This window comes from Pseudomonas sp., from assembly GCF_049300855.1.
Taxonomy (GTDB): Bacteria; Pseudomonadota; Gammaproteobacteria; order Pseudomonadales; family Pseudomonadaceae; genus Aquipseudomonas.
On record NZ_JBAQKH010000026.1, the window covers coordinates 287084 to 344231 of the forward strand.

47 protein-coding genes, 5 tRNA genes and 1 riboswitch (2 of these 53 cut by a window edge) are annotated in these 57148 nt (G+C 57.9%); of the genes, 36 read left to right on the forward strand and 16 right to left on the reverse strand.

From position 1 onward, the window contains the following. Positions 1-216: the beginning of a diguanylate cyclase gene (locus tag WA225_RS10890; RefSeq protein ID WP_422608212.1), read on the reverse strand. Its footprint begins 852 nt before the window's first position; 216 of the gene's 1068 nt are visible here — the first part of the coding sequence; its start codon is at positions 214-216; its stop codon lies off the left edge, out of view. A gap of 156 nt (positions 217-372) precedes the next feature. Continuing rightward, a complete protein-coding gene (locus tag WA225_RS10895) occupies positions 373-981 on the reverse strand; it encodes a TetR/AcrR family transcriptional regulator (RefSeq protein ID WP_422607926.1) in 609 nt (202 codons plus the stop codon). Positions 982-1195: 214 nt separating this feature from the next. Here WA225_RS10895 and WA225_RS10900 point away from each other — a divergent pair, with 214 nt between their 5' ends. After that, positions 1196-2251: an MBL fold metallo-hydrolase gene (locus WA225_RS10900; RefSeq protein WP_422607927.1), complete on the forward strand. Its 1056-nt coding sequence runs from the start codon at positions 1196-1198 to the stop codon at positions 2249-2251. A gap of 36 nt (positions 2252-2287) precedes the next feature. Here WA225_RS10900 and WA225_RS10905 read toward each other — a convergent pair whose 3' ends face one another. Continuing rightward, a complete protein-coding gene (locus WA225_RS10905; RefSeq protein ID WP_422607928.1) occupies positions 2288-2605 on the reverse strand; it encodes an XRE family transcriptional regulator in 318 nt (105 codons plus the stop codon). 93 nt (positions 2606-2698) lie between these two features. Then, on the reverse strand, positions 2699-3466 hold the full coding sequence (locus WA225_RS10910) for an AraC family transcriptional regulator (RefSeq protein ID WP_422607929.1): 768 nt from the start codon (positions 3464-3466) through the stop codon (positions 2699-2701). A gap of 112 nt (positions 3467-3578) precedes the next feature. Here WA225_RS10910 and WA225_RS10915 point away from each other — a divergent pair, with 112 nt between their 5' ends. The 3 genes from WA225_RS10915 (at position 3579) to WA225_RS10925 (ending at position 6472) form a co-directional block, all read left to right on the forward strand. Further along, complete coding sequence (locus tag WA225_RS10915) at positions 3579-4394, forward strand: sulfite exporter TauE/SafE family protein (protein WP_422607930.1); 816 nt, start codon at positions 3579-3581, stop codon at positions 4392-4394. A 77-nt stretch (positions 4395-4471) separates the two neighbouring features. Then, the gene (locus WA225_RS10920) at positions 4472-5158 is read left to right on the forward strand and encodes a DUF6933 domain-containing protein (RefSeq protein WP_422607931.1); all 687 of its coding nucleotides are present in this window, start codon (positions 4472-4474) and stop codon (positions 5156-5158) included. 117 nt (positions 5159-5275) lie between these two features. After that, positions 5276-6472, forward strand: coding sequence for a hypothetical protein (locus WA225_RS10925; protein ID WP_422607932.1), 1197 nt, complete (start codon positions 5276-5278; stop codon positions 6470-6472). Between the two features lie 3 nt (positions 6473-6475). Here the strand turns inward: WA225_RS10925 and WA225_RS10930 are convergent, their stop codons facing one another. From WA225_RS10930 to WA225_RS10940, 3 genes are all read right to left on the reverse strand, one after another. Continuing rightward, positions 6476-7462: a hypothetical protein gene (locus tag WA225_RS10930; protein ID WP_422607933.1), complete on the reverse strand. Its 987-nt coding sequence runs from the start codon at positions 7460-7462 to the stop codon at positions 6476-6478. Positions 7463-7624: 162 nt separating this feature from the next. Further along, positions 7625-8359, reverse strand: coding sequence for an HNH endonuclease (locus WA225_RS10935; protein WP_422607934.1), 735 nt, complete (start codon positions 8357-8359; stop codon positions 7625-7627). Positions 8360-8473: 114 nt separating this feature from the next. Continuing rightward, positions 8474-9007, reverse strand: coding sequence for a Bro-N domain-containing protein (locus tag WA225_RS10940; RefSeq protein ID WP_422607935.1), 534 nt, complete (start codon positions 9005-9007; stop codon positions 8474-8476). 450 nt (positions 9008-9457) lie between these two features. On the opposite strand from WA225_RS10940, the gene dgt reads away from it, so the two are divergent. The 3 genes from dgt (at position 9458) to WA225_RS10955 (ending at position 12115) form a co-directional block, all read left to right on the forward strand. Next, positions 9458-10861 carry a dGTP triphosphohydrolase gene (gene dgt, locus WA225_RS10945; RefSeq protein ID WP_422607936.1) on the forward strand — a complete coding sequence of 468 codons (1404 nt, stop codon included), beginning with the start codon at positions 9458-9460 and terminating at the stop codon, positions 10859-10861. Next, positions 10842-11621 (forward strand): hypothetical protein, encoded by a 780-nt coding sequence (locus WA225_RS10950; protein WP_422607937.1) that lies wholly within the window; start codon positions 10842-10844, stop codon positions 11619-11621. The genes dgt and WA225_RS10950 overlap by 20 nt, the downstream gene beginning before the upstream one ends. Positions 11622-11686: 65 nt before the next feature. Next, positions 11687-12115, forward strand: coding sequence for a hypothetical protein (locus WA225_RS10955; RefSeq protein ID WP_311997296.1), 429 nt, complete (start codon positions 11687-11689; stop codon positions 12113-12115). Between the two features lie 98 nt (positions 12116-12213). Here the strand turns inward: WA225_RS10955 and WA225_RS10960 are convergent, their stop codons facing one another. Beyond that, the gene (locus WA225_RS10960) at positions 12214-13464 is read right to left on the reverse strand and encodes a ribonucleotide-diphosphate reductase subunit beta (protein WP_064119947.1); all 1251 of its coding nucleotides are present in this window, start codon (positions 13462-13464) and stop codon (positions 12214-12216) included. Positions 13465-14026: 562 nt separating this feature from the next. Next, positions 14027-14287 (reverse strand): DUF2790 domain-containing protein, encoded by a 261-nt coding sequence (locus WA225_RS10965; RefSeq protein WP_053122884.1) that lies wholly within the window; start codon positions 14285-14287, stop codon positions 14027-14029. A 452-nt stretch (positions 14288-14739) separates the two neighbouring features. Between WA225_RS10965 and acs the strand changes: the two genes are divergently transcribed. From acs to argR, 7 genes are all read left to right on the forward strand, one after another. Then, the gene (gene acs / locus WA225_RS10970) at positions 14740-16695 is read left to right on the forward strand and encodes an acetate--CoA ligase (protein WP_034153332.1); all 1956 of its coding nucleotides are present in this window, start codon (positions 14740-14742) and stop codon (positions 16693-16695) included. 756 nt (positions 16696-17451) lie between these two features. Next, complete coding sequence (locus WA225_RS10975) at positions 17452-18225, forward strand: ABC transporter substrate-binding protein (RefSeq protein WP_038366516.1); 774 nt, start codon at positions 17452-17454, stop codon at positions 18223-18225. A 91-nt stretch (positions 18226-18316) separates the two neighbouring features. Next, complete coding sequence (locus WA225_RS10980) at positions 18317-19006, forward strand: ABC transporter permease (protein ID WP_422607938.1); 690 nt, start codon at positions 18317-18319, stop codon at positions 19004-19006. After that, a complete protein-coding gene (locus tag WA225_RS10985) occupies positions 19003-19701 on the forward strand; it encodes an ABC transporter permease (RefSeq protein WP_201228162.1) in 699 nt (232 codons plus the stop codon). The genes WA225_RS10980 and WA225_RS10985 overlap by 4 nt, the downstream gene beginning before the upstream one ends. Position 19702: 1 nt before the next feature. Continuing rightward, positions 19703-20815, forward strand: a complete 1113-nt coding sequence (locus WA225_RS10990; RefSeq protein ID WP_422607939.1) for a M14 family metallopeptidase — start codon at positions 19703-19705, stop codon at positions 20813-20815. Positions 20816-20842: 27 nt separating this feature from the next. After that, complete coding sequence (locus tag WA225_RS10995) at positions 20843-21607, forward strand: ABC transporter ATP-binding protein (RefSeq protein ID WP_003227281.1); 765 nt, start codon at positions 20843-20845, stop codon at positions 21605-21607. A 243-nt stretch (positions 21608-21850) separates the two neighbouring features. Next, complete coding sequence (gene argR / locus WA225_RS11000) at positions 21851-22843, forward strand: transcriptional regulator ArgR (RefSeq protein ID WP_171057239.1); 993 nt, start codon at positions 21851-21853, stop codon at positions 22841-22843. Here the strand turns inward: argR and WA225_RS11005 are convergent. Continuing rightward, positions 22840-30612, reverse strand: coding sequence for a dermonecrotic toxin domain-containing protein (locus tag WA225_RS11005; protein ID WP_422607940.1), 7773 nt, complete (start codon positions 30610-30612; stop codon positions 22840-22842). The two genes, argR and WA225_RS11005, sit on opposite strands and share 4 nt — an antisense overlap. 305 nt (positions 30613-30917) lie before the next feature. On the opposite strand from WA225_RS11005, the gene WA225_RS11010 reads away from it, so the two are divergent. The 7 genes from WA225_RS11010 (at position 30918) to astE (ending at position 38788) form a co-directional block, all read left to right on the forward strand. Continuing rightward, positions 30918-32138, forward strand: a complete 1221-nt coding sequence (locus tag WA225_RS11010) for an aspartate aminotransferase family protein (protein WP_053122869.1) — start codon at positions 30918-30920, stop codon at positions 32136-32138. Between the two features lie 203 nt (positions 32139-32341). After that, entirely contained in the window at positions 32342-33361 is a 1020-nt protein-coding gene (gene aruF / locus WA225_RS11015; RefSeq protein WP_129395121.1) for an arginine/ornithine succinyltransferase subunit alpha, read from the forward strand. 51 nt (positions 33362-33412) lie between these two features. Beyond that, a complete protein-coding gene (astA, locus tag WA225_RS11020) occupies positions 33413-34438 on the forward strand; it encodes an arginine N-succinyltransferase (protein WP_008077921.1) in 1026 nt (341 codons plus the stop codon). After that, entirely contained in the window at positions 34435-35904 is a 1470-nt protein-coding gene (gene astD / locus WA225_RS11025) for a succinylglutamate-semialdehyde dehydrogenase (protein ID WP_422608213.1), read from the forward strand. The genes astA and astD overlap by 4 nt, the downstream gene beginning before the upstream one ends. Positions 35905-36070: 166 nt before the next feature. After that, on the forward strand, positions 36071-37417 hold the full coding sequence (gene astB / locus WA225_RS11030) for an N-succinylarginine dihydrolase (RefSeq protein ID WP_422607941.1): 1347 nt from the start codon (positions 36071-36073) through the stop codon (positions 37415-37417). Positions 37418-37474: 57 nt separating this feature from the next. Then, positions 37475-37765, forward strand: coding sequence for a topoisomerase II (locus tag WA225_RS11035; protein WP_095137121.1), 291 nt, complete (start codon positions 37475-37477; stop codon positions 37763-37765). A gap of 12 nt (positions 37766-37777) precedes the next feature. Continuing rightward, complete coding sequence (gene astE / locus WA225_RS11040; RefSeq protein WP_422607942.1) at positions 37778-38788, forward strand: succinylglutamate desuccinylase; 1011 nt, start codon at positions 37778-37780, stop codon at positions 38786-38788. 153 nt (positions 38789-38941) lie between these two features. Here astE and WA225_RS11045 read toward each other — a convergent pair whose 3' ends face one another. Then, complete coding sequence (locus tag WA225_RS11045; RefSeq protein WP_007919335.1) at positions 38942-39451, reverse strand: 6,7-dimethyl-8-ribityllumazine synthase; 510 nt, start codon at positions 39449-39451, stop codon at positions 38942-38944. A 100-nt stretch (positions 39452-39551) separates the two neighbouring features. Further along, positions 39552-39723: riboswitch (FMN riboswitch) on the reverse strand. Between the two features lie 276 nt (positions 39724-39999). Here WA225_RS11045 and ltaE point away from each other — a divergent pair. The 8 genes from ltaE (at position 40000) to WA225_RS11085 (ending at position 46111) form a co-directional block, all read left to right on the forward strand. Beyond that, positions 40000-41004: a low-specificity L-threonine aldolase gene (ltaE, locus tag WA225_RS11050; protein ID WP_422607943.1), complete on the forward strand. Its 1005-nt coding sequence runs from the start codon at positions 40000-40002 to the stop codon at positions 41002-41004. 146 nt (positions 41005-41150) lie between these two features. Next, positions 41151-43769 (forward strand): alanine--tRNA ligase, encoded by a 2619-nt coding sequence (gene alaS, locus WA225_RS11055; RefSeq protein ID WP_422607944.1) that lies wholly within the window; start codon positions 41151-41153, stop codon positions 43767-43769. A 90-nt stretch (positions 43770-43859) separates the two neighbouring features. Beyond that, entirely contained in the window at positions 43860-45101 is a 1242-nt protein-coding gene (locus tag WA225_RS11060) for an aspartate kinase (RefSeq protein WP_422607945.1), read from the forward strand. Positions 45102-45288: 187 nt separating this feature from the next. After that, positions 45289-45477 carry a carbon storage regulator CsrA gene (csrA, locus tag WA225_RS11065; RefSeq protein WP_002554426.1) on the forward strand — a complete coding sequence of 63 codons (189 nt, stop codon included), beginning with the start codon at positions 45289-45291 and terminating at the stop codon, positions 45475-45477. Between the two features lie 62 nt (positions 45478-45539). Continuing rightward, positions 45540-45630: transfer RNA gene (locus WA225_RS11070), tRNA-Ser, on the forward strand. 107 nt (positions 45631-45737) lie between these two features. Continuing rightward, a tRNA-Arg gene (locus tag WA225_RS11075) sits at positions 45738-45814 on the forward strand. A 71-nt stretch (positions 45815-45885) separates the two neighbouring features. Further along, positions 45886-45962 (forward strand) — tRNA-Arg (locus WA225_RS11080). A gap of 72 nt (positions 45963-46034) precedes the next feature. After that, positions 46035-46111 (forward strand) — tRNA-Arg (locus WA225_RS11085). Positions 46112-46130: 19 nt separating this feature from the next. Here WA225_RS11085 and WA225_RS11090 read toward each other — a convergent pair. Continuing rightward, on the reverse strand, positions 46131-46649 hold the full coding sequence (locus tag WA225_RS11090; RefSeq protein WP_422607946.1) for a cell envelope protein SmpA: 519 nt from the start codon (positions 46647-46649) through the stop codon (positions 46131-46133). 321 nt (positions 46650-46970) lie between these two features. Between WA225_RS11090 and mgtE the strand changes: the two genes are divergently transcribed. After that, positions 46971-48413 carry a magnesium transporter gene (gene mgtE / locus WA225_RS11095; protein ID WP_422607947.1) on the forward strand — a complete coding sequence of 481 codons (1443 nt, stop codon included), beginning with the start codon at positions 46971-46973 and terminating at the stop codon, positions 48411-48413. Between the two features lie 124 nt (positions 48414-48537). Here the strand turns inward: mgtE and WA225_RS11100 are convergent, their stop codons facing one another. Next, positions 48538-48864 carry an Arc family DNA-binding protein gene (locus WA225_RS11100; protein WP_003178899.1) on the reverse strand — a complete coding sequence of 109 codons (327 nt, stop codon included), beginning with the start codon at positions 48862-48864 and terminating at the stop codon, positions 48538-48540. A gap of 390 nt (positions 48865-49254) precedes the next feature. On the opposite strand from WA225_RS11100, the gene phnN reads away from it, so the two are divergent. Next, positions 49255-49824: a phosphonate metabolism protein/1,5-bisphosphokinase (PRPP-forming) PhnN gene (phnN, locus tag WA225_RS11105; protein ID WP_422607948.1), complete on the forward strand. Its 570-nt coding sequence runs from the start codon at positions 49255-49257 to the stop codon at positions 49822-49824. Here phnN and WA225_RS11110 read toward each other — a convergent pair. Beyond that, positions 49799-49978 carry a PA3371 family protein gene (locus tag WA225_RS11110; RefSeq protein WP_422607949.1) on the reverse strand — a complete coding sequence of 60 codons (180 nt, stop codon included), beginning with the start codon at positions 49976-49978 and terminating at the stop codon, positions 49799-49801. The two genes, phnN and WA225_RS11110, sit on opposite strands and share 26 nt — an antisense overlap. Before the next feature lie 20 nt (positions 49979-49998). Further along, the gene (locus WA225_RS11115; RefSeq protein ID WP_422607950.1) at positions 49999-50235 is read right to left on the reverse strand and encodes a hypothetical protein; all 237 of its coding nucleotides are present in this window, start codon (positions 50233-50235) and stop codon (positions 49999-50001) included. A 294-nt stretch (positions 50236-50529) separates the two neighbouring features. Here WA225_RS11115 and WA225_RS11120 point away from each other — a divergent pair. Beyond that, positions 50530-50606: transfer RNA gene (locus tag WA225_RS11120), tRNA-Arg, on the forward strand. Between the two features lie 82 nt (positions 50607-50688). Here the strand turns inward: WA225_RS11120 and WA225_RS11125 are convergent. Beyond that, positions 50689-52122 carry a lysozyme inhibitor LprI family protein gene (locus WA225_RS11125; RefSeq protein ID WP_422607951.1) on the reverse strand — a complete coding sequence of 478 codons (1434 nt, stop codon included), beginning with the start codon at positions 52120-52122 and terminating at the stop codon, positions 50689-50691. Between the two features lie 138 nt (positions 52123-52260). On the opposite strand from WA225_RS11125, the gene WA225_RS11130 reads away from it, so the two are divergent. The 4 genes from WA225_RS11130 to WA225_RS11145 all read left to right on the forward strand — a co-directional run. Then, entirely contained in the window at positions 52261-53865 is a 1605-nt protein-coding gene (locus WA225_RS11130; RefSeq protein WP_422607952.1) for a response regulator, read from the forward strand. After that, positions 53862-54554: a sensor histidine kinase gene (locus tag WA225_RS11135; RefSeq protein ID WP_422607953.1), complete on the forward strand. Its 693-nt coding sequence runs from the start codon at positions 53862-53864 to the stop codon at positions 54552-54554. The genes WA225_RS11130 and WA225_RS11135 overlap by 4 nt, the downstream gene beginning before the upstream one ends. Before the next feature lie 201 nt (positions 54555-54755). After that, entirely contained in the window at positions 54756-55997 is a 1242-nt protein-coding gene (locus WA225_RS11140) for a glutamine synthetase family protein (RefSeq protein WP_422608214.1), read from the forward strand. A 68-nt stretch (positions 55998-56065) separates the two neighbouring features. Then, a protein-coding gene (locus WA225_RS11145) for an MFS transporter (RefSeq protein ID WP_422607954.1) crosses the window boundary here: on the forward strand, positions 56066-57148 show its 5' portion. 306 nt of this gene lie beyond the right edge of the window; the window shows 1083 of its 1389 coding nt (coding positions 1-1083); it begins with the start codon at positions 56066-56068; the stop codon falls past the right edge of the window.

Here is a 57148-nt window from a genome sequence, read left to right on the forward strand (position 1 = left end):
TTCAGCCTGATACGGGAAAGCCGAGCGCGTGGAGATCTGATAAGCCAGATGCGGCCAGACAAAGCCATTGAAGATCAACAGTGCCCAGATCCAGCCGGGCATGTTCAGCGGATACAACGCAGCACCGACGCTGAAGAAACCGACCCCCAGACCGATGGCCCTGGGCAGGTAAATACGTCGGGCGAATGACAAGCCTTTGCCGCGTTGGTTTTCCATGATGCCCTGCGCGAAATTCATCCTGAAATACTTTGCAGTATTTTCTCAGGCTGACCGTTCGTCGGTCGATTGTCGGACATTGTCATTTATTCCAACGGGAATAATCAGTGTCCTTCCGAGCCATTTAATCGGTGGCTCGCGCAGGAGAGGGGCGATTTAGAGCTGATAGTGGGCCAGGAACATTTCCAGCGCCGATTCGGCGACGGTGTTTTGCATATCGATATCAAGAGCGGCGCGGCCCATCGACATCTGCGGCCAGAAGGCAAAGGTCTTGAGCAAGCCTTGCACCTGGTGAGCGGCGAACTCCGGATCGACCGGCTTCAGTCGGCCGTCAGCCTGCGCGGCGCGAATCCACACGGTCAGACCTTCCTCGCGTTCACCCATACGCTCGACCATGTTCTGCGCGCGCTCCGGCGAATGGATAGTGGCGGCAATCGCCACGCGTGCCAGGGTGAGGAAATTCTCGTCGGCCATCAACTGCACCTTGGCCTGCAGCATCTTCAGTAACTGCTCACGCAACGGCTGATCGCGGTTGTAGGTCACCGATTGCTCAGCGCTGATTCGAGTCCATAACTGGTTGAGAATTTCGGCGAACAGCTCTTCTTTGCTGGGGAAATGGTTGTACACCGTGCGCTTCGACACACCGGCCGTGGCGGCAATCTTGTCCATGCTGGTGACTTCGAAACCGTTGGCCCGGAATTCGGCAATCGCCGCCTGAATGATGGCTTCGCGTTTACGGTCGGTGAGGCGCTGTGGAGCTGTCATAAGTACGCTTCGGCAGAGAAAGATGAAATTACACTTGGCAGTTTACTTGTCATCCGCTTTGATGCAACCTAGAAACTACACCGATCAGTGTAATGTTGCGTTAATCCTCGCAGCCTAAAAACCAGACAGTTCGGCCTATGCGTGCAGCTTTGGCCATTTATCGTCCCACCGCGAAGAACCGTGAATTGCGCGGTTTTTCTGGAGTCATTCAGTCATGGCCAATCCAGTTTCGATCCCGGATAACACATCCACGCCTGAAGCCTCGCGGCAGAATCAGGGGCTGTTTCGCAACCACGCGCCGGTGCAACGCGAAGGCCTGCGCAAAATGCTGCGGATCATGTGGAACATGATTTTCCACAAGCCGCGCAACACCCGGCCCGCCGCGCCGATCCCGGTGCAAGCGTTGACCCGGGAAGCGTTGCTGGCGGCGCCAAACCACAGCGTCTTTCGCCTCGGCCACTCGACCCTGCTGCTGAAGCTGCGCGACAAATTCTTCATCACCGACCCGGTCTTCGCCGAGCGTGCATCGCCGGTGCAGTGGGCCGGCCCGAAACGCTTCCACCAGCCACCGATCAGCATCGACCAGTTGCCACCGATTGAAGCGGTGATCCTGTCGCACAACCATTACGACCACCTCGATTACCAGGCCGTGCTCCGACTGGCCGCCAAAACCAATCTCTTTCTGACGCCACTGGGCGTCGGCGACACCCTGATCAAATGGGGCATCGATGCCAGCAAAGTCCGCCAGTACGATTGGTGGCAGGGCGCCGAAATTGCCGGCATCCGTTTCGTCGCCACACCGTCACAGCACTTTTCCGGCCGTGGCCTGTTCGACGGCAACAGCACCCTGTGGGCGTCATGGGTAATGATCGACGGCGACACGCGGATCTTCTTCAGCGGCGACAGTGGCTACTTCGACGGCTTCAAACGCATCGGCGAACAGTACGGCCCGTTCGACCTGACCCTGATGGAAACCGGCGCCTACAACGTCGAGTGGCCGCATGTGCACATGCAGCCAGAAGAAACCCTGCAAGCGCACATCGACCTCAAGGGCCGCTGGCTCTTCCCGATCCACAACGGCACCTTCGATCTGGCGATGCATGCGTGGCATGAACCGTTCGACCGGATCCTGGCACTGGCGTGGGAACGCAGTATTTCCATTACCACGCCGCAGATGGGTGAGGCGTTTAACATCGCTCAGCCGCAACGCGGGGAGGCGTGGTGGTTGGCGGTTGAAGGGGAGAGTGAGGGGGTGGTGCAGAGTGCTTGATAGCTCGCCGAGTTCGCCCCTTCGGGGGCGATTGTCTTACTCAGCCATCGCAAAATCCCCACGCCCCATCGCTTCCGACGACACGCCCTGTACACTCGCACTACGCCCCGGCGCAAACCCGGGAAAGAACACCAGCCCCTGTGCCTCAAACCGATAAGCCAACGCCAGTCGCGCCGCATCCGCGACATCCTGCTGCGCTTCAAAGCGTTGGATTTCTTCCACCGAAACCTCGGCTTCCCGCGATAGCTGTTCCACGCTCCAGCCCAGCATCGCTCGGGCCTGGACGCTGTGCGTCGGGGTGAACTGGAAAAGGGCAATGCGTTCGAGGATGTGGTTCATCGCAAGAGAGGCCATGGTGTGCTCCGGGCTCAAGAGTGCTGATTGAAAATGTACTGTGTTTTTGTACAGTTGTTTTCGGCCGGGATCAAACGCATTTTTTGATTTGCCCTAATTCGCCGCCTCCAACCAGACGGACGGTGCCTGACCGAGGATCCGCCGGAACATCGTCGAGAACGCCGCCGGGCTTTCATAACCGAAGTCCAGTGCGATGCGCGTCACCGCTTCACCTGCGGCCAGTCGTGCCAGCGCCAGGACCACGCAAGCCTGCTGCCGCCATTGCCTGAAACTCAGCCCGGTCTGCTGACGGAAAAGTCTGTTGAAGGTGCGCAAGCTTATGTGTAAATGGTCGGCCCACTGCTGTGGTGATTGGTGTGCGTACGGCTGATGCAGAAAGTTCTGACACAGAGACAGGAGTTTTCCGTCAGTCGGTAGCGGGATGTGCAACGGCAGCGGCGCACTGCGCGTCAATTCATGCAGCAGCAGATCGATCAACACACCATCGCGTCCGACCAAGTCATAAGCCAGTGGCACTTCCACCGCCTCCATCAGCAAATGCCGCAGCAACGGCGACACACTGATCACCTGGCAGCGCTCCCCCAAATCCACCGCATCGGGCTCGATGTACACACTGCGAGTACTGACCCCGAGCATCAAAACCTCATGCGCGACCCCCGGCGGAATCCACACCGCCCGTTGCGGCGGCACCACCCAGTTACCGTCATGCGTGCTGACCTGCATCACACCGGTCGCGCCGTACAACAACTGCGCCCGCCGATGCGTATGAAAGGGCAACAGGTGACCGTGGGAATAATCCGTACCGATCGCCACCACCGCGCGCGGCGTGTCATCCAGCAGATTGATCGAAACATTGCGCATCAGGCGTTTCCCGGTGGTTGGCGTAAACGCAAACATTATTGGCTGAGTTGCTGAAGCAGGCCAAGCGATGCCGCTCTATCGTCGACAGCTCTCCCTCCACGGACGCCTCGACATGTTCTATTTACTGCTGACCCTCTTCGGCTGCCTGACCGGCGTCACCGCCGTGCTGTTCGGCTTCGGGGGCGGCTTCGTCGTCGTGCCGCTGCTGTATCGCATGCTCACCGCGAGCCACGGCGCCGACGACCCGATCGGCCAATCGGCGATGCACATCGCCGTCGCCACCTCGACCTGCGTGATGATCGTCAACGCCCTGATCGCCACCGACAAACATCGTCGCGCCGGCAATCTCATCCGTCATTACCTGTGGCCGTTGGGAGGGTTTATCGGAGTGGGGGCGGTCGTTGGCGCAATAGCGGCGGTGTGGGTCAGCGGCGAAGTGATTCGCTACGCGTTCATAGGCTATCTCGGCGTGACCATCATTGATTGCCTGCTGCGACGCGGCTTTCTCACGCAAAACGCAGACGTCATCCCACGCCGACTTGGCGCTACGGAAACTTCCGCAGGTGGTGTAGGCATCGGCGCCATCGCGACGTTTCTCGGTGTAGGAGGAAGCGTCATGACCGTGCCGTTGTTGCGCCGCTGTGGATTGAGCATGTCGCAAGCGACGTCCATGGCCAATCCGTTGAGCGTACCGGTGGCATTGGCTGGGACGCTGACGTACATGGCGCTGGCCGGGTTCAGTCAGGCTGACCTGGGCACGTGGTTTGTCGGGTATGTGGATCTGCTCGCGTTTGCGGTGCTGACGGTTGGCTCGCTCATCGGGATTCGATTGGCCGCGCCATGGATTGGGCGGATACCAGACCAGGTGCATGCCTGGGTCTATATTGGTTTGCTGATTATTGTGCTGCTGTGCATTTCGCTTAAATGAACCATTGCCAGGCTACAGCGGAAGAAATCAAAATCGGTAACTGAGCGCCGTCCTCCAGCAACTACCAGAGAACCAGGATGTTGATCTTCAATTGCACCGAAGCCGCCAGTAAGTTTTTCAGCCGTGTTCACAAAGGCAAAGTGATCACTCCGGTGGACGCTAAACCCCCGACCGCAGTGATCGAAGATGATCAACCGGGCAGCTCCAACGAGCAGTGGCTCGTGCACGCAATCACCGTCCAACGCAAACACGTGTTGCTCGTAATCCATGTGCAAACCCGCTATTGCATGATCCTCGCCGATGCCAAAAAGGCCGATGCTGAAGGGTTTGTCGCAGGATTTGTCGAACGCTGGCGCGAAGGCTTGCTACGCGACGCGATCAACCATGACTTCATGCAATGGGCTGACGCGGGAATCCTGTCGGATCGTTTTGAAGAAGCCTGCGCAGAACATCGTTTCTATCGTCGCAGCCATCGCGGTGCACAACAGCACATTGAGCAGATCGCCTGGTTTTTTCAGGACTGTGCCGCCGAGTGGGGTTGTTTGCCGCAGGGCGAACGCGCGGCCATCGGGTTCGATGCGCAGATGAACAGTCGACTCAGAAACAGCAAAGGGCGCAAGGATTACTTCAGGCCAGATGAAGAAATGATCGCCCACTGGTTGCGCCAATATTGCGCTGTCGATGAGTCTGGCATTCAGGCTGCGCTGGAGCGACGCAAACAGGCAGAGCGGGAGATCCAGGCGTTTCAGAGTGAGCTGCAATAGCCTGAAAGGCACTGCGGGCCTCGCATCCCTGATTTGTTCTCTCCATAATCCCCCCGAATTTATCCGCGCCGGCCCTCAAGTGCCGGTGCGGCCTTCTCCTCTTTCAAGGATCGATCAATGCTCAAGGGACTGATGCGCCTGGCAACCTGCGCTGCTGTGCTGTTCTCGCTGCTATCCACCGCGCAGGCCGAAGATAACCGGCTGGTATTCACCGGTACGTTGGGCAAAATGCCGATCGTTTTCGAAGTCGACACCAGTGACCCGGAGCAAGTTACCGGTCGCTACTTCTATGAGAAGTTTCACCGCGATCTAGAGCTTAACGGCACCTATAAAAATGACGTTTTGCTGCTCACAGAGGGCAGTGATCGTATGGACCCGGACAAGCCATTACCGACCCTCAAACTGAAACCGATTGAGGCCGGCTGGAAGGGCGAATGGCAAAACGCTAAAGGCAAAAAACTGCCCGTACTGGTTACCGATACGCCACTTCCCGAAGTACCGGCGAATGCATTGCCCTACATCGCCAAGTTGCCCAAGAGCGAGCCCTACGAATATCTGCGGCTTCAAGGACTGAAACTCAAACCCGGGAAAAAGCAGGACTTCATGGGCTACACCCTGCAATGGTGGGAAGAGCCTGACACCAAGATGTCCATGTTCAGCATCGAATCCGGGATGCCACAAGAAGATCTGCAACGGGTTAACCAGCAATTGCTCGGGCGCTTGTGGGACGAGGCCATCAGTTACTACGGTTGCCAGTTGCGAGGTCGCGGTTACGCCGAATTCCTACAGGACGTCACCCCGACATTTATCTCGCCCAGCGTCATCAGCCTGAACATCTCCACCAGCTACGACTGCGGCGGTGCGCACCCGGACTTCGGCGATTCACCACTTAACATCGATGTGAAAACCGGCCATCCGTTGTCGCTCGAAGACGTGCTCTGGGTGGGCGAGGGTCAGCCAATCCTTCACGCTGATCGCTACCGAGGTGGTGACCAGCCATTGACCGAGGCCGAAGACGCAGCGCGCTCAAAGTACCAACGCGAAATCTTCAAGCCGTGGCTAATAAAACAGCTCACCGCACTGTACCCGGATGAAATGAAGAAACCGGCAGGCGGAGATGAAGACAGTTGCGACTTCACCAATGAAGACAACTGGAGCTATTCCAACTGGCACTTCACCGAAAAAGGTTTGTACATCGGAGCGTACTTCGCCCGCATTGAGCGAGCCTGCGATTCGCCCGACTGGTCGATCCTGCCGTACTCGTTGATCAAACAACACCCCGGCGCCGTCAAACTGCAACTGCCCCAAGGCTAACCATCACTCCAACCCCGGCGCTTCACGAATAATGAAGTGATCCAAGTTCTCGATATTGGCATTGAAGACCTCGAAAGGCTTTTCGGGGTTCTTCTTGCCGGGCACCTGCTTCAACTCCGGCGTCACTCCATAGAAGAAACAGAACAACGCCTTTTCGCTATCCACCGCGTGCTTGATCTCTTCCAGAAACGCCTTGCGCTTGCGGTAGTTGTCGATCAGCTTCTTGTTCAGATAAACGCTGACCGGATACGGCTTCTTCTTACTGTCCTCGGGCTTCTTGAACCAGACCTTATCCTCGAAATCGATGCGAAAACTGGCACTGTGGAAGTCCTCGATCTTCTTGATCCGCCCCCAGTAAATCAGCCCCTTGTTGTCCGTCAGATACTCGATCTTCTTGAAGAAAGAACTGTACGGCGCCGTATGCTCACCGACCTTCAACGGCATACGCTTAAGCAACTCCTTGTCCGCGAAGTTGGAAACAAAACACTCCACCGGATGCGCAAACACACTGGTCTTGTCCGGCGCCGACTCACGACCCGCCGACTCTTTACCACCGTCCGCCGCCACCCGCACCCGATCATCCCGCAACACATCCGCCGCCCCCGCTGGCGCGACAGGCTTGCGCACATACTCACGCCGGGTCAGTAACAACTCTGATGGGAAGTATTCCTCACGCCCCTCATCCACCTCGCCATCCGCCGTCTCAACGCCAGAAGCCAAAGCCTTCAAACTCACATACGGACAACCCGCGACGTGCTGCGTAGTGGGCAGATTCTTGAAGTGCGGCGTACGTACGTAATTCACGTTCTTGGCGTTGAAGGTGCCCAACTCGTTGGACGCCTCGAACGCTGAACGACAGGCATCGTTGGGGCACTGGAAGTGTTCCTTCGCGGAATCGAACGCCACCGTCTCATCGAAATTGAGATCGCGAACGTCATAGATCGACAACTTGTCGTCGAGACTGAGGCAGTAGGCGAGATCGAATTTCATGGTGGGGCTCGGATCCTTGAGTGGGGGAGGGGTATTAATAGCGGGAGGCGGCGCGGGTTGCACTGATTGTTTTCAGGATGATTCGGAATCTGTGGGAGTCAGCCTGCTGGCGATTGATGGCATCAACCAGATTTCACGGCCGAGCGAGGGCAAGCCCTCTCGTCACATCGTTTTTCGGTTCGGGTACTCACGCTTCAACCGTTTAACCCTGTCATAGAGCGACTCGGTGAACTCCTTGCTGTCATTCGAGTGATGGCAGCGCCGATGGCAGTTCGGACAAAGAGCTACAGCGTTGCTGATTCGATCAGAACCCTTATTCGCCAAATGCCTCACGTGATGAACTTCAAGGTAAGGAGAGTCATTTTTAGTGAATGGAGCCGGTTCACCGCACCCTTCACATATCCCTTTGGCTTTCTTACGGACCCAGGCTCTAACCTTCGGGTCACGTATAAATGCAGTGCTTTGGGCGGGAGCGCGCTTCGGCTTCACAATCCCCGCAGGTTCGTCTTCAAGAGGCAGTTTCTCTAGCGCCAGAGCTCTCTGCTCTAGTGCTTCTTCATCCGCAGTCGCAACCGTTGGATCCCCAAGCGTCACCCCTTTGGCAATCAACACTGCTCGGATGGCTGGCTCAACGTTAGTCCCAACGTTTCTGGCTGGCTTGTACCCTTTGATGTATTCCCTATGCATTCTCAATAAAACGGCAGAGATGTTCTGCATGCGGAATTCGACTGAGCCTTCAGTGCGGTTGTGCAACGCAGATGCACGCAGCACGCGATTCTCATGTGCCTTGTTGAATTTTTGGCCGATTCGCTCAAGCTCAAACATCTTCAGATAGGCATCAACTGCTGCCTCTATCTCAGCAACAGTCCAGTCAGTGTCTTTTTTCTTGTCGCTCATAATATCGCCGAGGGTTGAAAACCCTCGGACGATACTGAGTGGCCATCACGGCTGTCTAGGAAAATTCCTACAGAGATTTGCGACAGTTCTCGCAAGTGATCTCACAAGCAGCGCCTAACTCATCAGATGCTTCGACGACTGAAATACGTCTGCAGCCTTCCGCCACCAAGACTTCGAGGCAGTCGCTCGCTGCTGTGTTTGACCCTGCAACAGATACGGCATATCTCGTAGCCGAATCCAGCTTTCATCCTGCCAATGCAACAGACTCACAGACATCTCAGGCCATTTCAAAAAACTTAGCATAGGTAGATCTGAATGTTCCGAGGACGCAGCATCGCGTAAGGCTGGAACCACCTGATGGGTCAGCCATTCACGCAACAGACGATTACCTGGGACGTAGTGATACACCAACAGCGCATACACGCCGGACTCACTGAGCATAAGTTGCTTCTCAGGATGCCGGTGATACTCAATCCACAGAAAACGATGTTGATCCTTGTCCAGTTTGCTGACCATCCGATCACTGAGATGGACACCCATCAAGCGACCAATATCGCGTGCGCAAAACCATGGCTGGCCTTCAAGGAGGAGGGCGTGGAGAGAGAGTTTGTGCAGAGTGAAGACAGTCGAATTGTGAGGTTCAGACATGGCAGACCTCCAATGCTGGAAGCATGTAGATCATCTTGAGGTTGAAGCTGATTTCCTTCGTGCCGAAGGAGACATTTCTAGGCATATCCATTTACCTCTGTGTGATGTCAGCTTTCTTAAGGCTGGGTGCCGGGAGCTAAGAAACCCCACACAGAGGGCCGGACATATTCCCCTTTCGGGTCTTGTATTCGCCCACTCCCGGCATAACAGAGTTTTTGATGCGCACGGGGAAACCGTAGGCACAAAAAAGCCGCGACTGTCGGGTGCGGGCAATCCGCTGTGTGAGGTGTTTCTTAGGCACCAGGCAGCGAGCGTATTGGTATGAACGTCAGTTGTCCAGCCAGCGATTCCCGTTGTTGTAACCATACGTGAGAGGGGATTTGCTCTATTAGTCTGCATGAATTCTCCCGTATCATGCGATCTTCTAAAAATCTTTGAAAGGGAACTCAGATGCTCAACTGGACTAAGCTCTTGAATGAGAGTCGTAGAAAGGACAGGTTGAAGGCCGTAGATATATCTGCTACTGCAAATGGTAGATTTGAAATTGAACGGGATTATGATCGGATTTTATTTTCCGCGCCGACAAGAAGGCTGGCGGATAAAACACAAGTTTTTCCTTTAGATAAAAACGACAGTGTTAGAAATAGACTCACGCATTCACATGAAGTCGCCACTTTGGCGAGAAGTATCGGTCTGCGTCTGGTTTATGAAAATGAGGGAATTTTTTGTGAAGCTGGATCTAGTCAGTTTTTACAAAGAAGTATTCCAGCATTACTCGCTGCTATAGGGCTGGTGCATGACATGGGCAATCCGCCCTTTGGTCATCAGGGCGAGTACGCGATCAGAAATTGGTTTGTGAAAAATAAGCCGGACATTTTTGGTGAGAGTGATGAGGGAGCGTCTGATTTTTTAAACTTTGATGGTAATGCGCAGACTGTACGACTTGTTTCAAAATTACAGATTTTAAATGATCAGTTTGGCCTTAATCTGACATATGCCACACTTGCAGCTTTGATAAAGTACCCGGTATCGACTGAGGGGATTGATAAGGAAAAGTGGAAGAAACAAGGTTTCTTTAAGTCTGAAGCAAAAATTGTTGCAGAGGTCTGGGAGGCTACCGGTTTGTCAGAGGGTATTAGGCACCCGTTAACCTATATAATGGAAGCCTGCGACGATATTGCTTATTCCGTTCTTGATGCAGAGGATACTGTGAAGAAGGGGCTTGCATCCTATTATGATCTTCTTAGGTATCTAGAAAAAAATTGTGCTGAAGACCCCGTAGCTCAAGGAGTAGTCGCTGCAGCGAGGAAGCATAGCTCTGAGTTTGAACAAGGCTCGCTTAGTCCTCAAGAATTAAATGATTGCTCGATGCAGATGTTTCGAGTTCATGCTATTACCGCGATGGTCAAAGCGGTTGTTGAACAATTCTCTGTATTGTCAAATGATTTTGTGGGCGGGCAACAAATTTATAAGGGGATTATGAGTGTGTCCCCAGCGGCGAAGTTCTGCAGTGTCCTAAAGGATTTTGACATGGCATACGGCTTCAAACATAAAAGTGTGCTGGAGTTGGAGTTGAGAGGTAATAATTACATTGAAGAAACGATGGATATGCTGTGGGTAGGGATACACGGTAGGTTGAGCAAGGGTTTTAAGTCTGAAACTCCATTTGGGAAATATGTGTATTCAAGGATTTCTGAAAGCTACCGCCGTATATTTTCTGATCCGGGCAACGATTTGTCTGTAGGTTATAAAGAAGCTCAACTTCTTGCGGATGCAATTTCGGGCATGACGGACAGTTATTTAATTACATTGCACTCAGAATTAAAGCCACTCTATGATAGACATTGCAGCTAACAATCAAGCTTTTAAGAAGCGAGTTGTAAGGTTTTTCGACTCGCAAAAAAGAGCTGATGTAATTGATTTTATTGAGCGCCTTTCCGACGTTGGAGAGGTGCTGGTTTTTGGCGGTCTTCTGAGAGATATCGCACTTTTCGGTGCTAAAGATTTTAACTCAGACATCGATTTGGTTATAGATTGCTCCGTTGATTCATTAGCGGTTTTTTTCTCACGCCAAATTGAAGAGTTTCATAGAAACAAATTTGGTGGTTATCGGCTTGAAGTAGGTGGGTGGACAGTCGATGTGTGGCCTATTCGTGAGACTTGGGCCTTCAAGAATAATTACGTCGCATACACTGGTCGAGATAGCTTGCTTCTTACGACTATAACCAATTGGGATGCTGTAGCTTATTCTTTTAAAGAAAAAAAAATAATCTCGTCTCCTTCTTACTTGGAGTGTCTTAGGTTGGGTGAGTTGGATATTGTTCTAGCCGACAATCCTAATGAGGCGGGGGTTTTGATGAGAGTGATTCGAGCTATATGTGATAAGCATGCGAGAATTTTGATGCCCAGGGTTGTTAAGTATTTAAAGCAAGAGTTGCCAAAGTGGAGTGCCGATGAGATTGCCGCGACCCAAGATAAAGTACTGGGAAGGACATATTTGTCTCGGCAGGATTTTTATAATTTTAGAGACGAGATTTTTTCTCTTAAAGAAGATTTGTTTGGCAGTCAAGTGTTGATCAAGGGGCGAAATTTTTCCCTCGCTTTTGATGAATGATGGCTTGACCTTGGGTGAGGTTGTTCCGGTTGGAGGGATTAATTTGAAATTTGGTAGGAGGGGCAATGTATTTAACCGGAAGGGGGCGTAAGCCTTTTTTAGAGTTTTTGAGAAACTTAACGCCACAAGCGCTAATGTTGTCGATATCATTTGTCGCATTTTTGAAGGTTCGTGAGTTCGGTGTGCAGTTCGATAATCCAACATTTGCAAGGATTTTCACTGGTGTCTTTTGCTTCGCAATGTTTGTGGTTGCTGCTTATGCGAATGCCTCATGTTTTTTGGAGGATGCATTTAAAGTCGAGGAAGTAAGAAAGGTAGAGAAGCTGTCGCTGAAGAATCAGTTTAAGAGTGTTATCGAAAAAATCAGTCGGGCGTGGCGTACTAGTCGATTTCTTTTTGTTGAAATCGTGCTTATGACTTTGGTGGTAGAGTTTGGGCTGGTTGCGGTTTTGTATATGTCTGTAGTATCTGCTCTGAAAATGTCTGGAAGTTAGCTGTGGTGGGTCTAAGAAAAGATCTTCTTAGATTGGGTATGTTTCAAAAAAAACCTCGCACATGGCGAGGTTTTTATACTAAAAATCTGAAAGATTAATCAATCCCAGCTCAACGCACCACCAGTTTGGTACTCGATCACACGAGTCTCAAAGAAATTCTTCTCTTTCTTCAAGTCCATAATCTCGCTCATCCAAGGGAACGGGTTAGTCGTCCCTGGATATTCCTCTTTCAAACCAATCTGCGACAAACGACGGTTAGCGATGAACTTCAGATAGTCCTCCATCATCGCCGCATTCATACCCAACACACCGCGAGGCATGGTGTCACGCGCGTATTCAATCTCCAGCTGCGTACCCTGCAGAATCATCTGGGTCGCTTCTTCCTTCATCTCAGCATCCCACAAGTGTGGGTTTTCGATTTTGATCTGGTTGATCACGTCGATGCCGAAGTTCAGGTGCATGGATTCGTCGCGCAGGATGTACTGGAACTGCTCGGCGACGCCGGTCATTTTGTTGCGGCGGCCCATGGAGAGGATTTGGGTGAAGCCGCAGTAGAAGAAGATGCCTTCCAGAACGCAGTAGTAGGCGATCAGGTTGCGCAGCAACTCTTTATCGGTGTCCGGGGTGCCGGTTTCGAACTTCGGATCGGAGATCGAACGGGTGTACTTCAGGCCCCAGGCGGCTTTTTTAGCGACCGATGGGATCTCGTGGTACATGTTGAAGATTTCGCCTTCATCCATGGCCAGCGATTCGATGCAGTACTGGTAGGCGTGGGTGTGGATCGCTTCTTCGAAAGCCTGGCGCAGGATGTACTGGCGGCATTCCGGGTTGGTGATCAGGCGGTAAACGGCCAGGACCAGGTTGTTGGCAACCAGGGAGTCGGCGGTGGAGAAGAAGCCGAGGTTGCGCATGACGATGCGGCGCTCGTCGTCGGTCAGGCCTTCCGGGTCTTTCCAGAGGGCGATGTCGGCGGTCATGTTGACTTCTTGCGGCATCCAGTGGTTTGCGCAACCGTCCAGATATTTCTGCCAGGCCCAGTCGTACTTGAATGGCACGAGTTGGTTGAGGTCGGCGCGGCAGTTGATCATGCGCTTTTCGTCAACGGCGACACGGGCGGAGGCGCCTTCGAGTTCGGCGAGGCCTTCGGCAACGTCGAGGGAGTTCAGTGCAGCCTTGGCGCGGGCCACGGCGGCCGAGTCGTCGGCGGTCACGGCGCGGGCTTCGATCGCGGCGGCACCGCCAGCGTTATCGAGGCGATCCATGTTGGCTTCAGTAGCGTGGCCGGCGTTGGCGCCTTTCACTGCTGCTACTTCACTGTCTTCTTTGTCGAATTCGTCCCAGCTCAGCATGACGTGTCGTCTCCTGCGTGAGGGCCTGTCGCCCGTGTGAAACCTGATTGGTTGGTTTTTCACACGGTCGTACAGACCGCGTTGGATCTTAAGGAATCGTTTTTTGCAGCTATACGCAGGCAATAAAACAGAATTTTTTCCGGGTTTCCGAGAGCCTCTGACGGGCGCAATCAGCGTTGAACACTGCTGCGGGGCTTCAGAATGGCTTTTGATCCCTGTAAGGGAATATTGCTAACCCGATTAGGGCGGCATTATAGGGAAAAAAATGAGGTCGTGGGGGAGGGCGAAAGCGCGCAGGGCGGTCGATCAGGAAGGGGATTTCAGTCGGAGCGAGGGTTTACAGGGCTTTCGCTGGGATTGGCCCCTGAGAATTTTTTTTGATTAATTTTTTCGCCGGGCTTTGGTTGCTCAAGAAATGAGCAAAAAACCGCGTTTTTCACTATATCTTGTGTTTTGCAACCCTTTTGACCGACTCCAGACACAACTGAGCCCGACCGAAGCCGGGCTGGAATCGACCCTCAATGAAGCGCTGAGAGATCCAATTCGGTGCAGTCTGAAATCATCAATTGGTGCAGCCGTTGCCCATCACGCTGTAACGCAGGATGTGGCGCTGGCCGGTGGAGTCGTCGTATTCCATTTTCATTGGCACAACTTCGCAGACATTCGGAACTTCGCTCATCGATACAACATTGGCGATGTCCAGGTGGGTCGAGTAAGTGTATTCCTCGATGGCCGGTTTTTGCTGGGCGACATCAGTCGGGACCTCGTTTGCCATGGCGGTTGCGCACAGACTGCTGAGGGCCAGAACCAATAAAGCTTTCATTTCAAATTTACCTTTTTGAGGTCGAGTGGGGTCACGCAACCTTTTTAGGGTTGCGTGTGGAGCTTCATCGTTTGCGGTTGTTACTTGAGAGCTGGATTAACGGCCTTCGTGGGGGCTGTAACGTTGTTAATCGCGGTTGCCTTGTCGGCGAGGTGAATTCTAGGGAGGTGGAGTGGGGGTAAACAGACCGGGTTTTGATAAACACTTTTCACATATTTGGTAACAATCCCCCCCAAAAACACCTCAATCCCCCTGTAGGAGCTGCCGAAGGCTGCGATCTTTTGACTTTGATTTTTAGAGGCAAGGTCAAAAGATCGCAGCCTTCGGCAGCTCCTGCACGGGCCATCGTGGGTGGGTGAGGGCTTGTTACTACCATCGTCGAATGGTTCTATGGCCCCCGCCCCGTTACAACAGGGTCATACAAAAACAACTATTACACCGAGGTAGGAAAGATGAGTGCGGCTTCTCTGTATCCCGTTCGTCCCGAGGTTCTGGCTAACACGCTGACTGACGAGGCGACCTACAAAGCCATGTACCAGCAGTCGGTCGTCAACCCTGACGGCTTCTGGCGCGAGCAAGCCCAGCGTCTCGACTGGATCAAACCTTTCACCACGGTGAAACAGACGTCGTTCGACGATCACCATGTCGACATCAAGTGGTTTGCCGACGGCACCCTGAACGTTTCCTACAACTGCCTCGACCGCCATCTGGCCGAGCGCGGCGATCAAGTCGCGATCATCTGGGAAGGCGACGATCCTTCCGAGAGCCGCAACATCACCTACCGCGAACTGCACGAACAAGTGTGCAAACTGGCCAACGCCCTGCGTGGTCAGGACGTGCACCGTGGCGACGTGGTGACCATTTATATGCCGATGATTCCCGAAGCCGTGGTCGCCATGCTGGCCTGCACCCGGATCGGCGCGATTCACTCGGTGGTGTTCGGCGGTTTCTCGCCGGAAGCCCTGGCCGGTCGCATCATCGACTGCAAATCGAAAGTGGTGATCACCGCTGACGAGGGTATTCGCGCCGGCAAGAAGATTTCCCTCAAGGCCAACGTCGACGACGCGCTGACCAACCCGGAAACCAGCAGCATCCAGAAAGTCATCGTCTGCAAGCGCACCGGTGGCGACATCAAGTGGAACCAGCATCGCGACATCTGGTACGAAGACCTGATGAAAGTGGCGGGCACCGTCTGCGCGCCGAAAGAGATGGGCGCCGAAGAAGCGCTGTTCATCCTTTATACCTCCGGCTCGACCGGCAAACCGAAGGGCGTGCAACACACCACCGGCGGTTACTTGCTGTATGCGGCGATGACCCACGAGCGCGTATTCGATTACCGTCCGGGCGAAGTCTACTGGTGCACCGCCGACGTCGGCTGGGTCACCGGCCACAGCTACATCGTCTACGGCCCGCTGGCCAATGGCGCAACCACGCTGCTGTTCGAAGGCGTGCCGAACTATCCGGACATTACCCGGGTGGCGAAGATCGTCGACAAGCACAAGGTCAACATTCTCTACACAGCACCGACCGCGATTCGCGCGATGATGGCTTCGGGTCAGGCTGCGGTTGAAGGCGCGGATGGCAGCAGCCTGCGCTTGCTCGGTTCGGTCGGCGAGCCGATCAACCCGGAAGCCTGGGACTGGTACTACAAGAATGTCGGCAAGTCGCGTTGCCCGATCGTTGATACCTGGTGGCAGACCGAAACCGGCGGCAACATGATGAGCCCGTTGCCGGGTGCGCACGCGCTGAAGCCGGGTTCGGCGGCGCGTCCGTTCTTTGGTGTGGTGCCGGCCCTGGTCGACAACCTCGGTAACATTATTGAGGGTGAGGCTGAGGGCAATCTGGTAATTCTCGATTCGTGGCCGGGTCAGGCGCGCACGCTGTATGGCGACCATGATCGTTTCGTCGATACCTACTTCAAGACTTTCCGTGGCATGTACTTCACCGGTGACGGCGCGCGCCGTGATGCCGATGGTTATTACTGGATCACCGGGCGTGTCGATGACGTGCTCAACGTGTCCGGTCACCGTATGGGTACGGCCGAGATCGAGAGCGCGATGGTTGCGCATCCGAAGGTTGCCGAGGCGGCGGTGGTGGGTGTGCCGCATGACATCAAGGGGCAGGGCATTTATGTCTATGTCACGTTGAAGAATGGCGAGGAGCCGACCGAGCAGCTGCGTCTGGAGCTGAAGAACTGGGTGCGCAAGGAGATCGGGCCGATTGCTTCGCCGGACGTGATCCAGTGGGCGCCGGGGCTGCCGAAGACGCGTTCGGGCAAGATCATGCGCCGCATCCTGCGCAAGATTGCCACGGCGGAATATGACGGGTTGGGGGATATCTCGACCCTGGCGGATCCGGGTGTGGTGCAGCATTTGATTGATACGCACAAGACCATGAATGTTGCTTAAGTAGCAGGTCTGAGAACAAGAAAGCCCTGTCCGGTGTATGCCGGGCGGGGCTTTTTTTGTGTCAGGGGGGGGGTGGTGGCTGGGCGGGCCTCTTCGCGAGCAAGCTCGCTCCCACAGTTTGACCGAGTACCTTCAGATCCGATCGTTCCCACGCTCTGCGTGGGAATGCAGCAAGGGACGCTCTGCGTCCCAGAAGCCGACGCAGAGCGTCGAGGGAGGCATTCCCACGCGGAGCGTGGGAACGATCAGCGACTCAACCAATAATTATCGATCTCCCCCGTAAGACATTTCCCACTGTTACCCGCCGCTTTCCACGTAACCGAATGTGTAACCGCCCGCCCCGGAGCGGGGCATTGGGAAACGCATCGCCCCGTTTTAGAGCCTTAAAACCCCCGGTGAAAAATAAGACACAACGCTGCGCTTGCCGGATTAGAAGGGTTTGCGAATAATAGGCCCGCAATTTGCAGCATAGATCGGTTCACTGTCTTTCGCTCTTGCATGAAATTGCAGGGCTGTCAATGTGCCAAAGTCGCTTTCTCTGTGCATCTGTAATTAGTTGTCGCATTGAAGAAATATCGGCTTCGGGCCTGTCGTTAGAATGCCGATCACTCGCTCATCGTGGCTGACGTTGAAATCTCTGACGGTTTCAATGGGAAATTTCCCACCGATGCAGCAACCGATTTCCCGATTCACCCATTCGCATATTGGGCTGTCGCTCACTCTGCCGTTTTTGCCCTTTACCGATGGAGTCCCGAGATGAAGAAACTTGTGCTGCTTGGCGCCCTGGCACTGTCCGTGCTGTCGATGAACGCCTTCGCTGACGAAAAACCTCTGAAGATCGGTATCGAAGCGGCTTACCCTCCGTTCGCTTCGAAAGCACCGGATGGCAGCATCGTCGGTTTCGACTACGACATCGGCAACGCTCTGTGCGAGCAGATGCAGGTCAAGTGTGTGTGGGTCGAGCAAGAGTTCGACGGTCTGATCCCGGCACTGAAAGTGCGCAAGATCGACGCGATCCTGTCGTCCATGTCGATCACTGAAGATCGCAAGAAGTCGGTCGACTTCACCAACAAGTACTACAACACCCCGGCACGTCTGGTCATGAAGGCCGGTACTCAGGTCAGCGAAGGCCTGGCTGAGCTGAAGGGCAAGAACATCGGCGTACAACGCGGTTCGATCCACGAGCGTTTCGCCCGCGAAGTTCTGGCGCCACTGGGTGCCGAGATCAAGCCGTACGGCTCGCAGAACGAAATTTACCTCGACGTGGCCGCCGGTCGTCTCGACGGTACCGTGGCTGACGCCACCCTGCTGCAAGATGGCTTCCTCAACACCGACGCTGGCAAGGGCTTCGCCTTCGCAGGCCCGGCGTTCACCGACGTCAAATACTTCGGCGACGGCGTAGGCATCGCAGTGCGTAAGGGCGACGCCCTGAAAGACAAGATCAACGCGGCCATCGCGGCCATTCGCGAAAACGGCAAATACAAAGCAATCCAGGACAAGTACTTCGCCTTCGATATCTACGGCAAGTAACACGTCTCTGCGACAAGTCCGAAATGGCGCAAGCAACAGGATCTCTGCGGTTTGCGCCATTTTTTCATCCCAACTTTCGAGGACCTGAATCATGTTGAAAGGCTACGGGGCTGTCATCCTCGATGGCGCATGGCTGACGCTTCAGCTCGCCTTGTCGTCCATGGCTCTGGCCATCGTTCTCGGGCTGATCGGTGTCGCGTTGCGCCTGTCGCCAGTGCGCTGGCTGGCCTGGCTGGGCGATCTGTATTCCACGGTGATCCGCGGGATTCCCGATCTGGTGCTGATCCTGCTGATTTTCTACGGCGGTCAGGACTTGCTCAACCGCGTGGCACCGATGCTCGGCTTCAACGACTACATCGATCTGAATCCGCTGGCCGCCGGCATCGGCACACTCGGTTTCATCTTCGGTGCGTACCTGTCGGAAACCTTCCGTGGCGCATTTATGGCGATCCCCAAAGGTCAGGCCGAAGCCGGTATGGCGTATGGCATGAGCAGTTTTCAGGTGTTCTTCCGGGTGATGGTGCCGCAGATGATTCGTCTGGCGATTCCGGGCTTCACCAACAACTGGCTGGTACTGACCAAAGCCACCGCGCTGATTTCCGTGGTCGGTCTGCAAGACATGATGTTCAAGGCCAAGCAGGCGGCGGATGCCACTCGCGAGCCTTTCACCTTCTTCCTCGCAGTGGCGGCGATGTACCTGGTCATCACCAGTGTTTCGTTGCTGATCCTGCGTCAACTTGAGAAGCGCTACTCGGTAGGCGTAAGGGCGGCTGATCTATGATCTTCGACTATAACGTCATTTGGGAGGCGATGCCGCTGTACCTCGGCGGCCTGCTGACCACCCTCAAACTGCTCGCACTGTCGCTGTTTTTCGGTCTGCTGGGGGCTTTGCCGCTGGGGCTGATGCGCGTCTCGAAGAACCCGGTCGTCAACGGCGCCGCGTGGCTTTACACCTACGTGATCCGTGGCACGCCGATGCTGGTGCAACTGTTCCTGATCTACTACGGTCTGGCGCAGTTCGAGGCGGTTCGCGAAAGCTTCTTGTGGCCGTGGCTGTCCAGCGCAACGTTCTGCGCGTGCCTGGCCTTTGCGGTCAACACCAGCGCCTACACCGCTGAAATCATCGCAGGCAGCCTCAAGGCCACGCCGAACGGTGAGATCGAAGCGGCGAAAGCCATGGGCATGTCGCGCTTCAAACTGTACAAACGCATCCTGCTGCCATCGGCCCTGCGCCGGGCACTGCCGCAGTACAGCAACGAAGTGATCATGATGCTGCAGACCACCAGTCTGGCCTCCATCGTCACCCTGATCGACATCACCGGCGCGGCGCGCACGGTCAACGCGCAGTTTTATCTGCCGTTCGAGGCGTACATCACCGCTGGCGTGTTCTACCTGTGCCTGACGTTCATTCTGGTCAAACTGTTCAAACTGGCCGAGCGTCGCTGGTTGAGCTACCTGGCCCCGCGGAAGCACTGATATGGAACGCATCGACCACGTATTGCCGTGGAGCCACCTGGGCAGCGAGCGCAAGATTTCGGTGTTCCGCTTCGGCCACGGCGAGCGCAAGGCCTACATTCAGGCCAGCCTGCACGCTGATGAATTGCCGGGCATGCGCACCGCCTGGGAGCTGAAAAAGCGCCTCGGCGAACTCGAAGCCAAAGGCTTGCTCAACGGTGTCATCGAGCTGGTGCCAGTCGCCAACCCGTTGGGTCTCGGGCAATTGCTGCAAGGCAATCACCAGGGCCGTTTCGAGGCCGGCAGCGGCAAGAATTTCAACCGTGATTTCGTCGAGCTGAGCGCGCCGGTTGCGGCCGCATTGGCCGACAGCCTCGGTGATGATCCGCATGCCAATGTGCGTCTGATCCGTCAGGCCATGGCCGATCATCTGACGGCATTGCCGGAAGCGAGCAGCCAGTTGCAAGGCATGCAACGTGTGTTGCTCAGCCACGCTTGCACCGCTGATGTGGTGCTCGATCTGCATTGCGATGCCGAAGCCGCGCTGCACATGTATGCGTTGCCGCAGCATTGGCCGCAGTGGCGTTCGCTGGCGGCGCATCTGAATGTGAAGGTCGGATTGCTGGCGGAAGATTCCGGCGGCAGCTCGTTCGATGAAGCCTGTTCGCTGCCGTGGTTGCGTCTGTCGCGGCAGTTCCCCGATGCGCAGATTCCACTGGCGTGTCTGGCCACGACCATTGAGCTGGGCGGTCAGGCCGATACCGGTCGCGCTGAAGCCTGCGCCTATGCTGAAGGCATTCTCGCGTTTCTCGCCGAGCAGGGTTTGATCACCGGCGAGTGGCCGAACCCGGCGCACGAAGCGTGTGAAGGCATGCCGTTCGAAGGCACCGAGTTGCTGTTTGCGCCGCATCCGGGCGTGGTGAGTTTTCTGCGCAAGCCCGGCGAATGGGTCGAGGCGGGCGACGAGATTTTTGAAGTGATTGATCCTCTGTCCGATCGGGTCAGCACGGTGTGTGCTGGTACCTCCGGGGTGCTGTTTGCCATTGAACGGCTGCGTTATGCCCAACCCGGTTTCTGGCTGGCCAAGGTGGCGGGGCGCGAAGCGCTGCGTCACGGGCGCTTGCTCAACGACTGACTGACTGTTTTTGTGAGAACCGACCGCATGTACAAACTTGAAGTCCAAGACCTGCATAAACGCTATGGCAGTCACGAAGTGCTCAAGGGCGTGTCCCTGAAAGCGGCAGCCGGCGATGTGATCAGCATCATCGGCTCCAGTGGCTCCGGCAAAAGTACTTTCCTGCGCTGCATCAACCTGCTCGAGCAGCCGCACGCGGGCAAGATTCTGCTCAACAACGAAGAGCTGAAACTGGTGGCGAACAAGGACGGCGCGCTGAAAGCCGCTGATCCGAAGCAGCTGCAACGCATGCGTTCGCGCCTGTCGATGGTGTTCCAGCATTTCAACCTGTGGTCGCACATGACTGCGCTGGAAAACATCATGGAAGCGCCAGTGCATGTACTCGGCGTGTCCAAGGCCGAAGCCCGCGAGAAAGCCGAGCACTACCTGAACAAGGTTGGCGTGGCGCATCGTAAGGACGCATTCCCTGGGCACATGTCCGGTGGCGAGCAGCAGCGTGTGGCGATTGCCCGTGCGCTGGCGATGGAGCCGGAAGTGATGCTGTTCGACGAACCGACTTCGGCGCTCGACCCGGAGCTGGTCGGCGACGTGCTGAAGGTGATGCAAGCGCTGGCGCAGGAAGGTCGCACCATGGTCGTGGTCACCCACGAAATGGGCTTCGCCCGTGAAGTGTCGAACCAGTTGGTGTTCCTCCACAAAGGTGTGGTTGAAGAGAGCGGCAACCCGCGCGAAGTGCTGGTCAATCCGCAATCGGAACGTCTGCAACAATTCCTCTCGGGCAGCCTCAAGTAATCGCTGCCGTTATGCACCAGATTAGGTCATGCTTCGCGACCTGAAAGCCGGCTCCAATCCCTGTGGGAGCTGGCTTGCCAGCGATAGCGGAGTATCAGATTGCATATCTGGTACAGACATATCGCCATCGCTGGCAAGCCAGCTCCCACAATGGATCGGTGTTGCTCTCAAGATTTGTGTTCATTTACGGGCTAGCATTGGCCCATGCCTTCATCACTGTTCCTCGTTTCGGATTGCCCGCCCATGACTGCCCATCGAATTGGTTTCCTGATTTGGCCCAGCACTAAAGCGTTGACGCTGGCGCTGGCGGAGGAAGCCTTGCGTGTTGCTCAGCGGGTGCACCCGGACGTGGTTTACGAACTGTCGTTCCTGCAGGCCGAAGCCGTTACAGGCACCGGGACCGAAGGCGCCTGGCAATTGCCCGGCGAAGCCTGGACCGGCAAACTGGAAAACTTCCAGAAACTGTTCCTGCTCGCTGACGAGCCGCCGACCACGTTGGCCCCGGCCCTCAGCAGTGCGCTCAAGCAACTGGTGCGTGCCGGTACGGTCATCGGCGGTCTGTCCGCCGGTGTGTACCCGTTGGCGCAACTCGGTTTGCTCGACGGTTATCGCGCCGCCGTGCACTGGCGCTGGCAGGACGATTTCGCTGAACGCTTCCCGAAAGTCATCGCCACCAGTCACCTGTTCGACTGGGATCGCGATCGCCTGACCGCGTGCGGCGGCATGTCCGTGCTCGATCTGTTGCTGGCAGTACTTGCCCGTGATCACGGTGCGGAACTGGCCGGCGCGGTCTCGGAAGAACTGGTCGTTGAACGCATCCGCGAAGGCGGCGAGCGTCAGCGCATCCCGTTGCAGAACCGTCTCGGCTCCAGCCACCCGAAGCTCACCCAAGCAGTGTTGCTGATGGAAGCCAACATCGAAGAACCGCTGACCACTGACGAAATCGCCCAGCACGTGTGCGTGTCCCGTCGTCAGTTGGAACGGATCTTCAAGCAATACCTCAACCGTGTGCCGAGCCAGTACTACCTGGAATTGCGCCTGAACAAGGCCCGGCAGATGTTGATGCAAACCAGCAAGTCGATCATCCAGATCGGCCTCTCGTGTGGCTTCTCTTCGGGGCCGCATTTCTCCAGCGCCTATCGCAATTTCTTCGGTGCCACGCCGCGGGAAGATCGCAACCAGCGGCGCAGCAGCAGTCCGTTCGAATTGTCGTCCGTTCCGCCTGAACGCGGTTAGACCGCCACCTCCGATGTTTCACTGAGTGTCGACGACTGCTCGTTGACCGTGGAAGCGGACGAGGTTGCGGATCCCTCTTGCATCCCTTGTTGTTCGGTCAGCGCGTTGGCTCTAGCGAGGCGTTGCGTGTTGACGCGTTGTTTGCTGATCTCCGAGAGCGGGTTGTCGCTGAAGTCGAATTCAGTCGTGGCGCTGTTCAACAATTCGATCGGCACCTCGACAATGGCATTGCCGGAGAGGTCAACGGTGGCGAGATCGTGGCCGTTGAACAATCCCGTCGGTAGTTCATCGATGCCGGTATGGCTAAGGTCAAGCCAGGACAATTCCGGCATCCGGCCGACATCCGGAGCGCGGCTCAGCAGGTTGTTGCGCAACACCAGCGTGTTGAGGTTTTTCATCTTCGCCAGCGCTTCTACGGTCGATGGCGTCAGGCTGATCTGGCATAGCGGCAGGCGGAGTATTTTCAGCGTATCCATGGCCAGCACCGCCTCGGGAATGTCGCCCAGACCATAGCCCTGGATGACCAGTTCTTGCAGATTGGGAAACCCCTCGAGGAAGCGCCCGACGCGCGGGGCGGTGTCGCTGGTACTGGTCAGGGTCAGTTTCTGTACATGGCTGAAGTCAGCCGATAGCGTGGGCAACTCACCCATGATCGGTAAATCGGCGGCGAACTCTAATCCGCTCTGTCCGACGATAGTGACCCGGCGCCAGCAATATTCCAGGCGTGTTTTGAATTGGTCTCTGCACGTTTGCTGCAGGTGCAGGCTTTCGGCGTCCAGTGCGGCGGAGCCTGGGGTGTTGACTGACGCCTGTTTTGCCCATGCGTCGAGATCACTGACCAAGGTCGTGAGCTCGGTCTGTCGGCGCACCAGTTCCACGCGCCCGTCGGCCAGCGTGCCGGGCAAGCTATAGACGATGTCGTTGATGTTCACGTCGCTGGACAGCGGATACAGCAGGCGCGCCAACTCGTTGTCCTCGGGGCTGATCGATACGCCGAAATCGATGCCGCTCTCGTGGTGGTGAGCCTTTATCCGTTCGCGCGTCTGCGGCGTCAGCGGATTGTTATCCAGGTCGAAACCACTCTTGACCCTGTCGGGCAGGTGGAAAATCTCCTCAGGCAATTCGCTGATCAGGTTTTCACTGAACAGGGCGACTTTCAGGTAGGGCAGTTCGTGGAGGCCGGCTGGCAGTCGATCGATCTCGGTTCTGGACAGGTCGATGAAATCCAGCGCTTTCAGCGCGGCAATCTGCGGGACGCTGCCCAGCGGGTTGTTGTACATGTCCAGCCCTCTCAAGTGGCTCAGGGCGGACAGGGTGGCTTGCGCCGACTCATCGAAAACGATGCCGCAGCTGGTCATTGCCAGTGTTCTCAGGCGGCTCATTCGGGCGACGGAACGTGGCAATCGACCAAGGGAAAAACGGCGCATTTCCAGGGCTTCCAGTCCGCTGAAGCAATTGAGGAAGCCTTCAACGCTGGTCAGCCGCTCGTTGCCTTCCAGCGCCAGTCGGGAGATATGGCTGAAGTCGACACTCAAGGTGGGCAGATCACCGGCGACGTTCAGATTGAGGTTGAAGAAGTTGGCCCTCAGTTCTGCTTTCGCGGCCTGGCGGCTGCGCCAGAGTCTCTCCAGCGTTTTGCTGAAGGCTTTGCGCCGGGCCCGCTGTGTGACCCGGTCGACCGCGTCCATGTTCTGGCCCGCGATCCCCTTCGGCGCACGCTCGGACCATGCACTGAGGTCGCTGATCATTTGCGCAATTTCGATTTCCCAACGGACCAATTGAGTGCTGCCGTCTGCCAGCGTTCCGGGTAGTTGATAGATCACATGGCTGGCATCTTCCAGGCTCAGTTGCGGGAACAGGGACTGTGCTCTGGTGATGTCAGCCGGGTCGGGCAGTATGCCAATGTCATACCCGGTGGCGACGTAATAGGTTTTGATGCGATCTCGAGTGGCCGGGGACAGTGGGTTGTCGGCCAGGTCGATGCCATCGGCCAGATCGACATCCATGCTGAAAAATACCTCGGGCAAGTCAGTGATTGCGTTGTGGGTGAGCCGCGCACCTCTGAGGTTGGGATGCGTGACGAGACCCTCGGGCAGGCTGGTAATCCCGGTGTTGCTCAGGCGCAGGTCATTGAGTCCCGGCATGGCCGTCAGGTCGGGCACCAGCACCAGTGGGTTGTTGCTCAAATCCAGCCGTTCCAGATCCGTGAGTGAGTGCAGCAGGTCCTGCCCTTCAGGCGTGAGGGTGATGCCGCAGTTGCTCAGCGTCAGTTCCTTGAGTTGAGTCATGGGCGCGAACAGGCTCGGTACTTCAGACAGGGCGAAGTCATGCATCTCCACGACCAGTGCATTGGGAAACAGCTCGATGAACGCGCTGATGCCGGTAATTTCTGCATTGCCCTTCAGGCGCAGGGTTGCGACATGACTGAAGTCCGCCGTCAGCTGCGGCAGTTCTCCGGTAAAGTTGAGGTTCGCGACGAATTCATCGTTGCGCAGGCGCGAGGTGCTCGACCTGTTTTGCCAGAACCCCTGTATGCGCTGTGAAAATTCAGCGCGGTGCAAATATTGGTTGTACATCTCGACGGCATCGACCGTATCGCCGCTCAGCGGATCCCGCTCCGGTACGCGCGTGGCCCAGCGGATCAGTTGTTCCTTGAGTGTGGCGAGTTCGACTTTCCACGCCTGCAGCTGTGCCCGGCTGTCTGCCAGGGTTCCGGGCAGGTCGTAAATCAGTTCGCTGGCGTCAACGGTGTCCAGGTTGGGAAACAGTTCTTTGGCCAAAGCGATGTCCGCTGGATCTGCCAGTACGCTGAAATCATTGCCGGTTCGGCGGAAGTAGCTTTTGATGCGGTTACGCGCGTTAACCGAAAGGCTTTGGTTGTCGGCCAGGCTGATGCCTTCGCCGTGCTCGGCCTGCATGTCAAAAAGCGCGTCGGGCAGTTCAACGAAATTGTTTTCACTGAGCAGTGCGGTCCTGGGGCGCACAGCATCGGTCAGTCCGGGGGGGAGTTCGCGCAGCCCGGTGGCAGACAGATCGAGGTATTTGAGCGAGGGCATCAGGTTCAGATCAAAAAAAGACCCGAGCGGGTTACCGCGCAATTCGAGGATTTGCAGTTGCGGCATGGCGCAGAGTGCTGCCTGATTTTCCGGCGTCATCGTGACCCCGCAGTCCCGCAACCGCAGGGTCAGCAGTTGCGAGGTGTCGAGCGAGGAAAGGGTTGCCGGTGCCAGGTCAAAAAAATTCAGTTCAAGCAGGGTCAATTGCTGAAACTGGTTCAGAAAGGGCTGCAGTGCCGACACCTCTTTGTTGCCATTGAGGATGATTTCACGCACATGGCTGAAGTCTGCTCTCAGCGCCGGCAGGTCGCCGATGAACGCTGCCGTTGCATCCAGACGAATGGTTCGCAATGCCGGCAGAGACGGCGGACTCTGTCGCCACAGTTGCTCCACTTTGTTGCTGAACGCCTGTCGGGCGAGGCGTTCGCTGACCTTCTCGTTGAACGTCAAAGGCACCAGCGATCCAGGCTCGTGCTCGGGAATATCGGCGCCCCAGCGAGACAGGTCCTGCTGGAGGCCACTGAGTTCGGTTTCCCAGGTGGCCAGTTGCGCGCGGCCATCGGCCAACGTCCCGGGCAGTTGATACAGCAGCTCAGTGATCCGCTCGGCATCGAGGGCCGGAAAGAGTTCGGCGACCCGCCGGCTATCCGCTTCTTCCGGCAGCACGCCGAAGTGCTTTTGGGTGCGCTGGTAATGGCGCTTGACCCGCTCCCGGCCGGTCGGGGACAGCGGGTTGTCGGCAAAATTGAAGCCGTCACTGAGCACGGGGGCCAGCTCGAAAAATGCCTCGGGGATGTCCGTCAGCTGATTGTGGGCGAATCGCCCGGTAATCAGCCGTGGATGGTCCAGCAGACCGTGCGGCAACGTCGCAATGTCGGTGTTGCTGAGGTTGACGTAACGCAGCGCGGGCATCGCCTGCACATCGGGCGCAACGCCCAGAGGGTTGCCTTGCAGGTCCAGGAGCTGGAGTTCGGACAAGGGCGCAAACATCGCCCGGTTGGCGGCCGGCAGAACGATGCCGCAATCGCGCAGGGTCAGTTGGCGCAGCGTCGGCATCGCGCTGATGGCGGGCGGCACATGGGTAAGGTTGAGGTGTTGCATGTCGAGGTATTGCAGTCGCGCAAACGGCTGCAAAAAGCCGTTGATATTGCCGGTGCGCGAGCTGCCGTTGAGGAGGAGTGAGGCGACATGGCTGAAATCGGCGTTGAGCACGGGAAGGTCGCCAATCAATGGATAGCGGATCTGCAGGATGTAGCCGGCCGAACTGCTGGTCTGCCGGCGCCAGCAGCGTTCAAGGTCGTTTCTCAGGGTTGCCCGGCTGTACTTTTGCGCGCGGATTTCAATGTCGGTCAGAGGCAGTCCGGTGCCGGGATCTTTGGTCGGAATCCGGCTTTCCCAGGAACGCAGGTCGTCCCTGAGGCGAGTGAGTTCGCTCATCAGCCGCGCCAGTTCGTTGCTGATGGCCTGCCGGTCATTGTGCAAGCTGCTGGCGAATTCTTCGGCTTGCTCGGCAGTGTAATCGCGATAGATCGCGCGAATGTTTTCCACCGGCGCCGGATGGTCGAAGTAAGGCGAATCGTTTACGGGCAACTCAATCGCTGGCAGGCTGGCGCGGCCCAGCGGGACCAGGTCGGTGACCTGTTGCTCGGCACTGGACGGCAGGGATATCGCCACCCGCAGTTCTTCTCGCGCCAGCGGTCGGCCGCGTATGGCCGCTTGCAGTTGTTGCGTCTGGCCGATTTGCAGGTTCAGCGCCTGGCGTTCGCTATCCGGCAGGGCGTAGAGAACGCTGGAGTAGAAGTCAGTGGCGGAATGCAGTTCTTGACCGCGCTCATCAAACGGCTGGTAGCGGCCATCGGTGCGCCGGACCAGAACCTTTTGCGCCGGCGCATCGGCGTGACCGCTGCTGGCGAGCACTGCGCCTTCGTAGTGCTCGTCGCGGATTTCCAGGCGGACTTCACCGGTCCAGCCGGGCAGGGCGGCGAGGCTGTGCAGCGCCAGCGTGTCAGTGTCGGGGTTGTTCACCGAGTCCAGTTCCAGGCCTTCAAACGCACGGGTGACCCGCACTTCATCGCGGGCGTGCTGAATCAGTGTCTGCTGCCGCGCCGGCAGTTGCCCTTCGCTGATCAACAGCAGCTCATCGCCGCTCGCGTTGTCGAGCAGCGCCTGAGTCACGCGCGGGGGCAGTGACGGTTCGTGCCGGGCCAGTTGCGCGACCAGCGGATCATGGTCGGTGGCGATGGCCTGGTAGCGCGATTCAAACAAAGTGCCGCGCTGCGCTTTCGCGTGTTGCAACAGTTGCTGGCGCAGATTGCGCACGCGAGTATCCAGCGACAGGTTCGTGTCGGCGAAGGCTTCACCCAGCAGCACTTTGGCGTCCGGTTCGGCGAGTGTCAGCAGCAAGGTTTTGAGGACGTCGTCCTCCACCAGATTGCCTTGGTGAATGTCGGTGACCGCCAGGGTTTCGTTGCTCGAAGACTGCCAGGTGACTTCGCCTTGCGCATCGATCAGGCGCAGACGTTTTTGCGCGGGCCAGCGGTCGTGTTCGCTGAGCAGTTGCAACTGCGTCAGTGGGTCGGCGGCGCAATACGCTGCGGGCGAATCACTGCCCAGTTGTTCGATAAACAGCTGCAGATCCTGATCGATCTTGAAGCGCGCAATGCTGTCCGCCAGCAACGGTGGCAGCGGTTGCTGATCGGCGTGCATCAGGCGCAAGGCGTTATCGTCGTACCCGCTGATGTGCAGCACCCGCTCGCGTTGCGCCGGCGTCAGCGATTCGACTGCGTGACCGATCCGCCTTAGCGCCGTGGCTTTATCCCATGCCAGCGGTTGTTCGAACTCAGCGTGCCAGGCGCCGTCGCCGTTGTGTCGCACCCGCGGTCGATAAGCGTCGGCTCGGCTCGGATGGTCAATTCGGTATTGGCCGGGGACCGGGCTTTCGCTCACCGCGAAATGCGCGTCATCCAGAGGCAGCAATTGTTTGCCCTGATGCTGATGCAGCCCCAGCGGGTTTGGCCGCGACCTGGCGTCCGGCGCGCTGCTGTGCTCGTACCTTTGCAGGTCCGGTTGCCAGTAGCGGGTCTGGCCGTCGGGCATTCGTACCGGATTGAAGCGGTCGATGAAGGCGACGATCTCTTTGGGCAGGACTTTGCGGAATTCGCCGACGACGATGGCGCCGCCGACAGCGAAACCGCCCAGTTGAATCAACGAGTCGACGGTGCCGATCAGGTGTTGTATCGCCTCGGCAGTCTGGCCCATGGTCCAGTCGATGATGCCTTCGAATACCTCGTCGACAAACTGGTAGGCCATGTACGCCATCATCATTTCCCCGAGCACGGGAACGAACGGCGCGATGATGAAAGCGGCGGTCTGGACGATTGACGAGGCAATGCCGACCAGCGAATCCCAGAGTGCCCAGCGAACCTTTGAATCGACACTGGCGGTGGCGACGGCGAGGGTCCGGGCATCATTGAGGATTTTGTTCAACTTGCCCTGATAGAGATGTTCCCACAGCTCAAGGCGGATCGGTGTCGCGGCCATTTGCAGGTCCGGCCGCGCGAATGGCTCGTCTCGCCATGGCGGTTGCTGGCTGCCTGTTACGGGCGCATGCCAGGTCACGCGGCTCAGGCGACTGTTCAGGCTGGCAAAGAAAAAGCCGCGCTGATCATGATTGATGAAGCGGCTGAAGAACGTCTGGTAGTCGCTGGCACGCAGTTGGCGGGTCAGTTCGACTTCCAGTTCGGCGGAGGAGGCGTACTCCTTGATCGGGTGCAGCGGATCGTCCGGCACATAGGCCACCACCCTCGATGCAGTTCGCGGTTCGTATGCCGGCGGGGCGAAGACAATGATGTCGGTGAGCGGCGCCGACATCATCGTCAGGCTGTGACATTGCAACGGCTGGCCGTCGATTCGCAGATGGGGCGTGCCTTCGGCCAGCGCGGTGATCGTACGAAAGTAGCCCTCGCTGATATCACGGTTCATGCGGGCAAACTGCAGCGCGGCTTTCAGTGCCGCCTGCTGACTTTTGTCGATCTTTTGCCGCAGATCTGCGGCGGTCGCCGGTTGGGTAAAACCGAGCTGCGCCTGTAGATAGGTCATGTACTGCGCACCGATATCCAGCGCTCGGCACAGTCGGGTAAACGCCGTGATGCTGAGCTTCTCCTTGATCTGCGGCAGCGTGTCGAACTGCCCGCCTGGCGAAGGCTGGGTGATGAAGGTCGAACTGGCCTCATAGGCGTCGTCCTCGGTTTCCTTCTGCTCGAAGTTGTGCAGCGCTGCGTCCAGCAGCGAAACCGTCCAGGTGCGCGCGCCGGTCTTTATCGAAAACAGCGGCGTGGTCGCGGGCAGGTACAGGCGCAGGAACGTGGTGCGTACGTCCAGTTCCAGATCGAAGCGGCTTTTCAGTGCGGCTTTGAGCAGGGGTTCGGCAAAGCTGCTGGCATCCTTGAAGTGTTCGAGTTGCCGGTCGACGTCGGACTGGGCTGTCCAGTGCGCGGCGTTGAGGGTTTTCAATAACTGGTGCTGGCCCGCTGGCAATGCCTGGAGCTTGAGAGGCAGTTGCGGCTGGGTGGCTTTCATGGCCTGGCGTCGGGTCGCCGATGCGTTGCCCAACCACTGCGGGAGGCTGGCCTGCAGATGCAGATAGTGAACGTCGGGTCGTGGGTTGCGCGTGGCGGTGGTGGCGGCAGATTGCGGGTGTTCGTTGGCTTGCATCGGGCCAATCCTTGGCGGCGGGAAAGCCAACAGCAGACCAGAGCGCGAGACGCTGCGTGCGGTGCATATTTATACCGGCGAGACGGATCTGAGTTGATATGCTCCCGGGCCTGCCGTAATTCGCTGGTGACAGTTTAAACTGCGCCTTTGCGACGCTATTTGTCGCATTGCCGTAAACCCGTGAAAATCCGGGGTTTGCGCTATAAGAAGTTGTCGCTTGGCGACAAGGCCGGGCGCAAAACTGTCCTTACAATCCCCACCAAGCTCGCCAGTTTCAGGCGAGTGCTTCTCATCAGGAGACTCCGATGTCCGTTGAGCACGCTGCGGTACAACGCGCCGATTTCGACCAGGTAATGGTTCCCAACTACGCGCCAGCCGCTTTCATTCCGGTGCGTGGCGCCGGTTCCCGCGTCTGGGATCAGGCCGGCCGCGAGCTGATCGACTTCGCCGGCGGGATTGCCGTTAACGTATTGGGCCACGCGCACCCGGCGCTGGTCGGTGCCTTGACCGAACAGGCGAACAAGCTGTGGCACGTGTCCAACGTGTTCACCAACGAGCCAGCGCTGCGCCTGGCGCACAAGCTGATCGACGCCACGTTCGCCGAGCGCGTGTTCTTCTGCAACTCGGGCGCTGAAGCCAACGAGGCCGCGTTCAAGCTGGCCCGTCGCGTTGCGTTCGACCGTTTCGGCACTGAGAAGTACGAAATCATCGCGGCGCTGAACAGCTTCCACGGCCGTACCCTGTTCACCGTCAACGTCGGTGGCCAGTCGAAGTACTCCGACGGTTTCGGCCCGAAAATCACCGGCATCACCCACGTGCCTTACAACGACCTGGCCGCGCTGAAAGCCGCCGTTTCCGACAAGACCTGTGCGGTCGTGCTGGAACCGATCCAGGGCGAGGGCGGCGTACTGCCGGCCGAACTGGCTTACCTGCAAGGTGCCCGCGAGCTGTGCGACGCGAACAACGCGCTGCTGGTGTTCGACGAAGTGCAGACCGGCATGGGCCGCAGCGGCAAGCTGTTCGCCTACCAGCATTACGGCGTGACCCCGGACATCCTCACCAGCGCCAAGAGCCTGGGCGGCGGTTTCCCGATCGCGGCGATGCTGACCACCGAAGCGCTGGCCAAACATCTGGTCGTCGGCACTCACGGCACCACGTACGGCGGCAACCCGCTGGCGTGCGCGGTCGCGGAAGCCGTGATCGATGTGATCAACACCCCTGAAGTGCTGAACGGCGTGAACGCCAAGCACGACAAGTTCAAGGCGCGCCTTGAGCAGATCGGCGAGAAATACGGCCTGTTCACTCAGGTGCGTGGCCTCGGTCTGCTGATCGGTTGTGTATTGAGCGAGGCCTGGAAAGGCAAGGCCAAGGACATCTTCAACGCCGCTGAAAAAGAAGGCCTGATGATTCTGCAAGCCGGCCCGGACGTGATCCGCTTCGCCCCGAGCCTGGTGGTGGAAGACGCCGATATCGATGCCGGCCTGGATCGTTTCGAGCGCGCTGCAGCAGCACTGACGCAAGCCTGATAGACCCTTCGGCGCCTGGAGGTTTTCAGGCGTCGAACCCAATTTTTGATGCCGGTGAGATTCATTGTGGGAGCGAGCTTGCTCGCGAAGAGGGAGTTTCAGTCGCCATCTATGCTGACTGATACACCGCTTTCGCGAGCAAGCTCGCTCCCACAGTGTCCGGTGTTTTTTTCTGTGAATTGATAAGAGAAAGGAGTGACACCATGCTGGTGATGCGCCCCGCGCAAATGGCTGATCTGGGCGAGGTACAGCGTCTTGCTGCGGACAGCCCGATTGGTGTCACTTCCTTGCCGGATGACGTGGAACGTCTGAGCGACAAGATCGCTGCGAGCGAAGCTTCGTTCTCCGCCGAAGTGAGTTTCAACGGTGAAGAAAGCTATTTCTTCGTCCTTGAAGATTCCACCACCGGCAAACTGGTCGGCTGCTCGGCGATTGTCGCCTCGGCCGGTTACTCGGAACCGTTCTACAGCTTCCGCAACGAGACCTTCGTGCATGCTTCGCGCGAGCTGAAGATCCACAACAAGATCCACGTGCTCTCGCAGTGCCACGACCTGACCGGCAACAGCTTGCTGACCAGTTTCTACGTGCAGCGCGAGCTGGTCGGTTCGCCGTGGTCCGAGCTCAATTCCCGTGGCCGTCTGCTGTTCGTTGCCAGCCATCCGGAGCGTTTCGCTGATTCGGTGGTCACCGAGATCGTCGGTTACAGCGACGAGAACGGCGACTCGCCGTTCTGGGATGCCATCGGTCGCAACTTCTTCGACCTCAACTATGCCGAAGCCGAGCGTCTGTGCGGGCTGAAAAGCCGTACCTTCCTCGCCGAGCTGATGCCGCATTACCCGATCTACGTGCCGCTGCTGCCGGACTCCGCCCAAGAGGCGATGGGCCAGGTGCACCCGCGAGCGCAGATCACCTTCGACATCCTGATGCGCGAAGGCTTCGAGACCGATCACTACATCGACATTTTCGACGGCGGCCCGACCCTGCATGCACGCGTTTCGGGGATTCGTTCGATCGCTCAGAGCCGTGTGGTGCCGGTGAAGATCGGCGAGCCGGTCAAAGGCGCCGGGCGCCAGTATCTGGTGGCCAACGCGCAGTTGCAGGATTACCGCGCGGTACTGCTGGAACTGGATTACGCGCCGGGCAAACCGGTGACTCTGGATCTGGAAGCGGCCGAAGCCCTGGGCGTCGGTGAAGGTGCCAGCGTGCGCCTGGTGGCGGTTTAACGCCTTAGCGAGTTTCACGGGTGGCGAAAGCGGCCCGTTTGAGGAGATAGCATGATTGTTCGTCCCGTACGCAGCAGCGATTTAGCCGCTCTGATCGACCTAGCCCGCAGCACCGGCACCGGCCTGACCACGTTGCCGGCCAACGAAGAACGTCTGGCCCATCGGGTCGGCTGGGCCGAGAAGACTTTTCGCGGTGAAGCCGGCCGTGGCGATGCGGACTACCTGTTCGTGCTCGAAGACGACGACGGTCGCGTGGTGGGGATTTCCGCCATTGCTGGCGCGGTCGGTATGCGTGAGCCTTGGTACAACTTCCGTGTCGGCCTGACCGTCAGCGCTTCGCAAGAGCTGAACATCTACCGCGAGATTCCGACGCTGTTCCTCGCCAACGACCTGACCGGTAATTCCGAGCTGTGCTCGCTGTTCCTGCACGCCGATTACCGCAGTGGTTTGAACGGTCGCATGCTGTCGAAGGCGCGGATGCTGTTCATCGCCGAATTCCCGGAACTGTTCGGCAACAAGATCATCGCCGAAATGCGCGGCGTCTCCGATGACGCCGGCCGTTCGCCGTTCTGGGAAAGCCTCGGTCGGCACTTCTTCAAGATGGAATTCAGCCAGGCCGATTACCTCACCGGTGTCGGCAACAAGGCGTTCATTGCCGAGCTGATGCCGAAATTCCCGCTGTATACCTGCTTCCTCTCCGAAGGCGCGCGCAGTGTCATCGGTCAGGTTCACCCGGACACTGAGCCAGCCCTGGCGATGCTCAAGGGCGAAGGTTTCAGCTATCAGGGTTACGTCGACATCTTTGACGCCGGCCCGGCCATCGAATGCGAGACCGGCAAGATCCGCGCGGTGCGTGACAGTGAAGCGCTGGTGCTGGCCGTTGGCACGCCGGGTGACGACGCCACGCCGTTTATCATCCATAACCGCAAACGCGAAGACTGCCGCATCACCGCTGCGCCGGCGCGTCTGGCTGCCGGCACGCTGGTGGTCGATCCGCAGACCGCCAAACGTCTTCAACTCAACGCTGGCGACCAAGTGCGCGCCGTCGCGTTGTCCGCTGCACGGGAGTCGAAATAATGAATTCGCTATACATCGCAGGTGAGTGGCTGGCCGGTCAGGGCGAAGCCTTTCAATCGCTGAACCCGGTGACTCAGCAAGTGCTGTGGTCGGGGGAGGGCGCCACGACTGCTCAGGTCGAGTCGGCTGTGCAGGCTGCGCGTCAGGCGTTTCCGGGTTGGGCGCGTCGTACGCTCGACGAGCGCATCACTGTGCTTGAAGCGTTCGCTGCCGCGCTGAAAAACCACGCTGACGAACTGGCTCGCACCATCGGTGAAGAGACCGGCAAACCGCTGTGGGAATCGGCGACCGAAGTGACCAGCATGGTCAACAAGATTGCGATCTCGGTGCAGAGCTACCGCGAACGTACCGGCGAGAAGAGCGGCCCGTTGGGCGACGCCACCGCCGTATTGCGCCACAAACCACACGGCGTGGTTGCGGTGTTCGGACCTTACAACTTCCCCGGCCATTTGCCGAACGGCCATATCGTGCCGGCGTTGCTGGCGGGTAACAGCGTGCTGTTCAAGCCAAGCGAGCTGACCCCTAAAGTTGCTGAGTTGACGGTCAAGTGCTGGATCGAAGCCGGTCTGCCGGCGGGTGTGTTGAACTTGTTGCAAGGCGCTCGCGAAACCGGCATCGCGCTGGCAGCGAACCCGGGCATCGACGGTCTGTTCTTCACCGGTTCGAGCCGCACCGGCAATCATCTGCACCAGCAGTTCGCCGGTCGTCCGGACAAGATTCTCGCGCTGGAAATGGGCGGCAACAATCCGCTGGTGGTTGATCAGGTCGCGGATCTGGATGCAGCGGTTTACACGATTATTCAGTCGGCGTTCATTTCTGCCGGTCAGCGTTGCACCTGTGCACGCCGTTTGTTGGTGCCGCAAGGCGCGTGGGGCGACAGCCTGCTCAAGCGTCTGGTCGAAGTGAGTTCGACCATCGAGGTCGGCGCCTTCGATCAACAACCGGCGCCGTTCATGGGCTCGGTGATTTCCCTCGGCGCCGCGAAAGCGCTGATGGACGCTCAAACGCATCTGCTGGCCAACGGCGCGGTGTCGTTGCTGGAAATGACTCAGCCGCAGGCGCAAGCGGCGTTGCTGACGCCGGGCATTGTTGACGTGACGGCGGTTGCCGAGCGTCCGGACGAAGAACTGTTCGGCCCGTTGCTGCAAGTGATTCGCTACGTCGATTTTGAAGCGGCGATCGCGGAAGCCAATGACACTGCTTACGGCTTGGCCGCAGGCCTGTTGTCCGATTCCGAAGCGCGTTACCAGCAGTTCTGGCTGGAAAGCCGCGCCGGCATCGTCAACTGGAACAAACAACTGACCGGTGCTGCGAGCAGCGCGCCGTTTGGTGGTGTTGGTGCCTCGGGCAACCATCGCGCCAGTGCCTATTACGCGGCGGATTATTGCGCGTACCCGGTGGCGTCGCTGGAAACCCCGAGCCTGGTGTTGCCTGCCACTCTGACACCCGGCGTGAAAATGGCGTGATGCCAATCGCTGGCAAGCCAGCTCCCACAGGGGTCGAGTCGTCCACAGAATCTGTGAACACCACCAATCCTGTGGGAGCTGGCTTGCCAGCGATGGCCGCGACGCGGTCGCACTGAACAGTTAGTTACTGAAGCCTATAACAACAGATTCTCGTGGAGCCTCGCTGATGAAATCCTATGAAGTCAATTTTGACGGTCTAGTGGGGCCGACCCATAACTACGGTGGTCTGTCCTACGGCAACGTTGCCTCCCAGAGCAACAGCCAGCAATCCTCGAACCCGAAGGAAGCGGCGCTGCAAGGTCTGGCGAAGATGAAAGCGCTGATGGAAATGGGCTTTCAGCAAGGTGTGCTGGCGCCACAGGAACGTCCGGACGTGGCCGCTCTGCGCCGTCTGGGTTTCAGCGGCACCGACGCTCAGGTCATTGAGCGCGCCGCTAAAGAAGCCATGCCGCTGCTGGTCGCCAGTTGCTCGGCGTCGAGCATGTGGGTAGCCAACGCCGCCACCGTCAGCCCGAGTGCCGACACCGCAGACGGCCGCGTGCATTTCACCGCCGCCAACCTCAACTGCAAATACCACCGCAGCATCGAGCACCCGACCACCAGCCGCGTGCTCGGCGCGATGTTCGCCAATCAGCAGCACTTCGCCCATCACGCTGCCCTGCCGGCAGTGGCGCAATTCGGTGACGAAGGCGCAGCCAACCACACACGTTTCTGCCGTGAATATGGTGAGGCGGGCGTCGAGTTTTTCGTGTTCGGCCGCAGTGCGTTCGACAACCGTTTCCCGGCGCCGCAGAAATACCCGGCACGCCAGACCCTCGAAGCCTCGCAAGCGGTTGCGCGTCTGCACGGTCTGCGTGATGAGGGCGTGGTCTATGCGCAGCAGAACCCGAACGTGATCGATCAGGGTGTGTTCCATAACGACGTGATCGCCGTAGGTAACGGCGAGGTGCTGTTCTATCACGAGGACGCCTTCCTCGACACCGAGTCGATGCTGGCCGAACTGCAAAGCAAACTGGCCAAGGTCGGCGGCAACTTCCAGTCCGTATGTGTGCCGCGTTCGGCGGTCAGCGTGGATGACGCGGTGCGCTCCTACCTGTTCAACAGCCAGTTGCTCTCGCGTCCTGACGGTTCGATGCTGTTGATCGTGCCGCAAGAGTGCCAGGCCAACGAACGCGTCTGGGCTTACCTGCAAAGCCTGACCAGTTCTGGCGGTCTGATCCGCGAAGTAAAAGTCTTCGACCTCAAGCAAAGCATGCAGAACGGCGGTGGCCCGGCGTGCCTGCGACTGCGCGTCGCGCTTAACGAAACCGAACTGGCGGCCGTCAACCCAGGGGTTATCATGACGCCACCGTTGTACGGTTCGTTGACCGCATGGGTTGAAAAGCACTACCGCGACCGCCTGAGCGAAACCGATCTGGCGGACCCGCAATTGCTGCTTGAATGCCGGACGGCACTGGATGAACTGACGCAAATCCTTAAACTGGGCGCGGTTTATCCATTCCAGATCAATTGATGGCCGGCGCGTCGCCTGAACGCGGCGCGCGGCTTGTCTCCCCAAGAGAGTAAAAACATGAGCGATTCCCTGCAGCTGATCCTTGAAGACACCGACGGCACGCAACTGCAAACCTCGTGCACCCGCGTCGCGGTCATGTGGCAAGGCAAAGAGCTGTGGATCCAGCAGGACGGCCGTGGCCAACTGCTGATCGGCGTGGACGTTGAAGAAGGTGACGCCGAATACGCCAACCTGCTGCTGCGCCCATTGGCGACTAATCTGGTAAGTCTGCAACTGGAAATGGAACCGGCTGAAGTCGGCGACGACGAAGACCACGTGCACGGCCCGGATTGCAACCACGATCACTAAGGAAACCGCTCTATGCTCGCCCTCGGCAAACTGCTTGAACTGACCCTCGCCGGCCGCGAACCGGCGGAGAAGACTCAACTGACTGTCGAAGGCGTGCGCATGCGCTGGTTGAGCGAAGGTGCGCTGGAAGTCCGGCCACCGCAAGCGCGTGACAATGGCCTGGACCTGCTGCTGTCGGCGGGCATTCACGGCAACGAAACAGCGCCGATCGAGTTGCTTGATCGGCTGCTGCACGACATCGCACGCGGCGATCTGAAGCCGCGCGCACGCATTCTGTTCCTGTTCGGCAATCCCGAGGCGATTCGCAAAGGCGAGCGTTTCGTCGAGCAGGACGTCAATCGGCTGTTCAACGGCCGTCATGAACAAAGCAGTGGCAGCGAAGCGCTGCGTGCCTGTGAGCTGGAGCGGCTGGCGGCGAGTTTCTTCAGCCTGCCGGATCGCCAGCGGCTGCACTATGACCTGCACACGGCGATTCGCGGTTCGAAGATCGAACAGTTCGCGCTGTATCCGTGGAAGGAAGGTCGCCAGCATTCACGTCTTGAGCTGGCGCGTTTGCGTGCTGCCGGCATGGAAGCGGTGCTGTTGCAGAACAAGCCTTCAATCGTGTTCAGCTCGTACACCTACGACAAGCTCGGTGCTGAGGCTTTCACGCTGGAACTGGGCAAGGCGCGGCCATTCGGGCAGAACGACGGCGTCAACGTCTCGCTATTGGAGACTCGTCTGCAGCAGATCATCGAAGGCACTGAGCCGGAAATGGCTGAAGCGCAGCTGGACGGTTTGCAGCTGTTTAGCGTCGCGCGGGAAATCATCAAGCACAGCGATGCATTCCGCCTGAACCTGCCGCAGGACATCGAGAACTTTTCCGAGTTGGAGGTGGGTTACGTGCTGGCCGAAGATCTGGCCAATACCCGCTGGATTATCGAGGAAGAGGGCGCGCGGATCATTTTCCCCAATCCCAAGGTCAAGAACGGCCTGCGCGCGGGCATCCTGATCGTCCCGACCACTGGCGAAAACCTCGCCTGACCCAATTTCCGGTCTGACATATAACCGTGTGGGAGCGAGCTTGCTCGCGAATGCAATCTGGCATTCAACATTTGAGTTGGCTGTCAGTCCGCTTTCGCGAGCAAGCTCGCTCCCACAGGGGAATGAGTGAGACCAGAGATCTCACTCCTCGTGTTACACCGCTACAGCATGCGGCTCGGTGCGGCGCAGTGCGCGAACCTTGCGCAGCGTATCTGCGCAAGTGCGCGCCGCTTCCTGACCCTTATGCACAAAGTGCTCAAAGAAGAACTTCTGATGCTCGTCACCGGCATGGAAGTGATGCGGGGTCAGCGATACCGAGAACACCGGCACTTCGGTTTCCAGTTGCACTTGCATCAAGCCGCTGACCACCGATTGGGCAACGAACTCGTGACGGTAGATGCCGCCGTCGACGACCAGGGCTGCGGCGACGATGCCGGCATAACGACCGGTCTTGGCCAGCAACTTGGCGTGCAGGGGCATTTCAAAGGCGCCGCCGACTTCGAAGATATCGATGTCCGATTCCTGATAACCCAGTGCGATCATTTCGGCGACGAAGCCCTTACGGCTCTGATCGACGATTTCCTTGTGCCAGCAGGCCTGGATGAACGCGACGCGCTCGCCGTGTGGGTGTTTGCTTTTGCTGTCGATAGCGGTGGGTTGCATGTTCTGACTCCTGTTTGTGTGAAAAACAGGGCGTTATGAATCGAAAGGGATTCAAGGGTGCGCACACGCACACATCGCGCGGACGGCCCTTTGGCGTTAATCCCGTTCTCTCTTCATCCGGACTATGACCGTCGGCCCCGGAATCACACCGGGTCTGCTGACCTTGCCGCCGATCTCAACCGAAGTCGTGTCCGTCGCCAAGCGCTCGCGGGCTATGCGCGTTGCGCGCAATTACCGCCGGTGGGGAATTGCACCCCGCCCTGAGAACGTTTTTGCCGCCCTTTCTCGGGCGGCGCAGCGTTTTTAACACATATTTTCCAGCCCTGCACAGAACCTGTGGGAGCGAGCTTGCTCGCGAAAGCGGTTTAACATTCAACGCGGATGCTGACTGCCAATCCGCCTTCGCGAGCAAGCTCGCTCCCACATGGGTTGTGCCTTCTCGAGGAGTAAGGTGCCTTTTCCTTGTTCAGGGGTTGATTAATCGCCGCGATGACCGCAGTAATTCACCTTCAAAAAGGGATTTCCCCTGCTGATTAGAGGCCAGGTTCATGAGCGTTATCGATCTTCGCAGCGACACCGTCACCCAACCGACTCCCGCCATGCTCGACGCGATGACTGCGGCGGACACCGGCGATGACGTGTACGGCGAAGATCCGACGGTCAATCGTCTGGAAGCGGAGTTGGCCAAGCGTTTGGGTTTCGCCGCCGCGCTGTTCGTGCCGACCGGCACCATGAGCAACCTGCTGGGCTTGATGGCGCACTGCGAGCGCGGTGACGAATACATCGTTGGCCAGCAGGCGCACACCTATAAATACGAAGGTGGCGGCGCGGCGGTGCTCGGGTCTATCCAGCCGCAACCACTGGAAGTACAGCCCGACGGCTCGCTGGATCTGGGTCAAGTCGCCGCCGCGATCAAGCCGGACGACTTCCATTTCGCCCGTACTCGATTGCTGGCGCTGGAAAACACCATGCAGGGCAAAGTGCTGCCGCTGGAGTATCTGGCCCGCGCTCGCCAATTTACCCAAGACCATGGCCTGCAACTGCACCTCGACGGCGCGCGGCTTTACAACGCGGCTGTCAAACTCGGGGTTGATGCGCGGGAGATCACCCAGCATTTCGACTCAGTATCGGTGTGCTTGTCCAAAGGCCTCGGCGCGCCGGTGGGCTCGGTGCTGTGCGGCTCCGAGCAACTGATCGGCAAGGCCCGCCGTTTGCGCAAAATGGTCGGCGGCGGCATGCGTCAGGCCGGATTGCTGGCGGCGGCGGGGCTGTATGCGCTAGACCATAACGTCGAACGTCTGGCTGATGACCACGCCAACGCGCAGTTGCTCGCCGATGGCCTGCGTGAAGCGGGTTTCATCGTCGAACCCGTGCAAACCAACATGGTTTATGTGCAAATGGGCGACAAGGCCGAAGCGATCAAGGCCTTTGCCGGCGAACGCGGGATCAAGTTGAGCGCCGCCGCGCGTCTGCGCATGGTCACGCACATGGATGTCAATCGCTCGCAAATCGAGCAAGTGATCGCGACATTCGTCGAGTTTTCGCGCAAGTGACAGCGTTAGCCGTCCAATTGACCGTTTCTATCGTATAAACACGCTGTACCCCGCGCGCAGGGCCGATATAATGCGGCCCTTTGCCGTCGCTTCGTCTGTTGACGTTTCGAACAGGCCTTTGGCCGCAGCCTCCGTGGAAGAACCTAATGAAAAGCGCAGAAATCCGTGAAGCCTTCCTTCGCTTCTTCGAAGAGCAAGGCCACACCCGTGTAGCCTCCAGCTCTTTGATTCCGGGCAACGACCCAACCCTGCTGTTCACTAACGCGGGGATGAACCAGTTCAAGGACTGCTTCCTGGGCCAGGAAAAACGTGCGTACACCCGTGCGACCAGCAGCCAGAAATGCGTGCGTGCCGGTGGCAAGAACAGCGACCTGGAAAACGTCGGTTATACCGCTCGTCACCACACGTTCTTCGAAATGCTCGGTAACTTCAGCTTCGGTGACTATTTCAAGAAGGACGCGATTACCTACGCGTGGACCTTCCTGACCGGCGTTCTGCAACTGCCGAAGGAAAAACTCTGGGTCACCGTCTACGCCTCCGACGACGAAGCGTATGACATCTGGACCAAACAAATCGGTGTGCCGGTCGAGCGCATGATCCGCATCGGCGACAACAAAGGCGCGCCGTACGCCTCCGACAACTTCTGGACCATGGGCGATACCGGCCCGTGCGGCCCGTGCACCGAGATTTTCTACGATCACGGCGACCACATCTGGGGCGGCCCACCGGGCTCGCCGGAAGAGGATGGCGACCGTTACATCGAGATCTGGAACAACGTGTTCATGCAGTTCAACCGCACCGCCGATGGCGTGTTGCATCCGTTGCCAGCGCCGTCGGTCGACACCGGCATGGGCCTGGAGCGGATCAGTGCGGTGATGCAGCACGTCAACTCCAACTACGACATCGATCTGTTCAAAAACCTGCTTAAGGCCTCGGCTGAAGCGATCGGCTGCGAAAACGGCGATCAGTCTTCGCTGAAAGTCGTGTCCGACCACATTCGTTCGTGCGGTTTCCTGATCGCCGACGGCGTGCTGCCGTCCAACGAAGGTCGCGGTTATGTGCTGCGCCGGATCATCCGTCGCGCTTGCCGTCACGGTAACAAGCTGGGCGCCACTGGCAGCTTCTTCTACAAGATCGTTGCCGCACTGGTTGCCGAGATGGGCGAAGCCTTCCCGGAACTGAAGAAGCAGCAGAGCAACATCGAACGCGTGCTCAAGGCCGAAGAAGAGCAGTTCTCCAAGACTCTGGAGCACGGCCTGAAGATTCTTGAGCAGGACCTGCTGGAACTCAAAGGCACCGTGGTGCCGGGCGACGTGGTGTTCAAACTCTACGACACCTACGGTTTCCCGATGGACCTGACCGCCGACATCGCCCGTGAACGCAGCCTGACTGTTGACGAAGCCGGTTTCGAACGTGAGATGGAAGCCCAGCGTGTTCGCGCGCGTTCGGCCAGCTCGTTCGGTCTGGACTACAACACTTTGGTCAAGGTTGATGTAGCCACTGAGTTCACCGGTTACAAAGACACCAGCGGTTCGGCAAAAATCGTCGCTATCTATAAAGATGGCCAGTCGGTCGACGTCTTGAATGAAGGCGAAGAGGCGGTGATCGTTCTGAATCAGACGCCGTTCTACGCGGAATCCGGCGGCCAGATCGGCGACTGCGGTTTCCTCCAGGCGGGCAGCGCACGTTTCGACGTCCGCGACACCACCAAAACCGGCGGCGCCTTCCTGCACCACGGCGTACTGGATTCGGGCAGCCTGACCATCGGCGCACCAGTGGAAACCCACGTCGACGCCGAAGTGCGTCACGCTACCTCGCTGAACCACTCGGCCACGCACTTGCTGCACGCTGCGCTGCGTCAGGTACTGGGCGAGCACGTTCAGCAGAAAGGTTCGTTGGTGGATAGCCAGCGTCTGCGTTTCGACTTCAGCCACTTTGAAGCGATCAAGCCTGAGCAGATCAAAGCGCTGGAAGACATCGTCAACGCCGAGATCCGCAAGAACTCCGCGGTTGAGACCGAAGAAACCGACATCGAAACCGCGAAGAACAAAGGCGCGATGGCGCTGTTCGGCGAGAAATACGGCGACAACGTGCGCGTGCTGAGCATGGGCGGTGATTTCTCCGTCGAGCTGTGCGGCGGTATCCACGCCAACCGTACCGGCGACATCGGCCTGCTGAAAATCATCAGCGAAGGCGGTGTGGCTTCGGGCGTGCGTCGTATCGAAGCAGTGACCGGTGCTGCGGCACTGGCCTACTTGAATGCAGCAGAAGAACAACTCAAGGAAGCGGCCAGCCTGGTCAAGGGCAGCCGCGACAACCTGATCGACAAGTTGTCGGCTGTGCTGGAGCGCAATCGCCAACTGGAGAAGCAGCTCGAGCAGTTGCAAGCCAAGGCGGCCAGCGCTGCGGGCGACGATCTGTCGAGCTCGGCACTGGACGTCAAGGGCGTGAAGGTCTTGGCCGCACGCCTGGATGGTCAGGACGCCAAGGCGCTGCTGGCACTGGTTGATCAGTTGAAGAACAAACTCGGCCGCGCAGTGATCCTGCTCGGCAGTGTCCATGAGGAAAAGGTCGTACTGGTTGCAGGCGTAACCAAGGACCTGACTGGCCAACTCAAAGCCGGTGATTTGATGAAGCAGGCTGCTGCGGCAGTGGGCGGGAAGGGCGGTGGTCGTCCGGACATGGCGCAGGGCGGCGGTGTTGATGCCGGCGCGCTGGATGGCGCACTGGCGCTGACCGTTCCATTCGTCGAGCAGGGTTTATAAGGCAGTCCGTCCGGCCCGCAGTCTAGTGGCGGGCCGGGCGGCTGTTCGAGTGATTATTGGGCGCCCTTCATGGGCAGAGGCGGCTTTGAAATGGCTTTGATCGTACAGAAATTTGGAGGCACCTCGGTCGGTACTGTCGAGAGAATCGAGCAGGTCGCCGACAAGGTTAAGAAATTCCGCGATGCCGGCGATGACCTGGTGGTTGTGCTGTCTGCAATGAGCGGCGAAACCAACCGTCTGATCGATCTGGCCAAGCAAATCAGTGGCGATGGCCAACCGGTTCCGCGTGAACTGGACGTGATTGTCTCCACCGGTGAGCAGGTGACGATTGCCCTGCTGGCGATGGCGCTGATCAAGCGCGGTGTGCCGGCGGTATCGTACACCGGTAATCAGGTGCGGATCCTGACCGACAGTGCGCACAATAAAGCGCGTATCTTGCAGATTGATGACCAGAAAATTCGTGCTGATCTGAAGGCCGGTCGCGTGGTGGTTGTCGCCGGTTTCCAGGGCGTCGACGAGCACGGCAACATTACCACCCTCGGTCGTGGCGGTTCCGACACCACCGGCGTGGCACTGGCTGCTGCGTTGAAGGCTGACGAGTGCCAGATCTACACCGACGTCGATGGTGTTTACACCACCGATCCGCGTGTGGTGCCGGTCGCTCAGCGTCTGGACAAGATCACCTTCGAAGAGATGCTGGAAATGGCCAGCCTCGGTTCCAAGGTGTTGCAGATCCGTGCGGTGGAATTCGCCGGCAAGTACAACGTTCCGCTGCGCGTACTGCACAGCTTCAAGGAGGGTCCGGGCACCCTCATTACTATTGATGAAGAGGAAACCATGGAACAGCCGATCATTTCCGGCATCGCTTTCAACCGCGATGAAGCCAAGCTGACCATCCGTGGCGTGCCAGACACCCCGGGCGTGGCGTTCAAGATTCTCGGCCCGATCAGTGCCGCGAACATCGAAGTCGACATGATCGTGCAGAACGTCGCGCACGATAACACCACCGACTTCACCTTCACCGTGCACCGCAACGACTACCAGGCCGCACAGACCGTGCTGGAAAACACCGCTCGCGAGATCGGTGCCCGTGAAGTGGTTGGCGACACCAAGATTGCCAAGGTCTCGATCGTCGGCGTCGGCATGCGTTCCCACGCAGGCGTCGCCAGCCGCATGTTCGAATCCCTGGCAAAAGAAAGCATCAACATCCAGATGATCTCGACCTCGGAAATCAAGGTCTCCGTGGTGATCGAAGAGAAGTACCTGGAACTGGCCGTGCGCGCCCTGCACACGGCTTTCGAACTGGACGCTCCAGCCCGTCAGGGCGAGTAATTCCATTTCTTGAAGGGCGCGGTCTGACCGCGCCCTTTATTTTTTGAATGGCGCGAGCCCTGAACTGTTCTTTTGCTCGCGCTGGTCAATACTCAGGCATGTAGGGCTACGATCGCTCCGGTTGTAGGTCGGGTGCCTTTTTTTTGCAGACTGTTGTCCCTGAACTGAATTGCGTGAGGAGAAAGGTATGCTGATTCTGACTCGTCGGTGCGCAGAAAGCCTGATTATCGGTGATGGCGAAATCACCGTGACCGTGCTCGGCGTTAAAGGAAACCAAGTGCGTATCGGCGTCAACGCCCCGAAAGAGGTTGCCGTGCACCGTGAGGAAATTTACCTGCGTATAAAGAAAGAGAAGGACGAAGAACCAAGCCATTAATTTTTATCGATTTTTATGTTTGCAAACGGGGAAAAGGTTGGTTAAGATACGCCCCGTGTTGCGGAGAGCTGGCCGAGTGGCCGAAGGCGCTCCCCTGCTAAGGGAGTACACCTCAAAAGGGTGTCGGGGGTTCGAATCCCCCGTTCTCCGCCATTATTTGCTTAGTACGTCGTAATCTGGCTTTTTCTGTAAGTTGTTGAATTTATTAGAAAAAGTGGTTGGAATAGAGATTAGACGGGCTATAATGCGGCGCAACAAATGCACTCGTAGCTCAGCTGGATAGAGTACTCGGCTACGAACCGAGCGGTCACAGGTTCGAATCCTGTCGAGTGCACCATTTAAGAGTTGTTTATAGCAATATAAACAACTCGGCTTCAACCAGTTGTGGTCTGGTTTAAAAACACAAATGCACTCGTAGCTCAGCTGGATAGAGTACTCGGCTACGAACCGAGCGGTCACAGGTTCGAATCCTGTCGAGTGCACCATTTAAGAGTTAGTTGCAGCAATGCGAATAACTTGGTTTCAGCCAGTTGTGGTCTGGTCAAAAAACACAAATTGCACTCGTAGCTCAGCTGGATAGAGTACTCGGCTACGAACCGAGCGGTCACAGGTTCGAATCCTGTCGAGTGCACCATATACCGAAAAGCCCGCGTTTAACGCGGGCTTTTTGCTGTCCGGGATTTGCCTTTTCCTTTCACGCAGCCCCTTTCATCAAAATCTATTTGAGCACTACGGCCTCGCTTGAGGTCATAGCGATAGCTCGTCGTCGACGTTCGAATATTCACTTTGTCCGGTTTGCCTAGCGCGCTTTCGACATCCTGCTGCGTCATGCCGGCAATCACGCGTTGATTGATGATCGCTGCGCGACGTTGCCTGGCATCGATCAAGTTTCCACAGGGGTCTTGGGCAGTGCCGATAACACCGGGTTCGCGTCCTATGTTTTTCATGCCGGATATTTCTTCGTGGTTGTGTTCCGGCATTACCGCCACGACGGATCCGGGTGAGTAGGGGTGGACTTCCTGCACTGAGCGCTGTTCACCGCTCGCGCAACTCATGCTGGTGAAGGTAATGCTGCCGTCGACCGCTTCGCAGCGATGCAGGCTGGTAGCGGCTCCGGCGGGCGTGAGGAAAAGCAGGCTGGCGAGTACAAAAAATAACGCTTTGGATGGCATTCGACGTCCTCCATGACGATCTACGCTCAAGGGTAGTCGCTACATTTTTCAGTGCTGGTGTGTTTTCTTTTCAGGATGAGTCGTCGCATTGGCAAGGATCAGGACAGTGCTCAGGTTTGTTTCGCAAGCGCTTGTTTCGACCGTGATTTTTTAACGTTTAAAACCGTCAGGCGGTGTATCATTGCGCCCGTCAGCCCCGCCGGGGCTTATGGAAAACCTCCATGGACTTACCCAGTAGTTACTCAGTACCCCGTTTTACCAATCATGAATTGACTGATTGATCCTTCCGGCGTGCCCCGCTGCTGGGAGTGGAGTTCGCCTATGTCTGAAATCGAAGTAAAGAAAACACAGGACAGCCTGCAGGATCGCCTGGCGCAAGTCGTCGAGCTGCTGCAGCGTCAACGGGTCGTTGAAGACCTGACTCATCGCCAGGAAGGCGCGCACCACGACCGGGTTGAAAACCTGGTTCACCGGCAGAATCTTGTCGAGTTGCAACGCAAACTCGATGATCTGCACTCCGCCGACGTCGCCTACATTCTCGAAGCCCTGCCGCTGGACGATCGTCTGACGCTCTGGCAACTGGTCAAGGCTGATCGCGACGGCGACATTCTTCTCGAAGTATCCGATTCGGTTCGTGAAACGCTGATCGCCGACATGGACGATCACGAGCTCCTGGCTGCCGCCAAGGACATGGACGCCGACGAACTCGCTGACCTGGCTTCCGAGCTGCCGCGAGACGTCGTCCATGAGCTCATGGAGAGCCTGGATAACCAACAGCGCGAACGTGTACGTTCGGCCTTGTCCTATGACGAGGAGCAGGTCGGTGCGCTGATGGACTTCGAGATGGTGACGATCCGCGAGGATGTCAGCCTCGAAGTGGTGTTGCGTTATCTGCGCCGTCTCAAAGAGCTTCCCGGTCATACCGACAAACTGTTCGTGGTTGATTACGACGGCGTGCTCAAAGGCGTGCTGCCGATCAAGCGTTTGCTGGTCAACGACCCGGAAAAGCAGGTGGCGGATATCATAGCCAGCGATCCGGTGAGTTTCCACCCGGACGAAGACGCCTACGACGCCGCTCAGGCGTTCGAACGTTACGACTTGATCTCGGCCCCGGTGGTCGACAAGAACGGCAAGCTGATCGGCCGTCTGACCATCGACGAAATGGTCGACCTGATTCGTGAGGAGAGCGAAAGCGAAGTCCTCAACATGGCGGGTTTGCGTGAAGAGGAAGACATCTTCGCCTCCGTCTGGAAGTCCCTGCGCAACCGTTGGGCGTGGCTGGCGGTCAACCTGATCACCGCATTCGTCGCATCCCGGGTGATTGGTCTGTTTGAAGGCTCGATCGAGAAGCTGGTGGCGCTCGCCGCGCTGATGCCGATCGTGGCGGGTATCGGCGGCAACTCCGGTAACCAGACGATCACCATGATCGTGCGCGCCATGGCGCTGGACCAGGTCAGCACTGGCAATACCTCGCGTTTGATGCGCAAGGAGTTGGCAGTCGGCTTGATCAACGGTCTGGTCTGGGGCGGGGTGATCGGTGTGGTCGCTTATCTGCTTTACGGCAGCTGGTCGCTGGGCGTGGTGATGACGGCAGCAATGACGCTCAACCTGTTGCTCGCGGCGTTGATGGGCGTGTTGATCCCGATGACTCTGGCCAAGATGGGCCGCGATCCGGCCATGGGTGCCAGCGTGATGATCACGGCAATGACCGACAGCGGTGGCTTCTTCATCTTCCTGGGGTTGGCGACGATCTTCCTGCTCTGATCCGCGCCAATAAAGAGCCCGCCAATTGGCGGGCTTTTTTGTGCCTGTTGCGCGTGGCGCCACTGCACAAATCGCAGGCAAAAAAAAGCCAGCACTCATGCTGGCTTGAGGTGTTCGGTATGGCTCAGGACGCGTCTGCGGCCATCTCGGCGTCGTGGGCGATCAAGGACACCAACGCGTTTTGTTGACGGTGCGACAGCTGACGGAAGCGTTGCAGCAGCTCGCGCTCGTGCAACGACAGCTCCGGGCTGTCCAGGCGCATGCTCAGCTCTTCGCCCAATGCGCCTTCCTGAATAAGACTCTGCTCAAGGCGCGCAATGATCTCGGAGTTCATGCTGCGATGATGATTGCGAGCCACCTCGGCAATGCGTTCACGCATTCCGTCTGGCAGACGTACGACGAACTTGTCAGCCGTACGGCTGGAATAAATTGCCTGTTTCAATGGGCGCATATATTTAACCGGTTAGTTCAGGGGAGCGGTTCTCGGGATTGGCCGCAGGATGTGTGGTAGGACAAGCATCCGCGCCAAATGGTTCAACCTGAATTGTTAAGAGGCCGGCATCATGCCTCAAAATTGCCAGATCATTGGCGTCAATTCTGTGACAAATATTGAGCCGGGTAAAGGCGTAATGCCAGCACCAATTATCAGAAATGCGGACTGGTTGGAAAACTTTACCTTGGCCGGCATCTCTGACCGCTTCTTCATGCAGATCAATTGATGTCCGTAGACCTCAGAACGTGCATGCTATGCGGGTTTCAATCCTTTGTTCCTTACCTGTACAGGATAGTGGCAATTTGCCGATTTACTAGGGGCAGACACCGGCCGGAGGGCGTTTTCAGGATGGATGGCAGGCTTATTTATCTGATGGGACCTTCCGGTTCAGGCAAGGACAGCCTGATCGAGGCTGCGCGTGAGCCATTGCGGGCGAGAAACTGCGAAATCATCCGTCGGGTGATTACCCGATCAGCGGAGTCAGTGGGCGAAGATGCCATCGGCGTTACGCCTGCAGAGTTCGAGCAACGTCAGGGCGCCGGCGAGTTTTCCCTCGCATGGCAGGCCAATGGTCTTGCCTACGGCATCCCCCGAGAAATGGACGAATGGTTGCGAGCCGGGCGCGATGTACTGGTGAACGGCTCGCGCGCCAACCTGCGCCAGGCGATGGAATGCTATCCGACATTGTTGCCGGTTCTGCTGACAGTCAAGGATGAGGTGTTGCGCGAACGCTTGTTGCGCCGTGGTCGAGAGACGCTGGAACAGATCGACGCCCGACTCGCCCGCAACGCGCTGTTCAAAGACAGGCGATCAAGTGACGCACCGGTGCACTTGATCGATAACTCCGGCGACCTGGCAGCCGCCGTCCATCAATTGCTCGAGCTGATCCGGCTCAACGCAACACCGGATCAAACTTGATCCGGCGCCCGGCCACCAACGCCAACACAAACAACACCGCGAACACGCCACAGCCAATCAACGGCAGGGTGATTTCGGTGTCCTCGAACAGCGAAAAATGCACAACGCCACTCAATAAGGCGAGGATCAGAAATCCTGCAGCGGACTTGGACATGCTGTACTCCTGAAGATATTTCAAAAAACCAGACGTTCGCCAACGGACCCAGTCAGCGCCTGCACAGGTTCACTGACTGCCTGTGGGGCGACATCACTGCGATCATTCAACACCGCCCACTGCGGCGCTTTCTGCACCTGCAAGTAATGCGGCATGCGCTGAGCCACCGGTTCCGGCGCAGCACCCTGTGGGGCGAAGTGAAAACCCACCAAAACCGCCAATGCGGCTGCGTTTGCGAGCAAGAGGGTGCTGTTCATGGGGGCTGCTCCGATTGTTCTTCTATGGAACAGACAAAGCAGCCGGCGTGCCAACAGTCTAACCGCTGTTAAGTCCTTTAAAAACAAGGATTTGGAAGGGTTTTTCCGAACGGTCGGGTTGCAATCTGCAATGCTGGCTTTTTGCGGTAGTGCAAAATGCACGGTAAAACTTCCCGCAGCATTGCAAGGCGCCTGCCTACACTTAAAAAGCGCCACGGACGACATGACAAATCAGGGCCTGGCCGTTAACATGCACGCCGTCCGTCGCACCGTCTCTGGCCGCGATAACACAGTGTCTCAGTAGCTCAATTGGATAGAGCATCCCCCTCCTAAGGGGAAGGTTGGCAGTTCGAACCTGCCCTGGGACACCATCATTCAGTGCATTGCAAATGCTCGCAAAAAAGCCCCGCGCAGAATGGTCTGCCGGGGCTTTTTCGTTCCAGTCACCGCTGCCTAGTTTGCCGCACCACCCTCAGCCTTACCTATCGAAGTGCTGACTTGGGTGATGTGGCGGCGGCCATTGACCGTGTAACTCTGTGCCTGTTCTTCAGACCCCGGCTTACGCAGGGTCAGTTGAGCAAACAGCCCGGATTTTTCATCGTAGGAGCCATACCAATTGATCAGTCTGGCGATGAAACAGTCATTGCCGAGGATCACCGGAACGTCAGCGACCGGTTCCATCGTGTAATAACTTGCGCCGTAACTGTAATAGTCGTCGTCCCCGGGGCCTGACGCAGGGATTGGGCAGATCGGTTTGGAGTTCGGTGTTTCGTTATTGCCTGTCTTGGCCAAGCCTTGCATAAGCGCTTTTTGCACGGCCGGTTCCAGTTCGTAGGCTGTTGTATTGTCCTGATTCGCCTGAGTACGAGGCACGTTCAGTTCATATCGATACTGCAACGTTATCGCCGGGACCTGACGGTTGATCTGCAAGGGATTGAGCAGATAGACCTTATCGACACCGTAGGCGCTGTCTCGGTAGGCGGCGTAGATTTTCCCGTTCACCTTGATCCAGTTGACCGCTTGATTGGCGCCGCGATCATTGGTGTAGAAAAGGGTTGTCTCGCCATTGGCTTCGGGAGCCGCTTCGGCGCCTCTTCTGGTGAATCTTTTGCCCATGCCGCGCCAGGTTTCGGTATACGAGAACAACCCTGTACCGCCGGAATAGGTTTCAACGATCAGGTCGCGCAGTCCATCGCCATCCAGATCAGTGAGGATATAAGTCGTCTGGCCTGTGTCGGCGGCCCCGGTGATGTTGGACGCAGTTAATGCCTTCCATTCATCCTGACTCACCCCATTCGGGATCGTCTCGGGAAAGTGCGTTTGCTCATCGTCATCGGGGATACCGGCGAAAGACGTTCCATCGAGGTTTACCGTGAATGCATCAAGGGTCTTTTCCAGTGCAAACTCGGGATCAACCTTGCGCGCTGCCTCAATTCGCTGCTGCAGTTGCGCCATCACCTGTTTGTCTGTCGCGTCGGGCGAATACGCCAGCGTATCGATCCATTGCGCTTGCAGCGATTCCAGGCGTTCGCGATAACGCTGATTCAAACAGCTGACATCCTCAGCGCATTGGTCACGATCCTTTAGCCAAAGGCGTTGAGTGCTTTTCAGCTCGGCCTTTGTGTCTGGCATGGACTTCATGAGTTTGCTGTAGGTAGCGCCCATCTGAGTATCCAGCGCATACAACCCTTTATCCGCACAAACAGCGTTCTCAACTGCACTCACCGCTTTCGCACAATCCATTCCCGCCGCCATCGCCTGCTGGAAAAACAGCAGCGCACAGGCGGACACGATGCAACGTCCTTTGATGTACACGAGAGCAACCTTGTAGTGGAAAGCCAAGAAGCTGAGCAGAGTAATCGCATAACGAGGAATCTTGAAGTGCACGCTTCAGAGAACGCCACTGGTGGCCGATAACCCACTCGGTGACTTAAAAGTCGCGTGAATTCGCTTGATAGCATTTGGCCGGCAGCTATCATCTGCGCGCCTGAAATTGCCCTCACTTCAATTGCCTGGAAATCTTCGATGCTGTCGTATCACCAAAAGAGTTTTCTGATCGTCGATGATTTCTCGGATTTCCGCAGTTCCGTGCGTTCAATGCTGCGCGAACTTGGGGTCAAGGACGTCGACACTGCGGATACCGGTGAGCAGGCGCTGAAGATGTGTGCGCAGAAGTCCTACGATTTCATCCTGCAGGATTTCCATCTCGGCGACGGCAAGAAAAACGGCCAGCAGGTGCTCGAAGACCTGATGCTGGAAAAGCTGATCAGCCATGAAGCGGTGTTCGTCATGGTTACTGCCGAGACCAGTCAGGCGATGGTGCTCAGTGCGCTGGAGCACGAGCCCGATGCGTACCTGACCAAACCGTTCAACCGTTCCGGGCTGGCGCAGCGCCTGGAGCGTCTGGAACAACGCAAGACGTTGCTCAAACCGATTCTGCAAGCCCTTGATCGTGGCAAACCGGTCGAGGTGCTCAATGCCTGTATTGCGCTGTGCAAGCAGGACATTCGTTATTCGCCGTTGTGCCTGCGCTACCGCGCCGATGCGTTGCGCGACATGAACCAGAACGAAGCGCTCGAGCGCCTTTACGACAGCATCATCGCTGACCGGCCGTTGCCGTGGGCGTTTGCCGGGCTGGGCAAATTGCTGTTCAAGCGTGGTCAGGTGGCGCAGGCCAAAGGTGTCTATGAGAAAGCGCTGAAAGTGTTCCCGATGATGCCGTCGCTGTACGACGGCATGGCCGACGTGCTGGTTGCCGAGGGCGACACCAAAGGTGCGCAGCGGGTGCTGGAAGAGGCGATTCGCCTGTCGCCGCTGGCAGTGCGTCGCCAGGCCTTGCTCGGCAAACTGGCGATGACCAACGAGGATTTCGACACTGCCTCGCGCGCCTATCGTCAGGCCGTGGCGCAAGGCGCGCAGTCACGCTTCAAGGATCCGGAAAGCAACCTCGGGCTGGCCCATGCGCTGATCAGCAAGGGCAGCGAGCGCGGGCTCGACACGCGCACGCGGCTGGAGATCAACACCACCCTCAGTGCCGTGGCCAAAGAGAACCCGAGCGACCCCGGCCTGCAGATTCGTGCACGCCTGATGAAGGCCACCAGCCTGCTGCTCAACGATGCCGAAACCGCCGACAAGCTCACCGAGCAAGCGCTGATGCGTCTCGACGGCATGGAGCAATTCATGAGCCCGGAAGCGGCGTTGTTGGTCGCCAAGCAGTTGCAGATGCTCGGTCAGGCCGAGGCGGGCACCTCGATGCTCAAGAGCTGCGCGGAGATCTACGGTGATGACCCGGCGGTGATGAAAGACATCGCCAAGCTCACCGATGACCCGACTATCCTCAGTTCCAGCAATGCGGCCGCTGACCTCAACCGCCAGGGCGTGCGCGTGTACAAGACCGGCAATCTGGTGGAGGCCCGCGAGGTCTTCCGCAAGGCGCTGAAGATGCAACCGAAGAACATCAGTATCGCGCTGAACATGGCCCAGTCGCTGCTGCACGGCACCGACACCAGTGTGCCGTCGGCGGAGCTGGAAGAATGTCGGGCCTGCCTGAAAATGGTTGGCCTGATGCCCGACACCGACGCGCGTTTTGCGCGTTATCAGAAGCTGAAAAGCAAGGCGTTTGGCGAATGAACCACGACGAGCAATCTCTGGATTTTTCCACGGTGATCGCCTCCACCGTCCACGACATGAAGAACTCGCTGGCGATGCTCATGCAGGCCCACAGCCAATGGCTGGCGCGCTTGCCCGAGGCCCAACGGCAAGGCGCGGAGCAGGGCGTGATCGACTTCGAGTTCGCCCACCTCAACGGCATGCTGGTGCAACTGCTTGGCCTGTATAAGCTGGGCGTCAACCAGATGCCGCTGCAACCGGCCTATCACGAACTCGACGATTTCATCGAGGCGCAACTGGCGGCGCATCAAGAGGTGTTTGCCAGTCGCGGGATCATCGCCACCTATGAAGTCGATCCGCTGAGCCCGCTGGGTTTCTTCGACCGTGAACTGATCGCTTCGGTGCTTGGTAACTGCATCAACAATGCGATTCGTTATGCGCGCGAATCGTTGCTGATCACCGTCAGCGACGAAGCCGGGCAGTTGGTGCTGAGCATCAATGATGACGGCGACGGTTATCCGCCCGAGATGCTCGAGCGTCAGGCCGATTACGTGCAGGGCATCAATCACAGCAGCGGCAGTACCGGGCTTGGCCTGTACTTCGCCAACCGGATCGCGGCGTTGCATCAGCGCAATGGCGTCGAAGGTCGCACCGAAATCAGCAACGGCGGACCGCTCGGCGGCGGGGTGTTCAGCCTTTATCTGCCGTGACGCGGGTTTTTGTTTTGACGCTGCTTGATATTCCGAACAGCCGGAGCCTATTTTGTACGAGTCGCCGTTCGCGGCTCGCACAATAACAAGGATAGCGTCATGACTACCGATGGTCAGCGTTCACTCGCGCAGCGATTGACGGGCATTGATGAGATTGAATGTGTCACGCCGGATTTGAACGGCGTACCACGGGGCAAGGTGATGACCGCCGAGGGTTTCCTCGAGGGGCGGCGTTTGCAGCTGGCGCGTGGCGTGCTGCTGCAATGCATCATGGGTGGTTATCCAGCGGCACGGTTTTACGGCAGCGATGACGGCGATCTCGCGCTGATTGCCGAACCGACCCAGATCCACCGTTTGCCATGGAGTGACGACCCGCGTGCCCTGGCCATTTGCGATGCCGATGAACTGACCGGCGAAAGCTCCAACCTCTCGACCCGTGGCCAACTCAAAGCGGTCATCGCCCGTTATGCCGCGCGCGGTCTGGCGCCGGTGGTGGCCACCGAACTGGAATTTTTCGTTTTCGCGCCGAACACCGATCCGACTCAGCCGTTCCGTCCACCGGTTGGCCTCGACGGTCGTCGCGAAGACGGCTTGTCGGCGTTCAGCGTCAGTTCCAACAACGGTCTGCGGCCGTTCTTCAGCGAAGTCTACAAATGCATGGCGGCGCTCGGCCTGCCGCGCGATACCTTCATGCATGAAATGGGTGTCAGCCAGTTCGAGATCAATCTGCTGCACGGCGATCCGCTGTTGCTCGCCGACCAGACGTTCCTGTTCAAACACCTGCTCAAGGAAGTCGCGCTCAAGCACGGCTTGACCGTGGTGTGCATGGCCAAACCGCTGGCGCACACGCCGGGCAGTTCGATGCACATTCATCAGAGCATCGTCGACATCGACAGCGGCAAGAACGTCTTCAGTGACGCGCACGGTGAGCCGACGGCGATGTTCCGCCACTTCATCGGTGGACAGCAGGCGGGCATGGCCGACTTCACCGCGTTGTTTGCGCCGAACGTGAATTCCTATCAGCGCCTGTGCCATCCGTATGCATCGCCGAATAACGCCTGCTGGTCCCACGACAATCGGGCGGCGGGGCTGCGGATTCCGGCGAGTTCGCCGGTCGCTCGTCGGGTCGAGAACCGTTTGCCGGGCGCCGACGCCAATCCGTATCTGGCGATCGCTGCCAGTCTGGCCGCCGGTTTGCATGGGATCGAGCACGAGTTGGAACCGACAGAGGCGATTCAGGGCGAGTTCGAGGTGCCGGACAATCTTTCGCTGCCGTGTACCTTGCACGCCGCCCTTGAACGTCTGAAACGTAGCCAATTGGCGAGGGAACTGTTCGGACAGGAGTTCATCGAAGGCTACATCGCTTCGAAGACCATGGAGTTGACCAGTTTCTTTGACGAAATCACTCCCTGGGAACGGCGTGTTCTAGCAGCCCAGGCCTGACGAACTGTCGCCATCGGGCTATCGTTTGATAGCCCGGTACTTACTGCAAGGAGCCGCTCGGAACGCCGATGCGCCAAATCTGGAAATCCTTTCGAGCGCTGTATTTTGCCTCGCTGATGATGTTGATCGGCTCGGGCCTTCTTTCTACTTATCTGGCGTTGCGCCTGGCCGCTGACCATGTCGATGGGCTGTGGGTCGGTGCGTTGATGGCGGCCAACTATTTCGGCCTGGTGCTGGGCGGCAAGATCGGCCACCGGTTGATTGCCCGGGTCGGGCATATCCGTGCGTATTCGGCGTGTGCCGGGATCGTCGGGGCTGCGGTGCTCGGCCATGGTCTGGTCGACTGGTTGCCGGCCTGGCTGGTGCTGCGGACCATCGTCGGTCTGGGCATGATGTGCCAATACATGGTGATCGAGAGCTGGCTCAACGAGCAGGCGGACGCCAACCAGCGTGGGCTGGTGTTCAGCGGTTACATGATCGCCTCGTATCTGGGACTGGTGTTGGGCCAACTGATTCTGGTCATGCATCCGGGCCTGGGTCTGGAACTGCTGATGCTGGTCGCGCTGTGCTTTGCGCTGTGTCTGGTGCCGGTGACCCTGACCCGGCGGATTCACCCGGCGCCGTTGCATCCGGCGCCGATGGAGCCGCGCTTTTTTATCAAGCGTGTGCCGCAGTCGTTGAGTACGGTGCTCGGGGCGGGGCTGATCATCGGTTCGTTCTACGGTCTGGCGCCGCTGTATGCCTCGCAGCAGGGGTTGTCGACCGAGCAGGTCGGTCTGTTCATGGGTAGCTGCATTTTCGCCGGTTTGCTGGTGCAGTGGCCGTTGGGCTGGTTGTCCGATCGCTATGACCGGGCGCTGTTGATTCGTTGCTTTGCCGGGTTCCTTGCGGTGGCGGCGTTGCCGCTGGCGATCCTTCCGCACGTGCCGCTGGAAGTGTTGTTCGGGGTTGGCTTCCTCTGTTCGCTGGTGCAGTTCTGTCTGTATCCATTGGCGGTGGCGTTCTCCAACGACCACGTTGAAGGTGATCGCCGGGTGTCGCTGACGGCGATGCTGCTGGTCACTTACGGTGTCGGCGCGAGCATCGGGCCGTTGCTCGCAGGCGTACTGATGAAGCTGTTCGGCAGCCAGAGCCTGTATGCGTTTTTCAGC

Excerpts from the sequence above, each read along its gene's own strand:
- WA225_RS10895 (WP_422607926.1), bottom strand. The coding sequence starts at position 981 with ATGACAGCTCCACAGCGCCTCACCGACCGTAAACGCGAAGCCATCATT.
- WA225_RS10900 (WP_422607927.1), top strand. The coding sequence starts at position 1,196 with ATGGCCAATCCAGTTTCGATCCCGGATAACACATCCACGCCTGAAGCC.
- WA225_RS10905 (WP_422607928.1), bottom strand. The coding sequence starts at position 2,605 with ATGGCCTCTCTTGCGATGAACCACATCCTCGAACGCATTGCCCTTTTC.
- WA225_RS10910 (WP_422607929.1), bottom strand. The coding sequence starts at position 3,466 with ATGCGCAATGTTTCGATCAATCTGCTGGATGACACGCCGCGCGCGGTG.
- WA225_RS10915 (WP_422607930.1), top strand. The coding sequence starts at position 3,579 with ATGTTCTATTTACTGCTGACCCTCTTCGGCTGCCTGACCGGCGTCACC.
- WA225_RS10920 (WP_422607931.1), top strand. The coding sequence starts at position 4,472 with ATGTTGATCTTCAATTGCACCGAAGCCGCCAGTAAGTTTTTCAGCCGT.
- WA225_RS10925 (WP_422607932.1), top strand. The coding sequence starts at position 5,276 with ATGCTCAAGGGACTGATGCGCCTGGCAACCTGCGCTGCTGTGCTGTTC.
- WA225_RS10930 (WP_422607933.1), bottom strand. The coding sequence starts at position 7,462 with ATGAAATTCGATCTCGCCTACTGCCTCAGTCTCGACGACAAGTTGTCG.
- WA225_RS10935 (WP_422607934.1), bottom strand. The coding sequence starts at position 8,359 with ATGAGCGACAAGAAAAAAGACACTGACTGGACTGTTGCTGAGATAGAG.
- WA225_RS10940 (WP_422607935.1), bottom strand. The coding sequence starts at position 9,007 with ATGTCTGAACCTCACAATTCGACTGTCTTCACTCTGCACAAACTCTCT.
- dgt (WP_422607936.1), top strand. The coding sequence starts at position 9,458 with ATGCTCAACTGGACTAAGCTCTTGAATGAGAGTCGTAGAAAGGACAGG.
- WA225_RS10950 (WP_422607937.1), top strand. The coding sequence starts at position 10,842 with ATGATAGACATTGCAGCTAACAATCAAGCTTTTAAGAAGCGAGTTGTA.
- WA225_RS10955 (WP_311997296.1), top strand. The coding sequence starts at position 11,687 with ATGTATTTAACCGGAAGGGGGCGTAAGCCTTTTTTAGAGTTTTTGAGA.
- WA225_RS10960 (WP_064119947.1), bottom strand. The coding sequence starts at position 13,464 with ATGCTGAGCTGGGACGAATTCGACAAAGAAGACAGTGAAGTAGCAGCA.
- WA225_RS10965 (WP_053122884.1), bottom strand. The coding sequence starts at position 14,287 with ATGAAAGCTTTATTGGTTCTGGCCCTCAGCAGTCTGTGCGCAACCGCC.
- acs (WP_034153332.1), top strand. The coding sequence starts at position 14,740 with ATGAGTGCGGCTTCTCTGTATCCCGTTCGTCCCGAGGTTCTGGCTAAC.
- WA225_RS10975 (WP_038366516.1), top strand. The coding sequence starts at position 17,452 with ATGAAGAAACTTGTGCTGCTTGGCGCCCTGGCACTGTCCGTGCTGTCG.
- WA225_RS10980 (WP_422607938.1), top strand. The coding sequence starts at position 18,317 with ATGTTGAAAGGCTACGGGGCTGTCATCCTCGATGGCGCATGGCTGACG.
- WA225_RS10985 (WP_201228162.1), top strand. The coding sequence starts at position 19,003 with ATGATCTTCGACTATAACGTCATTTGGGAGGCGATGCCGCTGTACCTC.
- WA225_RS10990 (WP_422607939.1), top strand. The coding sequence starts at position 19,703 with ATGGAACGCATCGACCACGTATTGCCGTGGAGCCACCTGGGCAGCGAG.
- WA225_RS10995 (WP_003227281.1), top strand. The coding sequence starts at position 20,843 with ATGTACAAACTTGAAGTCCAAGACCTGCATAAACGCTATGGCAGTCAC.
- argR (WP_171057239.1), top strand. The coding sequence starts at position 21,851 with ATGACTGCCCATCGAATTGGTTTCCTGATTTGGCCCAGCACTAAAGCG.
- WA225_RS11005 (WP_422607940.1), bottom strand. The coding sequence starts at position 30,612 with ATGCAAGCCAACGAACACCCGCAATCTGCCGCCACCACCGCCACGCGC.
- WA225_RS11010 (WP_053122869.1), top strand. The coding sequence starts at position 30,918 with ATGTCCGTTGAGCACGCTGCGGTACAACGCGCCGATTTCGACCAGGTA.
- aruF (WP_129395121.1), top strand. The coding sequence starts at position 32,342 with ATGCTGGTGATGCGCCCCGCGCAAATGGCTGATCTGGGCGAGGTACAG.
- astA (WP_008077921.1), top strand. The coding sequence starts at position 33,413 with ATGATTGTTCGTCCCGTACGCAGCAGCGATTTAGCCGCTCTGATCGAC.
- astB (WP_422607941.1), top strand. The coding sequence starts at position 36,071 with ATGAAATCCTATGAAGTCAATTTTGACGGTCTAGTGGGGCCGACCCAT.
- WA225_RS11035 (WP_095137121.1), top strand. The coding sequence starts at position 37,475 with ATGAGCGATTCCCTGCAGCTGATCCTTGAAGACACCGACGGCACGCAA.
- astE (WP_422607942.1), top strand. The coding sequence starts at position 37,778 with ATGCTCGCCCTCGGCAAACTGCTTGAACTGACCCTCGCCGGCCGCGAA.
- WA225_RS11045 (WP_007919335.1), bottom strand. The coding sequence starts at position 39,451 with ATGCAACCCACCGCTATCGACAGCAAAAGCAAACACCCACACGGCGAG.
- ltaE (WP_422607943.1), top strand. The coding sequence starts at position 40,000 with ATGAGCGTTATCGATCTTCGCAGCGACACCGTCACCCAACCGACTCCC.
- alaS (WP_422607944.1), top strand. The coding sequence starts at position 41,151 with ATGAAAAGCGCAGAAATCCGTGAAGCCTTCCTTCGCTTCTTCGAAGAG.
- WA225_RS11060 (WP_422607945.1), top strand. The coding sequence starts at position 43,860 with ATGGCTTTGATCGTACAGAAATTTGGAGGCACCTCGGTCGGTACTGTC.
- csrA (WP_002554426.1), top strand. The coding sequence starts at position 45,289 with ATGCTGATTCTGACTCGTCGGTGCGCAGAAAGCCTGATTATCGGTGAT.
- WA225_RS11090 (WP_422607946.1), bottom strand. The coding sequence starts at position 46,649 with ATGCCATCCAAAGCGTTATTTTTTGTACTCGCCAGCCTGCTTTTCCTC.
- mgtE (WP_422607947.1), top strand. The coding sequence starts at position 46,971 with ATGTCTGAAATCGAAGTAAAGAAAACACAGGACAGCCTGCAGGATCGC.
- WA225_RS11100 (WP_003178899.1), bottom strand. The coding sequence starts at position 48,864 with ATGCGCCCATTGAAACAGGCAATTTATTCCAGCCGTACGGCTGACAAG.
- phnN (WP_422607948.1), top strand. The coding sequence starts at position 49,255 with ATGGATGGCAGGCTTATTTATCTGATGGGACCTTCCGGTTCAGGCAAG.
- WA225_RS11110 (WP_422607949.1), bottom strand. The coding sequence starts at position 49,978 with ATGTCCAAGTCCGCTGCAGGATTTCTGATCCTCGCCTTATTGAGTGGC.
- WA225_RS11115 (WP_422607950.1), bottom strand. The coding sequence starts at position 50,235 with ATGAACAGCACCCTCTTGCTCGCAAACGCAGCCGCATTGGCGGTTTTG.
- WA225_RS11130 (WP_422607952.1), top strand. The coding sequence starts at position 52,261 with ATGCTGTCGTATCACCAAAAGAGTTTTCTGATCGTCGATGATTTCTCG.
- WA225_RS11135 (WP_422607953.1), top strand. The coding sequence starts at position 53,862 with ATGAACCACGACGAGCAATCTCTGGATTTTTCCACGGTGATCGCCTCC.
- WA225_RS11140 (WP_422608214.1), top strand. The coding sequence starts at position 54,756 with ATGACCGCCGAGGGTTTCCTCGAGGGGCGGCGTTTGCAGCTGGCGCGT.